The 57233-nt window shown below is 72.5% G+C and carries 56 protein-coding genes and 1 pseudogene (2 of these 57 cut by a window edge); 19 read left to right on the top strand and 38 right to left on the bottom strand.

Annotated features, from left to right (window positions below):
- The 5 genes from rimM to proS all read right to left on the bottom strand — a co-directional run.
- On the bottom strand, positions 1–140 hold the 5' portion of the coding sequence (gene rimM / locus ACGFIW_RS01060) for a ribosome maturation factor RimM (RefSeq protein ID WP_393310296.1). Its footprint begins 421 nt before the window's first position; 140 of the gene's 561 nt are visible here — the first part of the coding sequence; the start codon lies at positions 138–140; the stop codon falls past the left edge of the window.
- Positions 140–373, bottom strand: a complete 234-nt coding sequence (locus ACGFIW_RS01055; protein WP_013284588.1) for an RNA-binding protein — start codon at positions 371–373, stop codon at positions 140–142. The genes rimM and ACGFIW_RS01055 overlap by 1 nt, the downstream gene beginning before the upstream one ends.
- Position 374: 1 nt before the next feature.
- Complete coding sequence (rpsP, locus tag ACGFIW_RS01050; RefSeq protein WP_393310295.1) at positions 375–863, bottom strand: 30S ribosomal protein S16; 489 nt, start codon at positions 861–863, stop codon at positions 375–377.
- A 229-nt stretch (positions 864–1092) separates the two neighbouring features.
- A complete protein-coding gene (locus tag ACGFIW_RS01045) occupies positions 1093–1749 on the bottom strand; it encodes a DUF402 domain-containing protein (RefSeq protein WP_393310294.1) in 657 nt (218 codons plus the stop codon).
- A gap of 1 nt (position 1750) precedes the next feature.
- Positions 1751–3157 (bottom strand): proline--tRNA ligase, encoded by a 1407-nt coding sequence (gene proS / locus ACGFIW_RS01040; RefSeq protein ID WP_393237980.1) that lies wholly within the window; start codon positions 3155–3157, stop codon positions 1751–1753.
- A 95-nt stretch (positions 3158–3252) separates the two neighbouring features.
- Here proS and ACGFIW_RS01035 point away from each other — a divergent pair, with 95 nt between their 5' ends.
- Positions 3253–3423: a hypothetical protein gene (locus ACGFIW_RS01035; protein ID WP_393310293.1), complete on the top strand. Its 171-nt coding sequence runs from the start codon at positions 3253–3255 to the stop codon at positions 3421–3423.
- Positions 3420–3695, top strand: a complete 276-nt coding sequence (locus ACGFIW_RS01030) for a hypothetical protein (protein ID WP_393310292.1) — start codon at positions 3420–3422, stop codon at positions 3693–3695. Before ACGFIW_RS01035 ends, ACGFIW_RS01030 begins: the two co-directional genes overlap by 4 nt.
- Before the next feature lie 81 nt (positions 3696–3776).
- Here ACGFIW_RS01030 and ACGFIW_RS01025 read toward each other — a convergent pair whose 3' ends face one another.
- From ACGFIW_RS01025 to ftsY, 10 genes are all read right to left on the bottom strand, one after another.
- Positions 3777–4856, bottom strand: a complete 1080-nt coding sequence (locus tag ACGFIW_RS01025) for an amidohydrolase family protein (RefSeq protein ID WP_393310291.1) — start codon at positions 4854–4856, stop codon at positions 3777–3779.
- 18 nt (positions 4857–4874) lie between these two features.
- Complete coding sequence (locus ACGFIW_RS01020; RefSeq protein WP_393310290.1) at positions 4875–5453, bottom strand: Uma2 family endonuclease; 579 nt, start codon at positions 5451–5453, stop codon at positions 4875–4877.
- Positions 5454–5521: 68 nt separating this feature from the next.
- Entirely contained in the window at positions 5522–7096 is a 1575-nt protein-coding gene (gene ffh / locus ACGFIW_RS01015) for a signal recognition particle protein (RefSeq protein ID WP_393310288.1), read from the bottom strand.
- Between the two features lie 123 nt (positions 7097–7219).
- Positions 7220–7876 (bottom strand): response regulator, encoded by a 657-nt coding sequence (locus ACGFIW_RS01010; RefSeq protein WP_393310286.1) that lies wholly within the window; start codon positions 7874–7876, stop codon positions 7220–7222.
- Positions 7873–9024 carry a sensor histidine kinase gene (locus ACGFIW_RS01005; RefSeq protein WP_393310284.1) on the bottom strand — a complete coding sequence of 384 codons (1152 nt, stop codon included), beginning with the start codon at positions 9022–9024 and terminating at the stop codon, positions 7873–7875. Before ACGFIW_RS01005 ends, ACGFIW_RS01010 begins: the two co-directional genes overlap by 4 nt.
- Positions 9025–9136: 112 nt before the next feature.
- A complete protein-coding gene (locus ACGFIW_RS01000; protein WP_393310282.1) occupies positions 9137–11467 on the bottom strand; it encodes a [protein-PII] uridylyltransferase in 2331 nt (776 codons plus the stop codon).
- A 19-nt stretch (positions 11468–11486) separates the two neighbouring features.
- On the bottom strand, positions 11487–11825 hold the full coding sequence (locus tag ACGFIW_RS00995; RefSeq protein WP_172862163.1) for a P-II family nitrogen regulator: 339 nt from the start codon (positions 11823–11825) through the stop codon (positions 11487–11489).
- Positions 11826–11850: 25 nt separating this feature from the next.
- Positions 11851–13263 (bottom strand): ammonium transporter, encoded by a 1413-nt coding sequence (locus ACGFIW_RS00990; protein WP_393310280.1) that lies wholly within the window; start codon positions 13261–13263, stop codon positions 11851–11853.
- A 275-nt stretch (positions 13264–13538) separates the two neighbouring features.
- On the bottom strand, positions 13539–14402 hold the full coding sequence (locus ACGFIW_RS00985) for a phosphotransferase (protein ID WP_393310278.1): 864 nt from the start codon (positions 14400–14402) through the stop codon (positions 13539–13541).
- A 6-nt stretch (positions 14403–14408) separates the two neighbouring features.
- A complete protein-coding gene (gene ftsY / locus ACGFIW_RS00980; RefSeq protein ID WP_393310276.1) occupies positions 14409–15590 on the bottom strand; it encodes a signal recognition particle-docking protein FtsY in 1182 nt (393 codons plus the stop codon).
- Between the two features lie 150 nt (positions 15591–15740).
- Here ftsY and ACGFIW_RS00975 point away from each other — a divergent pair, with 150 nt between their 5' ends.
- The 5 genes from ACGFIW_RS00975 to ACGFIW_RS00955 all read left to right on the top strand — a co-directional run bounded on the left by ACGFIW_RS00975 (position 15741) and on the right by ACGFIW_RS00955 (position 20759).
- The gene (locus tag ACGFIW_RS00975) at positions 15741–17468 is read left to right on the top strand and encodes an alkaline phosphatase D family protein (RefSeq protein WP_393310274.1); all 1728 of its coding nucleotides are present in this window, start codon (positions 15741–15743) and stop codon (positions 17466–17468) included.
- A gap of 10 nt (positions 17469–17478) precedes the next feature.
- Positions 17479–17919: a MarR family winged helix-turn-helix transcriptional regulator gene (locus ACGFIW_RS00970; protein ID WP_238661343.1), complete on the top strand. Its 441-nt coding sequence runs from the start codon at positions 17479–17481 to the stop codon at positions 17917–17919.
- 150 nt (positions 17920–18069) lie between these two features.
- Entirely contained in the window at positions 18070–19689 is a 1620-nt protein-coding gene (locus tag ACGFIW_RS00965; protein ID WP_393310272.1) for an MDR family MFS transporter, read from the top strand.
- A 9-nt stretch (positions 19690–19698) separates the two neighbouring features.
- A complete protein-coding gene (locus tag ACGFIW_RS00960; RefSeq protein ID WP_393310270.1) occupies positions 19699–20193 on the top strand; it encodes a universal stress protein in 495 nt (164 codons plus the stop codon).
- Between the two features lie 44 nt (positions 20194–20237).
- Positions 20238–20759 carry a DinB family protein gene (locus tag ACGFIW_RS00955; protein ID WP_393310268.1) on the top strand — a complete coding sequence of 174 codons (522 nt, stop codon included), beginning with the start codon at positions 20238–20240 and terminating at the stop codon, positions 20757–20759.
- A 7-nt stretch (positions 20760–20766) separates the two neighbouring features.
- Here the strand turns inward: ACGFIW_RS00955 and ACGFIW_RS00950 are convergent, their stop codons facing one another.
- The 3 genes from ACGFIW_RS00950 to ACGFIW_RS00940 form a co-directional block, all read right to left on the bottom strand.
- On the bottom strand, positions 20767–21387 hold the full coding sequence (locus tag ACGFIW_RS00950) for an HAD-IA family hydrolase (RefSeq protein WP_393310266.1): 621 nt from the start codon (positions 21385–21387) through the stop codon (positions 20767–20769).
- Positions 21387–25001: a chromosome segregation protein SMC gene (gene smc / locus ACGFIW_RS00945; RefSeq protein WP_393310264.1), complete on the bottom strand. Its 3615-nt coding sequence runs from the start codon at positions 24999–25001 to the stop codon at positions 21387–21389. The genes ACGFIW_RS00950 and smc overlap by 1 nt, the downstream gene beginning before the upstream one ends.
- 345 nt (positions 25002–25346) lie before the next feature.
- On the bottom strand, positions 25347–25541 hold the full coding sequence (locus ACGFIW_RS00940) for a hypothetical protein (RefSeq protein WP_030487463.1): 195 nt from the start codon (positions 25539–25541) through the stop codon (positions 25347–25349).
- Between the two features lie 373 nt (positions 25542–25914).
- On the opposite strand from ACGFIW_RS00940, the gene ACGFIW_RS00935 reads away from it, so the two are divergent.
- Both ACGFIW_RS00935 and ACGFIW_RS00930 read left to right on the top strand, forming a co-directional pair.
- A complete protein-coding gene (locus ACGFIW_RS00935) occupies positions 25915–27243 on the top strand; it encodes a CAP domain-containing protein (RefSeq protein WP_393310262.1) in 1329 nt (442 codons plus the stop codon).
- A gap of 117 nt (positions 27244–27360) precedes the next feature.
- Positions 27361–28203, top strand: a complete 843-nt coding sequence (locus ACGFIW_RS00930; protein WP_393310260.1) for an endo alpha-1,4 polygalactosaminidase — start codon at positions 27361–27363, stop codon at positions 28201–28203.
- 395 nt (positions 28204–28598) lie between these two features.
- Here ACGFIW_RS00930 and ACGFIW_RS00925 read toward each other — a convergent pair whose 3' ends face one another.
- From ACGFIW_RS00925 to rsmD, 9 genes and pseudogenes are all read right to left on the bottom strand, one after another.
- Positions 28599–30818, bottom strand: coding sequence for an MMPL family transporter (locus tag ACGFIW_RS00925; protein ID WP_393310258.1), 2220 nt, complete (start codon positions 30816–30818; stop codon positions 28599–28601).
- Positions 30819–31040: 222 nt separating this feature from the next.
- Positions 31041–31898: a bifunctional DNA-formamidopyrimidine glycosylase/DNA-(apurinic or apyrimidinic site) lyase gene (gene mutM, locus ACGFIW_RS00920; RefSeq protein ID WP_393310256.1), complete on the bottom strand. Its 858-nt coding sequence runs from the start codon at positions 31896–31898 to the stop codon at positions 31041–31043.
- 205 nt (positions 31899–32103) lie between these two features.
- A pseudogene (rnc, locus tag ACGFIW_RS00915) lies at positions 32104–32859 on the bottom strand (ribonuclease III); the annotation flags it as partial.
- Positions 32856–33842, bottom strand: coding sequence for a phosphate acyltransferase (locus ACGFIW_RS00910; RefSeq protein ID WP_393310254.1), 987 nt, complete (start codon positions 33840–33842; stop codon positions 32856–32858). The pseudogene rnc and the gene ACGFIW_RS00910, both read right to left, overlap by 4 nt.
- Before the next feature lie 114 nt (positions 33843–33956).
- The gene (rpmF, locus tag ACGFIW_RS00905; RefSeq protein ID WP_252416735.1) at positions 33957–34130 is read right to left on the bottom strand and encodes a 50S ribosomal protein L32; all 174 of its coding nucleotides are present in this window, start codon (positions 34128–34130) and stop codon (positions 33957–33959) included.
- 5 nt (positions 34131–34135) lie between these two features.
- Complete coding sequence (locus tag ACGFIW_RS00900) at positions 34136–34699, bottom strand: DUF177 domain-containing protein (RefSeq protein ID WP_110562455.1); 564 nt, start codon at positions 34697–34699, stop codon at positions 34136–34138.
- 110 nt (positions 34700–34809) lie between these two features.
- On the bottom strand, positions 34810–35307 hold the full coding sequence (locus ACGFIW_RS00895; RefSeq protein WP_393310252.1) for a hypothetical protein: 498 nt from the start codon (positions 35305–35307) through the stop codon (positions 34810–34812).
- A 312-nt stretch (positions 35308–35619) separates the two neighbouring features.
- Complete coding sequence (coaD, locus tag ACGFIW_RS00890) at positions 35620–36102, bottom strand: pantetheine-phosphate adenylyltransferase (RefSeq protein ID WP_393310250.1); 483 nt, start codon at positions 36100–36102, stop codon at positions 35620–35622.
- Positions 36099–36662 (bottom strand): 16S rRNA (guanine(966)-N(2))-methyltransferase RsmD, encoded by a 564-nt coding sequence (gene rsmD / locus ACGFIW_RS00885; protein WP_393310248.1) that lies wholly within the window; start codon positions 36660–36662, stop codon positions 36099–36101. Before rsmD ends, coaD begins: the two co-directional genes overlap by 4 nt.
- A 126-nt stretch (positions 36663–36788) precedes the next feature.
- Here rsmD and ACGFIW_RS00880 point away from each other — a divergent pair, with 126 nt between their 5' ends.
- The gene (locus ACGFIW_RS00880; RefSeq protein ID WP_393310246.1) at positions 36789–38093 is read left to right on the top strand and encodes an LPXTG cell wall anchor domain-containing protein; all 1305 of its coding nucleotides are present in this window, start codon (positions 36789–36791) and stop codon (positions 38091–38093) included.
- Positions 38094–38184: 91 nt separating this feature from the next.
- Here the strand turns inward: ACGFIW_RS00880 and recG are convergent, their stop codons facing one another.
- Positions 38185–40383, bottom strand: coding sequence for an ATP-dependent DNA helicase RecG (gene recG / locus ACGFIW_RS00875; RefSeq protein WP_393310244.1), 2199 nt, complete (start codon positions 40381–40383; stop codon positions 38185–38187).
- Positions 40380–41993 (bottom strand): DAK2 domain-containing protein, encoded by a 1614-nt coding sequence (locus tag ACGFIW_RS00870; RefSeq protein ID WP_393310242.1) that lies wholly within the window; start codon positions 41991–41993, stop codon positions 40380–40382. Before ACGFIW_RS00870 ends, recG begins: the two co-directional genes overlap by 4 nt.
- A 300-nt stretch (positions 41994–42293) precedes the next feature.
- Between ACGFIW_RS00870 and rpmB the strand changes: the two genes are divergently transcribed.
- Positions 42294–42485, top strand: a complete 192-nt coding sequence (gene rpmB, locus ACGFIW_RS00865) for a 50S ribosomal protein L28 (protein WP_091671657.1) — start codon at positions 42294–42296, stop codon at positions 42483–42485.
- A gap of 94 nt (positions 42486–42579) precedes the next feature.
- Here rpmB and ACGFIW_RS00860 read toward each other — a convergent pair whose 3' ends face one another.
- Positions 42580–43041 (bottom strand): GNAT family N-acetyltransferase, encoded by a 462-nt coding sequence (locus ACGFIW_RS00860; RefSeq protein WP_393310240.1) that lies wholly within the window; start codon positions 43039–43041, stop codon positions 42580–42582.
- Between the two features lie 29 nt (positions 43042–43070).
- On the bottom strand, positions 43071–44003 hold the full coding sequence (locus tag ACGFIW_RS00855) for a thiamine-phosphate kinase (protein ID WP_393311208.1): 933 nt from the start codon (positions 44001–44003) through the stop codon (positions 43071–43073).
- Between the two features lie 153 nt (positions 44004–44156).
- On the opposite strand from ACGFIW_RS00855, the gene ACGFIW_RS00850 reads away from it, so the two are divergent.
- On the top strand, positions 44157–44390 hold the full coding sequence (locus ACGFIW_RS00850) for an Lrp/AsnC ligand binding domain-containing protein (protein WP_013284547.1): 234 nt from the start codon (positions 44157–44159) through the stop codon (positions 44388–44390).
- On the top strand, positions 44391–45083 hold the full coding sequence (locus ACGFIW_RS00845; protein WP_393310238.1) for a DUF3515 family protein: 693 nt from the start codon (positions 44391–44393) through the stop codon (positions 45081–45083). It abuts the gene before it with no gap.
- 44 nt (positions 45084–45127) lie between these two features.
- Here the strand turns inward: ACGFIW_RS00845 and ACGFIW_RS00840 are convergent, their stop codons facing one another.
- Together ACGFIW_RS00840 and ACGFIW_RS00835 are read right to left on the bottom strand one after the other, a co-directional pair.
- Positions 45128–46228, bottom strand: coding sequence for a D-alanine--D-alanine ligase family protein (locus ACGFIW_RS00840; RefSeq protein ID WP_393310236.1), 1101 nt, complete (start codon positions 46226–46228; stop codon positions 45128–45130).
- Between the two features lie 194 nt (positions 46229–46422).
- The gene (locus tag ACGFIW_RS00835; protein WP_110562466.1) at positions 46423–46641 is read right to left on the bottom strand and encodes a hypothetical protein; all 219 of its coding nucleotides are present in this window, start codon (positions 46639–46641) and stop codon (positions 46423–46425) included.
- Positions 46642–46918: 277 nt separating this feature from the next.
- Here ACGFIW_RS00835 and ACGFIW_RS00830 point away from each other — a divergent pair, with 277 nt between their 5' ends.
- Positions 46919–47764, top strand: coding sequence for a helix-turn-helix transcriptional regulator (locus ACGFIW_RS00830; protein ID WP_355032174.1), 846 nt, complete (start codon positions 46919–46921; stop codon positions 47762–47764).
- A 5-nt stretch (positions 47765–47769) separates the two neighbouring features.
- Entirely contained in the window at positions 47770–47970 is a 201-nt protein-coding gene (locus tag ACGFIW_RS00825) for a DUF397 domain-containing protein (protein ID WP_357077728.1), read from the top strand.
- A gap of 107 nt (positions 47971–48077) precedes the next feature.
- Here ACGFIW_RS00825 and ACGFIW_RS00820 read toward each other — a convergent pair whose 3' ends face one another.
- The 5 genes from ACGFIW_RS00820 to ACGFIW_RS00800 all read right to left on the bottom strand — a co-directional run bounded on the left by ACGFIW_RS00820 (position 48078) and on the right by ACGFIW_RS00800 (position 53433).
- Positions 48078–49127, bottom strand: a complete 1050-nt coding sequence (locus ACGFIW_RS00820; protein ID WP_393310233.1) for an ROK family protein — start codon at positions 49125–49127, stop codon at positions 48078–48080.
- 588 nt (positions 49128–49715) lie between these two features.
- The gene (locus ACGFIW_RS00815) at positions 49716–50507 is read right to left on the bottom strand and encodes a putative protein N(5)-glutamine methyltransferase (RefSeq protein WP_393311207.1); all 792 of its coding nucleotides are present in this window, start codon (positions 50505–50507) and stop codon (positions 49716–49718) included.
- On the bottom strand, positions 50504–51622 hold the full coding sequence (locus tag ACGFIW_RS00810) for a cystathionine gamma-lyase (RefSeq protein WP_393310231.1): 1119 nt from the start codon (positions 51620–51622) through the stop codon (positions 50504–50506). Before ACGFIW_RS00810 ends, ACGFIW_RS00815 begins: the two co-directional genes overlap by 4 nt.
- Before the next feature lie 7 nt (positions 51623–51629).
- On the bottom strand, positions 51630–52637 hold the full coding sequence (locus ACGFIW_RS00805) for an NAD(P)H-dependent glycerol-3-phosphate dehydrogenase (RefSeq protein ID WP_393310229.1): 1008 nt from the start codon (positions 52635–52637) through the stop codon (positions 51630–51632).
- Between the two features lie 58 nt (positions 52638–52695).
- Complete coding sequence (locus tag ACGFIW_RS00800) at positions 52696–53433, bottom strand: lysophospholipid acyltransferase family protein (protein ID WP_393310227.1); 738 nt, start codon at positions 53431–53433, stop codon at positions 52696–52698.
- A gap of 127 nt (positions 53434–53560) precedes the next feature.
- Between ACGFIW_RS00800 and cofC the strand changes: the two genes are divergently transcribed.
- From cofC to ACGFIW_RS00780, 4 genes are all read left to right on the top strand, one after another.
- Positions 53561–54208, top strand: a complete 648-nt coding sequence (cofC, locus tag ACGFIW_RS00795; protein ID WP_393310225.1) for a 2-phospho-L-lactate guanylyltransferase — start codon at positions 53561–53563, stop codon at positions 54206–54208.
- 75 nt (positions 54209–54283) lie between these two features.
- Positions 54284–54481, top strand: coding sequence for a cold-shock protein (locus ACGFIW_RS00790; RefSeq protein WP_030335323.1), 198 nt, complete (start codon positions 54284–54286; stop codon positions 54479–54481).
- A 54-nt stretch (positions 54482–54535) separates the two neighbouring features.
- Entirely contained in the window at positions 54536–56896 is a 2361-nt protein-coding gene (locus ACGFIW_RS00785) for an RNA degradosome polyphosphate kinase (protein WP_393310223.1), read from the top strand.
- Positions 56897–56920: 24 nt separating this feature from the next.
- Positions 56921–57233, top strand: the start of a protein-coding gene (locus tag ACGFIW_RS00780) for a CHAD domain-containing protein (RefSeq protein WP_393310221.1). It continues 1208 nt past the right edge of the window; only the first 313 of its 1521 coding nucleotides appear in the window; the start codon lies at positions 56921–56923; its stop codon lies off the right edge, out of view.

Here is a 57233-nt window from a genome sequence, read left to right as displayed (position 1 = left end):
GCCGGGGGTGTCGCCCCGGGTTCGGTGCGCAGCACCGACCCCGGGGCGAACCGTGCTTCGGGCTCGTCGGTCCGCACTTCCACGGTCACCTCACCGCGGACACCGTGCGGCTTGCCGATCCTTCCGACGACGAGCTGCATCAGTACGAGTCGACGATGTCGACGCGTACGCCGCGCCCGCCGATGGAGCCGATCACCTGGCGCAGCGCCTTGGCCGTCCGACCGGACCGACCGATCACAGTGCCGAGGTCCTCGGGGTGCACGCGGACTTCGAGCCGCTTACCCCGACGGGAATCGACCATCCGCACCCGGACGTCGTCCGGGTGGTCGACGATGCCCTTGACCAGGTGCTCCAACGCCGGACGCAGAGGCATGTCAGGCCTGCTCACCAGCGTCGGCAGCGGCCGGAGCCTCGGTCTTCGGCGCCTCGGCCGTCGGAGCCTCGGCAGCAGCCTCGGTCTTCGGAGCCTCGGCAGCCTTGGCGGCCTTCTTGGCCGGCTTGGCCGGGGTCTCCGGGGCGAGCCCGGCGGCGGCCTTCGCCTCAGCCTCGTACGCCGCCTTGCGGTCGGCCCGCTCGGGGGCGACCAGGAGCGGCGGCGGGGCCGGCAGGCCCTTGTACTTCTGCCAGTCACCGGTCAGCTCCAGCAGCCGCTGCACCGCCTCGCTCGGCTGAGCGCCGACGGACAGCCAGTACTGGACCCGCTCCGACTTGACCTCGATGATCGAAGGGTCTTCCTTCGGCTGGTAAACCCCGACGAACTCGATCGCCCGGCCGTCACGCTTGGTGCGCGAGTCGGCGATGACGATGCGGTACTGCGGGTTGCGGATCTTGCCCATCCGCAGGAGCCGGATCTTTACGGCCACAGTTGTTTCGCTCCTGTTGCGATCTCACCGGCCCGTATGGGCGGTGTGCATGGGTGAGCGCCGACCGGACCCGTGGGGTTGGGCCGGAGACTACTCGGTGGACTAGCGACGTGCCCGGGTTAGAGGGCGCCGGACGCGCGCCGGATACCAGCGACCTATTCTGCCAGACCCGACGCCGATCTCCCGCATCGGACCCGGACACCGTGCCGGCGGTGACCTGGAACACGTCTCAGCGCACCGGCGGACGGTCCCATCCCGGCGGCAATTCATCCGGTACGTCCCAATCTGCCGGCGGGGTGAAGTCGCACCAGGTGCCGTCGAACGGGAACTCGCCGGCCTCGGCGAGCGCGATCACCCGCTCTCCCTCGGCGCGGACGGCCTTCTCGTCGGTCACCCAGTAGTCGGCACCGAAGGCGAGCCGCTCGACGAACTCGTCCTCGTCCTTCCACTCCCAGCTGAGGTCCGGACGCACCACCACGTCCAGGTCCTGGTCCACCACGTCGACACCGGCCACCGGGCCGTCGTCCCAGCGGACACCGGGCTCCTCCAGGTTGACGTACCAGTTGGCGAACCGGCCCCGCGCGTCGCGGAACCACCAGACGGAGTGCGCCGCCCCGGTGGGCAGGAACTTCAACAGCGGCGGCCCGTCCCAACGCCCGTGCGCCAGCCGGTACGACGACGAGATCCACCTGGCGAACGGCATCGCCCGCATCCCGAGCCCCGCCTCGGTCACCTCGTGGGCCACCGGCGAGTCCCGGGCGATCCACACCAGCAGACCCCGCTCGTCGTCGCTGACCACCCGGCCCGGTCGGACCCAACCGATCCGACCGTGCCGCACGTTGCGGTGCAGGATCAGCCGACCCGGCGGGAACCGCTCGACGAGCACCTCAGTAGGCGCGGGCGAGGATGGCGACCAGGTCGGGCTCGTCCTCGGAGTCCGGAACCGAGCCGTCGGCGCGCAGCAGGCAGCGCACGGTGACGCCCTGGCCGTTCGCCTCGGCCTCACCGGCCACACCGACGGCCGACCACGGCACCCGGGCCCAACCGGTCGCGGCGGCCTCGATCGCCTCGGCCAGGGAGGCCACCTCCACCGTGCGCGACTCGCGGTTGGCAAGCGCCTGGTCGTGCAGCACCTGCTGATCGGTCTCCAACGCGGCCAGCACCGCGGCGACCACGTCGGCCACCGGAGTCGGGGTCTTCGACCCGTCGGTGCGGCGCACCACAGTCGCGTTGCCGACGGCCAGGTCACGGGGGCCGACCTCGACGCGTACCGGATAACCACGCAGCTCGGCGTCGACGGCCCGACGGCCGAACGGGGTGTCGGTCCGGTCGTCGAGCGCGACCCGGACACCGGCGTCGCGCAGGCCGTCGTGCAGCTTGGCCGCCGCCTCCGCGACGCCCTCGCCGTCCTTGACGATCATGACGTACGCCTGGATCGGGGCCAGCCTCGGCGGCACGCGCAGGCCGTTGTCGTCGCCGTGCGCCATGATCAGGCCGCCGAGCATCCGGGTCGACGTGCCCCAGGAGGTGGTCCAGGCGTGCTCCCGGCCGCCCTCCTTGGAGGAGTAGCTGATGTCGAACGCCTTGGCGAAGTTCTGCCCCAGCTCGTGGCTGGTGCCCAACTGGAGCGCCTTGCCGTCGCCCATCATGCCTTCGCAGGTGTACGTGGCGGTCGCGCCGGCGAACCGCTCGCGCGCCGTCTTCAGGCCCACCACGACCGGAATGCCGATCACGTTGACCATCAGATCCTCGTACGCCTCGTGCAGGATCCGCCGCGCGTACGCCCGCGCGTCCTCACGGGTGGCGTGCGCGGTGTGCCCCTCCTGCCAGAGGAACTCACTGGTCCGCAGGAAGATCCGCGGACGCAGCTCCCACCGGACCACGTTCGCCCACTGGTTGAGCAGCAGCGGCAGGTCCCGGTACGAGTCGATCCACTTGGCCATGAACTCGCCGATCACCGTCTCGCTGGTGGGACGCACCACCACCGGCTCGGCCAGGGGCTTGCCGCCCCCGTGCGTGACGACCGCCAGCTCCGGCGAGAAGCCCTCGACGTGCTGCGCCTCGCGCTTGAGGTAGCTCTCGGGGATGAACAGCGGGAAGTACGCGTTCTCCGCACCCGCCGCCTTGATCCGGGCGTCCATCTCGGCCTGCATCCGCTCCCAGATGGCGTAGCCGGCCGGGCGGATGACCATGGTGCCGCGGACCGGGCCGTTGTCGGCCAGCTTCGCCTTGGCGATCAGATCCTGGTACCAGCGGGGGAAATCCTCCGCACGGGGAGTGAGCACGCGTGCCATGACCGCATATCCTATGCGCCACGCGGGACGCCACCGCGCCCGGGAGGCGACACGCGCCGCGCCGACCCACCCGGCGCCCGCAGAATTCGACAATCATGACTGCGACAACGGTCTCACCACGGCTGCGGCTGCGGCTGCGGCTGCGGCTGCGGCTGCGGCTGCGGCTGCGGCTGCGGGACACGATCGTGGACCCGGCCCCCGCGCGAACCATCGCCGCCGGCTGGGATGCGGTACGGATGGGCGGGTCGCCACCGCGGCCGGGGTGAGCCGGCAGACCGTCTACAACGAGTTCGGCACCGAGGCCGGCCTGGCCGAGGCGCTCGCCCGACGCGAGGTGGACCGGTTCATCGGCGACGTCACCACCGCACACCGCACACCGCACCCCGCGCCAAGCGCCCCGCACCCCGCACCCCGCACCAAGCAACCCGCGCCGCGCACCCCACGCCAAGCACCCCGCACCCCGCGCCCCGCCACCAAGATCCGAGCAACTTCCCGGATGTTGCTGCCTCAGGCCCGCCCGAGACAGCAACATCCCTGATACTGCGCGGATCTCCCTCGCCCCGGCGCGCGGCGCGCGGCGCGCGGCGCGCGGCTCGCGGCTCGCGGCGCGATCCTGGGGTCAGCGGACTACGTGGCCGCGCAGGATCGTGCGGGACGGGGCGCGGACTACGCGCAGGTCGCTACGGGGGTCCTCGGGGTAGACGGTCAGGTCGGCGAGGCCGCCCTCGACCAGACCGGGAAAGCCGAGCCATTCGCGGGCGCCCCAGGAGGCGGCGGCGAGTACGTCGATCGGTGCCAGACCGGCCCGTTCGTGCAGCAGCAGCATTTCCTCGGCGGCCAGCCCGTGGTCGATGCCGCCGCCGGCGTCGGTGCCCACGTAGATCGGCACACCCGCCTCGTGCGCGGCACGCACCACCTCGGGGAAGCCGTCGCGCAGCGCGAGCATGTGCTCGGCGTACCCGGGGAACTTGGCCCGCGCCTGCTCCGCGATGCCCCCGAAGGTGGCGACATTGATCATGGTGGGGACCAGCGCGGTGCCCTGACGGGCCATCTCGTCGATCAGGTCGAGGCGCAGGCCGGTGCCGTGCTCCACCGAGTCGACGCCGGCACGCACCATGATCTCGACGGCCGACTCGGAGAAGGTGTGCACCGCGGCGCGTACCCCGGCGTCATGTGCCGCCCGCACGGCGGCGGTGAGGGTGTCCGCGTCCCAGGCCGGGGCCAGGTCGCCCACGCCCCGGTCGATCCAGTCGCCGACCAGCTTGACCCAGCCGTTGCCGGCCCGTGCCTGCGCGGCGACAGTCGCGGTCACCTCGGTCGCGTCGACCTCCACGCCGATGTCCCGCAGGTAGCGCTTGGGCGGGGCGACATGCCGGCCCGCGCGGGCCAGTCGCGGTAGGCCCGGCTCGTCGTCGAGTTCGGGGTACGGGTACGGCGAGCCGGCGTCGCGGATCGCCAGCACGCCGGCGTCCCGGTCGAGGTGGGCCAGCTCGCGGGCCTGGTCGAGGGAGGTGATCGGGGCGCCGCCACGGGCGATGCCGATGTGACAGTGCGCGTCGACGAGCCCCGGCAGGACGAAGCCGCCGTCGACCACGGTCTCGGCGTTGGGCACCGGGGTGAAGGTCACCCGGTCGCCGACCAGCCAGAGATCCCGGACCTCGTCGTCGGGGAGCAGGACACCGCGCACGTGAAGAGCCATGCGCACAGTCCTACCCGATCACCCCTCGTCGGGGGCGAGCAGGTCGTTCTTGCGGGAGGTCAGGGCGGGCAGGTCCACGGAGACCTTCCACGGCCGCTCGGTGACGAACAGGTCCTCGGTGTGCGCGACCTGCTCGTACTCGCGGTTGGCGCCGAGCGTGTACTCGGTGAGCGTGACGCGCTCCTGCGACGGGTCCACCACCCAGTAGGACCGGATTCCGGCGTGCGCGTAGACCTTCGCCTTGTCGTACATGTCGCGGAAGCTGGAGGTCGGCGAGACGACCTCCACGGCGAGCAGGGCGTCCTCGACCGGCACGGGCGACCGGCCGGCGTGCTTGCGGCGGATGACCACCACGTCGGGGCGCGGCTCGTTGCGCCGATCGACCCGCATCGAGAGATCGATGCTGACCAGGTATTCCGGCGGGCAGTTGACGCGAAGCGTGAGCAGCAGCTCGACGCAGAACTCTTGGTGCACGGCAGTCGGCGACGGCACGATCAACCTTCCGTTGATCAGTTCGTACGGAAGGTCCTTCGGCAGGTCACCGAGGTCGTCGACCGTCCACTCGTGCCGTTCGGGCAGGATCGGGGCTGCGGTCATGACATCTCCTTCCAGGGCGCGACATCACCCTAAGCAAGGACTACGTCGCCCGCCGTCACCGACACGCGTCAGCGCGGGCCCTTGTCGCCGCCCTTGCCGAGCTTGTTGAAGTCGATCTTCGGAAGCTTGAAGCCGGGCGGCAGGCCCTGGCCACCGGCGAGGTCGTTCGGGTCCATTCCCGGCGGGAGCTGCGGCATGCCGCCCGGGAAGCCGGCGGCACCGACGCGCGGGGCGGCACCACTCTGCCCCGCACCCCGCGAACGCTGCGAGCCCTTCGTGTTTTTTCGCTTGTTCTTCGGCGACTTGGTCGCCTTGCGCCGGCCACCGCCGGGCAGGCCCATCATGCCGCCCATCTGCTTCATCATCTTCTGCGCGTCGGCGAAGCGGTTGAGCAGCTGGTTGACGTCCATCACGGTGACCCCGGAGCCGTTGGCGATGCGCGCCCGGCGGGAGCCGTTGATGATCTTCGGGTTGGTGCGCTCGCCCGGGGTCATCGACCGGATGATCGCGGTGACCCGGTCGAAGTGGCTGTCGTCCAGCTCGGCGAGCTGGTCCTTCATCTGCCCCATGCCCGGCATCATGGCCAGCACGTTGGCGATCGGGCCCATCCGCCGCACCGCGATGAGCTGGTCGAGGAAGTCGTCGAGCGTGAACTGCTCGCCGCCCATCAGCTTGGCGGTCATCTTCTCCTTCTGATCGGAGTCGAAGGCCTGCTCGGCCTGCTCGATCAGAGTGAGGACGTCGCCCATGCCGAGGATCCGGCTGGCCATCCGGTCGGGGTGGAAGACGTCGAAGTCCTCCAACTTCTCACCGGTGGAGGCGAACAGGATCGGCTGCCCGGTCACCTCGCGCACGGAGAGCGCGGCACCACCACGGGCGTCGCCGTCGAGCTTGGAGAGCACCACACCGGTGATGCCGACGCCGTCGCGGAACGCCTCGGCGGTGCGCACGGCATCCTGACCGACCATCGCGTCGATGACGAAGATGACCTCGTCCGGCGAGACGGCGTCACGGATGTCGGCGGCCTGCTGCATCATCTCGGCGTCGATGCCGAGCCGGCCGGCGGTGTCGACGATGACGATGTCGCGGGCGGCGCGCTTCGCGTGCTCGATCGAGGCGCGGGCCACCTGCACCGGGTCCCCGGTGCCGTTGCCGGGCTCCGGGGCGTACACCTCGACACCGGCCCGGCCACCGAGCACCTGGAGCTGCCCGACGGCGTTGGGGCGCTGGAGGTCGGCGGCGACCAGCAGCGGCTGGTGCCCCTGGGCCTTGAGCCAGCGGGCCAGCTTGCCGGCGAGGGTGGTCTTACCGGAACCCTGGAGGCCGGCCAGCATGATCACCGTCGGCGGCTGCTTGGCGAACTGGAGCCGTCGCCCCTCGCCGCCGAGCACGGTGATCAGCTCTTCGTTGACGATCTTGATGATCTGCTGGGCCGGGTTGAGCGCCTGGGAGACCTCGGAGCTGCGCGCACGCTCCTTGACGGCCGCGATGAAGCCCTTGACCACCGGCAGCGCGACGTCCGCCTCCAGCAGTGCGAGGCGGATCTCGCGCGCGGTGGCGTCGATGTCGGCGTCGGTGAGCCGCCCCTTGCCGCGGAGCTTGGTGAAGATCCCGGACAGGCGGTCACTCAAGGTGTCAAACACGCGAACATCCCGTTTGTCAGTGTTCCGGCGGGCACAACGCGGCCGGCACTGCGGAGTCCGGCCACCGCAAGGGTAACCGCCCGGCCCCACGGCCGCTGTCGCCCGGCCCGGCCCGCCGGGCCGTCACTCCGACACCAACCCCGACTGGTACGCGAACACGACGAGCTGGGCCCGGTCCCGGGCTCCCAGCTTGCCCATCGCCCGGCTGACGTGGGTCCGCGCGGTCGCCGGGCTGACCACCAGCCGGGTGGCGATCTCCTCGTTGTTCAGGCCCTCCCCGACCAGGCCCACGACCTGGCGCTCCCGGTCGGTCAGCGCGTCCAGCCGGGGGTGCGGACGAAGCACCCGCGACGGCCGGGTGGCGAACTCCCGCACCACCCGACGGGTCACCGACGGCGACAACAGCGCCTCCCCCTCGGCGACCAACCGGATCGCGCGCAGCAGCTCGGTCGGTCGGGTGTCCTTGGTGAGGAACCCGCTCGCGCCGTGCCGCAGCGCGTCGAAGACGTACTCGTCCAGCTCGAAGGTGGTCAGCACCACCACCCGCGTACCGGTCAGGTCGGGGTCCGCGACGATCCGCCGGGTCGCCTCGATGCCGTCGATGCCGGGCATCCGGATGTCCATCAGCACCACGTCCGGTCGCTCGCGACGTGCCAACTCGACCGCCCGCAGCCCGTCGGCCGCCTCGCCAGCCAGTGCCAGGTCGTCCTCGCTCTCCACCAGCGCGCGCAGGCCGAGCCGGACCAGGTCCTGGTCGTCGGCGATCAGCACCCGGATCACGCGGCAGGCTCCACGGGCAGCCGGGCGTACACCCGGAAGCCGCCACCGGCGCGCGGCCCGGTGGTGAGCCACCCGCCCAGCGCCGCGACCCGCTCCCGCATCCCGGCCAGACCGTGCCCGCCCTGCTCGTCGGCCCGTGCTGCCCCGGCGCCCGTCCCCTGGTCGACGACCTCGACGGTCACCTCGTCGGCGCGGTATTCCACTGTCACCTCCGCGCTCGCCACCCCCGCGTGGCGCAGCACGTTTGTCAACGCCTCCTGCACCACCCGGTACGCGGCCAGGTCCACCGCCGCCGGCAGCTCCCGGGGGTCGCCGACCACGCGGACCCGCACGGCGAGCCCCGCGCCGGCAAGCCGGTCGCGCAGTGCCGGGAGCCGGGCCAGACCGGGCACCGGGTCACGCTCCGCACCCTTGCGGACCGCACCCAGGGTGACCCGGAGTTCGTCCAACGCCTCCCGACTGGTCCGGCTGATCGCGATCAGCGCGGTCTCCGCCTGCTCGGGCCGTTTCGGCAGCAGATGCAGGGCGATCTCCGCCTGCATGCTGATCGCGGCCAGCCCGTGCCCCACCACGTCGTGCACCTCCTGCGCGATACGCAACCGTTCCTCGTCGGCCCGCCGCCGGGTCTCCTCGGCACGAGCGCGGGCCTCCTCGGCCCGGCTGCGGGCCGCCACCTCGCGGTTGACCCGCACCACGACCCCCACCGCGAACGGTACGGCCACCCAGGCCGACGCCGGGAGCACTCCGGTCCAGCCCGGGGCCGGACCCCGGGACCAGAAGACATGGGTCAGCAGCACCACGAACGCGCCGCCGGCGGCGAGGGCCGCCGGACGCACCGGCAGCCGCACCGCCACCGTGTACACCGCGACCAGGAAGGCGAGCAGGATCGGTCCGTACGGGTAGCCGAGCACCAGGTACGTCGCGGTGGCCGCGGTGACCAGGGCGAGGGTGGCGACCGGGGCGCGCCGCCGGGCCAGCAGGGCGAGCGCGGCGACCGCGATCAGCACCCGGCAGACCCCGTCCACCGGCCGCGACCCGGGCTGGTTGTCCCCGGCCAGATCGGTGGCGAGTTGCCCGAACCCGAGCAACGCCAGGGCGAGCACGACATCCGCCGCCGCTGGCCTCGCGAACTGCCCGCCCCATCGCATGGCCGTCATTCTGCCCGCGCCGACGCCCCCCGACGTGCGCCCAAGAGCGACACCGCCCCTACGCCCCCAAACGTACTAACCCCACTCCCACCCCGCGGGGTGGGAGTGGGGGCTAGACCGCGGCGAGGACCGCTGCTTCCAGGCGCGCTCGGGCTTCGTCGTCCGGCCAGCCGCCGACCAGGTAGAAGGCGTCCACCACGTCGGCGCCGAGAGTGGAGATGCGTGCCGCGCGGACCAGGGCGCCCGCCTCGTCGAGCGCGCAGGTGACCCGGTAGAGCAGGCCGGCCGCGTCGGCCGCGCGGAGTTCCAGCAGCACGGCGTCGGTGGCCGCCTCGCGGTGCCAGACGACCCGGGGAGCGGCACCGCTGCCCCGGGCGGCGAGCGCACGGCCCCGCAGGCGCTGGGTGACCGACACGTCGCCGCCCACCGCCCGGCGCAGGTCGGCACGGAGTGGCACCGGATCCGGCGGGAGGCCGTAGCGGGGTTGCACCCGGCACTCGACCAGGGCACGGCCGTCGACCACCGACGCGTCCGCGGAGATCACTTCCAGGCGATGCAGGGCCAGGCAGCCGGCGACCGTGGCGAGCAGACCCCGCCGGTCGGCCGCGGCGACCGACACCCGGTCACCGGTCAGGTGGACGACCGGCAGCGGCCCGGCCAGCAGCGCCGGGTCCGGTGCCGGAGGCTCAGGCAGCACGCCGGTGTCGAGTGCGGTGCGGACCCGGGCGACCAGTTCGGCGACGAGTCGGCCCTTCCAGTCCGACCAGGCCGCCGGGCCGGTCGCCGCCGCGTCGGCCCGGACCAGCGCGTGCAGCAGGTCGAGGGTGCCGGTGTCGCCGACCGCCTCGGCCACCGAGGCGATGGTGACCGGGTCGGCCAGGTCCCGGCGGGTGGCCACGTCGGGCAGCAGCAGGTGCAGACGGACCAGCGTGCCGATCAGCTCGACTTCGCCGGGTGGCAGACCGATCCGGGTCGCCACCGCCTGGGCCAGCGGCACACCGACGGTGCTGTGATCACCGGGCAGGCCCTTGCCGATGTCGTGCAGGAGAGCACCGAGGAGCAGCAGGTCGGGGCGGTCCACCTCGCGGGCGTGCCGGCTGGCCTCGTGCGCGGCCTGCACGAGATGCCGGTCGAGGGTGTATCGGTGCACCGGATTGTGCTGGGGCAGGCTGCGCAGCCGGGTCCACTCGGGCAGCCAGCCGTCGACCAGGCCGTACCTGTCGCAGGTCTCCCAGGCGGGCACCAGACCCGGCCCGGCACCCAGCAGGGTGATCAGCGCGGCCCGGGCCTCGGCCGGCCAGGGCGCGGGCAGTGGCGGGCAGTACGCCGCCAGCCACTCGCAGGTGGCCCGGGCGATCGGGAGGCGGGTCGTGGCCGCCGCGGCGGCCATCCGCAGCGACAGGCTCGGATCGGGGCGCGCCCCGATCGCCGTCCGGGCCAGCACCAGCTCGCCGTCGTGCTCGACCACGTCGCGGGCCACCGGGCGGCGCGCCGAGCGGCCGTTGCCGCCTCGGGACCGGCCGGAGCGCAGCCGGTCGGCGGCGCGGAACGCGTCGTCCAGCGCGTGGCTGACCGTGCGGGCGTCACCGGCGACCCGGCGCAGGAGGGCGTCGCCGTCGTCGACGACGGCCCCTGGCCGCCGCGCGGCGTCAGACGCGCCCGGCTGGAGTTGTCGCAGGTCGAGCAGGGCGGCCACCCCGGCGCGTTCCTGGGCGACCAACCGGTCGACCCGGCGACCGACCTGCTGGTGCAGGGCGTCCCGGGTGTCCAGTAGGCGGAGGTGGGCGGCGCGTACGGCGGGACGCAGCGCGTCGGTGATGCCGGCGGCGGAGATCGCCCGCAGCAGACCCACGTCGCGCAGGCCCCCGGCGGCCTCCTTGAGATCGCCCTCCAGCAGGAACGCCAACTCACCGTGGGCCTGCCAGCGCGCGGTGGTGATCTCCCGCAGGCCGGTCAGGTGCCGGACGGCGGTACGCCGCCAGTGGTCGGCGGCGGTGCGGCTCAGCGCGTCGGCCAGGGCCGGGTCACCCGCGATCAGCCGGGCGTCGAGCAACCCGAGGGCGACCTTGACGTCGTCCTGGGCCACGGACAGCGCCTCGGCGACGGTTCGTACCGAATGGTCCAGCCGCAGCCCGGCGTCCCAGATCGGGTACCAGATCGAGGCGGCCAACTCGTCCGTGCCCGGCACCCCGGCGTGCACCAGCACCAGGTCGAGATCGCTGTACGGAGCACACTGCCGCCGACCGAGCCCCCCGACGGCCAGCAGCGCGACCCCCTCCCGGGAGGGCAGCAGCCTCCGCAGGAAGGTGTCGTACGCGGCCGCCCGGGCCAGCCGAGCCGCCTCCCCGATCCCCCCGGGGACGCCGACGACCTCGTTGACCAAGAGGTTCGCGTCACCGTCAGCGGTGTTTCCTGACGCGTTCTTCTTGATCAACGAGGTCATGTCAGTCGTGGTCTCCCGGTCAGAGTGCGTCGAGGCCGCGTTCGCCGGTACGTACCCGGACGACCTCTTCGACACCGGTGACCCACACCTTGCCGTCACCGATCTTGCCCGTGCGGGCTGCCCCCACGATGGCGTCCACGACCTTGTCCACGTCGATCTCGTCGGTGAGCACCTCGACCCGGATCTTGGGCAGGAACTCGACCGTGTACTCGGCACCCCGGTAGACCTCGGTGTGCCCCTTCTGCCGCCCGTACCCCTGAACCTCGCTGACGGTCAGCCCGGCCACGCCGAGGGCGTGCAGGGCCTCCTTCACCGCGTCCAGCTGGTACGGCTTGATGACCGCGGTCACCAGTTTCATGTCCAACCCCTCCATCCCAGGAACGTTAACCGGCGACCTTTTCGCTTACCGGCTCGGCGGGCTCCGCCTCCGACTTGGCGCCACTCGTCGTGCCGCCACCGGGGGTGCCGATGCCGGCCATCGCGAACGCGCTGCCCGTGCCGCCACCGGCCGGGGACAGGTCGTAGCTGCTCTCGGCGTGCTCGCCGATGTCGATGCCCTCGACCTCCGCCTCGGCCTTCACCCGGAACCCGATCGTCTTCTCGATGACGAAGGCGAGCACCCAGGCGATGCCGAACGACCAGGCGGTCACGATCAGGCCGGCGAGGGCCTGCCGCCCGAGCTGGGTGACGCCGCCGCCGTAGAAGAGACCGTCGGAGGCACCCACCACGTCGGTGATCGCGGCGTTTACCGAGTTGGTGGCGAAGAGGCCCAGCCAGAGCGAGCCGATCCAACCACCGACGAAGTGCACGCCGACCACGTCGAGGGAGTCGTCGTAGCCGAGCTTGTACTTGAGGCTGACGGCGAGCGCGCACACGGCACCGGCCACGAGGCCGAGCAGGACGGACGCCCACGGTGCGACGAAGCCACAGGCCGGGGTGATGGCGACCAGACCGGCGACTGCGCCGGACGAGGCACCGACCATCGTCGGCTTGCGGTCCTTGACCCACTCGACAGCGATCCAGCCGAGCACCGCGGCGGCGGTGGCGAGCTGGGTGTTGATGAAGGCGAGACCGGCGACCGAGTCGACGGTCAGCTCCGAGCCGGCGTTGAACCCGAACCAGCCGAACCACAGCAGGCCGGCGCCGAGCGCGACGAGCGGGATGTTGTGCGGCTTCATGCCCTCGCGGGGCCAGCCGAGCCGCTTACCGAGCACCAGCGCCACGGCCAGGGCCGCCGCACCGGCGTTGATGTGCACCGCGGTGCCACCGGCGAAGTCCAGTGCGTGGATGTCACCGCCGATGATGCCGCCGCCCCACACCCAGTGCGCGACCGGGAAGTAGACGAGCGTGGCCCAACCGAAGGCGAACAGCAGCCAGCCGGCGAACTTGGCCCGGTCGGCGATGGCACCGCTGATCAGCGCGACGGTGATCACCGCGAAGACCATCTGGAAGGCCATGAACACGTAGAGCGGAACCCCGATGCCGCTGGGGTTCTCCGCCGTGGCACCCCACAGGTCGGTCTCGGCGAGGAAGGTCTTGGTGCCGAGGTACGCGCCCGGGTCACCCCAGAAGCCGTTCACGTCGGCCCCGAAGGCGACGCTGAAACCGTAGAACCACCACAGAATAGAGATGAGCCCGATGGCGGAGAAGCTCATCATCATCATGTTGAGTACGCCCTTGGCCCGGTTGAGGCCGCCGTAGAACAGCGCCAGTCCGGGGGTCATGAGCAGCACGAGCGCGGTCGAAACCAGCAGCCACGTGGTATTGGCGCCGTCGATCGTCGGTGCTTCAGGCACGCTGGCCTCCTAAAGGTGAAGTCCTCCTTCGCGGCTTTCCGGGGCAGCGTCGCCCGTAGGCCGGTTGCGCGGAAGCTTCGCGGCCGGCTGTTTCACCCACGGTCCCGTGCGGGTTTCCAAGTCGTGACGGGTTGTTTCGTACGTGTCACGAAGTCCGCACAGTCATCGACATGGACAATGGTGGATCGTTCGGACGGCGTACGTCGATGGCTGACCGGTCAGGCGCATCGACCGGTCCGCTTGACGGGACCGGCCGAGCATCGACCGGTTCGCGCTCAGCGGAGGGCATTCTCCAACGCGAGCCGCTCGTAGTCGAGCAGCCGCAGATCGCGCATCGGCCGGCGCAGGTGGCCCTTGTGCACGATCCGGACGAACGCCGGCTCACCGGCGGCGGCCATCCGCCGGATCCCCTCGACATGGTCCACGATCCGTTTGCGGATGGTCCGGATCAGCCGGTGCCGGTCCCGAGGGATCAGCCCGTACGCGTCGGCGAACAGCCGGAGCCGGCGCGGCCGGTCCGGGTGCTTCCAGCCCAACGTGATCGAGTCCCGGTCCGCGAAGATCGGCACCCAGGTCCAGGCCGCGTACGCCACGTCGTAGATCCGTGCCCCCGGCGACGCGAGGTCGAAGTCGATCAGCCCGAGGGTGCCGTCCGGCCGCCAGATCACGTTGTGCGGCGCGGCGTCGTGGTGGCAGATCACCTCGGTGTCCGGCGGTGGGGGCCCGAACGAGCGCCAGACCGCCTGCGGTGGCGGGGTGAACCCGTACTGCGCGTCGTGGAACATCCGCAGCATCGTGGCGACGGTGACCAGCGCCTCGTCGGTCACCCAGTGCGGGGCGAGCGGATATTCGCCGCACTCCCCCTCCAGGTACGACAGAACCTCACGGTTGCGCTCGTCCATCCCGAGCGCCCGGGGTGCGCCGGTGAAGCCCACGTACTCCAGATGCCGCAGCAGGGCGTGCACGGACGGTGTCCACGGCCCGGCGTTGCGGCGCACCGTGTCACCGACACGGACGACGGTGCTGACGTTGCCGCCGTGCAGCGGGATCTCCTGCGAAGTCACGTACGGTCTCCCGAGGCGCTGCGAGGGGTGGCCGGGCTCGCGCCAGCCCGCGTACGCGCGATCGTCGGTGGTCACCCGAGACTACGCGTCCCGTCCGGTGGCCTCGGTCCCCAGCAACGCGTCCACGAACTGCGCCGGGTCGAACGGGGCCAGGTCGTCCTTGCCTTCGCCGAGGCCGACCAGCTTCACGGGGATGCCGAGCTTGCGCTGCACGGCGATCACGATGCCACCCTTGGCGGTCCCGTCGAGCTTGGTCAGCACGACCCCTGTCACGTTGACCACGTCGGTGAAGACCCGGGCCTGCTCCAGGCCGTTCTGGCCGGTCGTGGCGTCCAGGATGAGCAGTGTCTCGTCGATCGGGCCCTGCTTCTCCACCACGCGCTTGACCTTGCCCAACTCGTCCATCAGGCCGACCTTGTTCTGGAGGCGGCCGGCGGTGTCGATGAGCACGGTGTCCACGCCGGTGTCGATGCCGCGCTTGACCGCGTCGAAGGCGACACTTGCCGGGTCGGCGGCCTCGGGCGCCCGGACGGTCTCCGCGCCGACGCGCGAGCCCCAGGTCTCCAGTTGATCGGCGGCGGCGGCCCGGAAGGTGTCCGCGGCGCCGAGCAGCACGCTGCGGCCGTCGGCCACCAGCACCCGGGCGATCTTGCCGCAGGTGGTGGTCTTGCCGGCGCCGTTGACGCCGACGACCAGGACCACGGCCGGCACGCCGTCCTTCGGGGCGGTCCGCAGCGACCGGTCCAGACTCGGATCGAGGGCGTTGACCAGCTCGGCGGCGAGCAGTGCCCGCAGCTCGGAGGCCGAACGGGTGCCGAGCACCCGGGTGCGCTCGCGGAGCCGGTCGACGATGTCGCGGGTCGCGTCGACGCCGACGTCGGCGGTGATCAGGCTGTCCTCGATCTCCTCCCAGACGTCCTCGTCGAGGTGGTCGCGGGCGAGCAGGCCGAGCAGGCCCTTGCCGAAGACGTTCTGTGAGCGGGACAGCCGCGAGCGGAGCCGGACCAGCCGCCCGGCGGTCGGCTCGGGCACCTCGACCTGCGGTTCGAGCACCGGCGGTGGCTCGACCAGGACGCCGGCGGACAGATCGGACTCCGGTGCCTCCACCGGCGGGCCGGCGAGATCCTCCTCGGCGCGGGTGTCGACCTCGGTGCGCGCAAGCGGGGGCTCGGGCCGCCGCCGCAATCGCGGCACGACCAGCCCGACTGTGCCCGCGATCAGCACACCGAGCAGGACCAGAGCGAGGACGAGATATTCGGCCATGCCGGAATCCTGTCAGATGGCGGCGACGGCGTCCCAGCCACCGCACCCCGAGCCGCACCCCGAGCCTCAGCCACCGCACGGTTGAGCGGTGCTCGCGGTCCCAGCCACCGCACCCGGCCGGTGCCAGGAACCGGCGGTAGGCTCGGCCGCATGTCCGCCGCCCACCTCCTCATCGGCCCACTCCTGCGGCGAGTCGTCGACACCCGGGCGACCATCTGGGTGGAGACGGCGGCGCCCGCCGTGGTCACCGTCCGCACCGCGGCCGGCGCGACCGGCACCGCCCCCACCTTCTCGGCGTACGACCACCACTACGCGTTGGTGGTGGTGGAGGGTCTCGACCCGGACAGCGAGACCACCTACGAGGTGCTTGTCGACGACGAGGTCGTCTGGCCGGTGCCGAGCAGCGGCTTCCCGCCGAGCGTGATCCGCACCCGGGCGGTCGACGACCGGGACCAGCCGGTCAATCTGATCTTCGGCTCGTGCCGGGAGACCACCCAGCACGCCACCACCCGCAAGCTGCCGCCGGACGCGCTCGACGCGTACGCCCGGCGGTTGATGGCCGACCCGGAGTCGCACCCGCTGCCCGACCTGCTGGTGCTGCTCGGTGACCAGGTGTACGCCGACGTCACCTCGCCCACGGTGCGCCGACTGCTGCGTCGGCGGCGGCGACGGCCGAAGGGGGCCCCGGCCGACCAGGTGGTGAGCTTCGACGAGTACACCAAGCTCTACCTGGAGTCCTGGCGCGATCCGGAGATCCGTTGGCTGCTCTCCACCGTGCCGAGCGTGATGATCTTCGACGACCACGAGATCATCGACGACTGGAACACCTCGGCGTCGTGGCGGGCGGAGGTGCGCGAGCAGCCGTGGTGGCAGGAACGGATCGGCAGCGGGCTCGCCTCGTACTGGGTCTACCAGCACCTGGGCAACCTGTCCCCCGACGAGATCACCGCCGACCCGGTCTTCGCGAAGGTCACCGCCGCCGAGGACGCCACAGGCGTGCTGCGCGAGTTCGGGCACCGGGTCGACCAGGAGTCCGACCTGGCGCACGACACCGAGCGCTGGCGCGCGGTGCAGTACCAGTGGAGCTACGCACTGGACCTGGGCCGTACCCGGTTGGTCATGCTGGACAACAGGTGCAGCCGGGTGCTCGAACCCAGTAGCCGGGCGATGCTGCCGCCGGGCGAGTGGTCCTGGTTCCTCGACCAGGCACACGGGGTCTACGACCACCTGGTGGTCGGCGTCTCGCTGCCCTGGCTGCTGCCGCAGGGCATCCACCACATCGAGGCGTGGAACGAGAAGCTGGCGGACTCGCGCCGGCCCTGGGTGGCACGTGGGGCGGAGAGGCTACGCCGCGCTCTGGACCTGGAGCACTGGGCGGCGTTCCGGCGCTCCTTCGAGGCGCTCGCGGAGACGTTCGCCCGCATCGGCACCGGCACGCCGCGGCAGTCCGGCGCACGGGTCGGCGCCGGCCCGGCGTACGCGCCACCGGCGTCGATAAGCGTGCTCTCCGGTGACGTGCACCACTCGTACGTGGCACGGGCCCGGTTCGCCGACCCGGCGGTGGTCACTCCGGTGCACCAGCTCACCTGTTCGCCGATCCACAACCAGGTGCCGGCGGGCATCCGTCCGCTGATGCGGCTGGGCTGGTCGCCCGGTCCGGCCGGGGCCACCCGGGCGCTGGCCCGTTCGGCGGGCGTACGCCGGCCGGGGGTGCGCTGGCGCAAGCTGGCCGGCCCGTACTTCGGCAACGCGGTCGCCACGCTGACCCACCAGGGGCGCGGGGCGGACGTGGTCATCGAGGGCACCACGAAGGACGGTCACCTACGCCCGGTGATGCGGCGTCGGCTCTCCGGTGGCGGCGAGCCGGTCGGGCCGTAGCCTCTACGCCGTGGACGAGCACCTGCCGGAGCCGATCCGGGCGGTCGAGCACGAGTTGACCGCTCTGTTGCGCCGTGGCCGGGCGGTCTCCTGGGAGATCGCCCGCGAGGTGCACCCGAACCTGGAGCCGAACACCTACGGGTTGCTGCTCTGGCTGCGGCGCAGCGGGTCGATCCGGTTGACCGAGTTGGCGGCGCGCCTGGGCGTGGGCAAGGGCACGCTGAGCCGGCAGATCAACGCGCTGGAGGTGCTCGGCCTGGTCCACCGCGACCCCGATCCGAGTGACCGGCGGGCCGCGCAGATCAGCCTCACCGAGGAGGGGCAGCGCCGGTTCGACGTGGCCCGCGCGGCCCGGCTGGGTGAGTTCCTGCGTGCCCTGGACGGCTGGCCGGAGCGGGACGTCGAGGAGTTCGCCCGGCTGCTCGGCCGGTTCAACGACTCCTGGCAGTAGCCGGCCGCCCGCGACGGGGAATGTGGCGTCGGTCCGACAAGTTGTTGCTTCAGGCAACTAAGGCATACGGTTGCTTCAGGCAACTCTCAGGCGGCCCGTGCGTACCAGCCCGCCGCCGTTCCACCTCGACTCCGCTCGGAGGCAACAACGATGAGCCAGGCGACAGCGCCCACCAAGGCGACCGCCGTCGACATGACCCACCGGCAGATCCTGGAGGCACTCTCTGGCCTGCTGCTGGGCCTGTTCGTCGCGATCCTCTCCTCCACGGTCATCTCGAACGCGCTGCCACGGATCATCACCGAACTGCACGGCGGCCAGTCCGCGTACACCTGGGTCGTGACCTCGGCCCTGCTCGCGACCACCGCGACCACCCCGATCTGGGGCAAGATGGCCGACCTGACCAGTAAGAAGACGCTTGTCCAGATCGCCCTGCTGATCTACGTGCTGGGCTCGGTGCTGGCCGGCCTCGCGCAGGGCACCGGCGAGCTGATCGCCTGCCGGGTGCTCCAGGGCGTCGGCGCCGGTGGTCTCACCGCACTGGCCCAGGTGATCATGGCAACGATGATCGCGCCGCGTGAGCGCGGCCGCTACAGCGGCTACCTCGGCGCCGTGATGGCCGTCGGCACCATCGGCGGCCCGCTGATCGGCGGCGTGATCGTCGACACCTCCTGGCTCGGCTGGCGCTGGTGCTTCTACGTCGGCGTGCCGTTCGCCGTCGTCGCCCTGATCGTGCTCCAGAAGACCCTGCACCTGCCCGTGGTCAAGCGGAAGGCGCAGATCGACTGGTGGGGCGCCACCCTGATCACCGCGGCCGTCTCGGTGCTGCTGATCTGGGTCTCCCTCGCCGGTGACCAGTTCGCCTGGGCCTCCTGGCAGACCGCCGCCATGGTGCTCGGCGCCCTCGTCCTCGGTGCCCTCGCCATCCGGGTGGAGACCCGGGCCGCCGAGCCGATGATCCCGCCACGGCTGTTCCGCAACCGCACCATCACCCTCGCCGTCATCGCCAGCATCGCGGTCGGCGTGGGCATGTTCGGCGCGTCGATCTTCCTGGGCCAGTACTTCCAGATCAGCCGCGGGCAGAGCCCGACCGTGTCCGGCCTGATGACCCTGCCGATGATCCTCGGCCTGCTCGTCGCCTCCACCGTGGGCGGGCGGATCATCACCAGGACCGGTCGGTGGAAGCGGTTCCTGGTGATCGGCTCGGCGCTGCTCACCGTCGGTTTCGCGTTCATGGGCACACTCCGCGCGGACACCAGCTTCACGCTGCTCAGCGTCTATATGGTGCTGATCGGCGTCGGGCTCGGCCTGACCATGCAGAACCTCGTCCTCGCCGTGCAGAACACCGTCGGCCCGCACGAGCTCGGCGCGGCCAGCTCGGTGGTGGCGTTCTTCCGCAGCCTGGGCGGCGCGATCGGCGTCTCCGCGCTCGGCGCGGTGCTCGCGCACAAGGTCAAGGACTACACCGCCGACGGGCTGGCCCAGCTCGGCATCCCCGCGTCCAGCTCGGGCAGCGGTGGCACCCTGCCCGACGTGCACACCCTGCCCGGCCCGCTGCGGGCGGTGGTGGAGAGCGCGTACGGCCACGGCGCCGGTGACATCTTCCTGGCCGCCGCCCCGTTCGCGCTGATCGCCCTGATCGCGGTGAGCTTCATCAAGGAGGTGCCGCTGCGGCAGCACAACGGCAACCCGGTTTCCGACGAGGTCGAGCGGGAATCGACAGTCGCCGCCGGCGCCGGCGCAGCCGTGGTCCGCACCGGCGAGCAGAGGTGAGGTAGAACGATGAGTGTGGGAGCACCGGATCGCGAGGAGTACGGCCCCCGGACCCGCCCGCTGCCCTTCGAACGCGGCACCGACGGCCCGCGGGTGATCATGGTGGGCGTGGACGGCACCCGCACCTCCGAGCGGGCCGGTGCCTACGCGGCCGGGCTGGCCCGCCGGCAGGGCGCCGCCCTGGTGGTGGTCTTCGTCAGCGCGGCGAGCGGGTTCACCTCCCTGGTGCCCGGGATGGACGCCGGCGCGGTCCAGCGCTCCCAGGACGAGGTGGCCGACGAGCTGCGCCGCGAGTGCCGACGCGCCGCCGAGCAGTGGGGCATCGCGGTGACCTTCCTGTCCCGGCGCGGCGACGCGTACGGCGAGCTGTGCGCGGCGGCCGACGAGTTCCAGGCCGACATGGTCGTGGTCGGGGCGTCCGAGCAGGCCGGGCACCGGTTGGTCGGCTCGGTCGCCACCCGCCTGGTGCGCACCGGCCGCTGGCCCGTCGTCGTGGTGCCCTGAAACCCACTCGCGAACTGTCGGGAGTGCCGGGCAGGATGCGCGGCATGACCTGGATCGCGCCGGAGATCACCCGGACCCCCGAACCGTACGTCGGCGACGAGCGCACCATGCTCGACGGCTGGCTCGACTACCACCGACAGACACTCCTGCTCAAGTGCGCCGGCCTGACCGAGGAGCAGTTGTGCACGCCGAGCGTGGAGCCGTCCGGGCTGACGCTGCTCGGCCTCGTGCGGCACCTGGCCGAGGTGGAGGCATGGTGGTTCCGGGAGAACTTCGCCGGCCAGCCGGTCGACTACCCGTACTTCACCCCGGAGAATCCGGACGCCGACCACGACGTCAGCGACGCCGACGCGGAGGCCGACTTCGCCACCTTCCACCGGGAGGTGGCGCTGGCCCGCGAGGCCGCCGCAGGTCACCCGCTCGATGAGACGTTCGTCGAGGTGGGCTCGAAGAAACGCACCTTCAACCTGCGCTGGGTGTACGTGCACATGATCGAGGAGTACGCCCGGCACAACGGCCACGCCGACCTGATCCGGGAACGCATCGACGGCGTCACCGGCGAGTGACAGGCGCTCAGTAGTCCAGGGCCGCCCGCAGGTAGCGCAGGTCGGCGTGTCCGCCCCAGCGGTGCGCCGACAGCCCGGCGGAGCGGGCGCCCCGCACGGCCCAGTCCTCGTCGTCGACGAAGAGGACCCGGGCCGGCGGGGTGGCCAGGGCGACGCACGCGGCCTGGAAGTATTCCGGGGCCGGCTTGTGCACGCCGATCGTGGAGGAGTTGACCACCACGTCCAGCTCGTCGGCCAGGCCGAGCGCGGCCAGGTCGGCGTCGAGCAGGTCTGTCGCGTTGGTGCCCAGCCCGACCCGGACGCCCGCCGCACGGACCTCCCGGACGAACGCCAGCACCTCCTGGTCGACCTCGCCCCGGTAGCCCTGCCACTGCTCGACGGCGGCACGGGCCCGTTCCGGGCTGCCCACCGATTCGGTCAGGGCGTCCGCCACACTGCTCATCCACTCGGCGTGGCTGACCTGGCCGGTGAGCACCGGTTGGAGCCGCCCCCACTGCATGGCGATCTCACCGAGCACCCCCTCGGAGAGGCCGTACTCCCGCTCGACAACGGCGGCCACCGCCGGGTCCCACCGGCGCAGTACGCCGTCGAAGTCCAGCAGGAGCGCCGTCGCGCGTTCCCGAGCCACTACCCGTTCTCCTCGCCGCGGCCGTGCCGCCTGTCGTCCTCGTCGGCCCGATTGAGCCGTTGGCTGATCACCTGGGTGACCCCGCTGCGCATGGTCACCCCGTAGAGGGCGTCGGCGATCTCCATCGTCCGCTTCTGGTGCGTGATGACGATCAGCTGACTCTTCTCCCGCAACTGTGCCAGGAGAGTGATCAACCGGCCCAGGTTCACGTCGTCCAGGGCCGCCTCCACCTCGTCCATGATGTAGAACGGGCTCGGCCGGGCGCGGAAGATCGCCACCAGCATGGCCACCGCGGTCAGCGACCGCTCGCCACCGGAGAGCAGCGACAGCCGCTTGATCTTCTTGCCCGGCGGGCGGGCCTCCACCTCGACGCCGGTGGTGAGCAGGTCGTCCGGCTCGGTGAGGATCAGCCGGCCCTCGCCGCCGGGGAAGAGCACGGTGAACACCTGCTCGAACTCCCGCGCGGTGTCCTCGAAGGCGCTGGCGAAGACCTCCAGGATCCGTTCGTCCACGTCCTTGACCACGGTGAGCAGGTCCCGCCGGGTGGCCTTGAGATCCTCCAGCTGCTCGGAGAGGAACTTGAAGCGCTCCTCCAGTGCGGCGAACTCCTCAAGCGCGAGTGGGTTGACCTTGCCGAGCAGCGCCAACTCGCGTTCCGCCTTGGCGGCCCGCTTCTCCTGCACCGGCCGCTCGTAGCGGACCGGCTCGGGCACCGGCAGCCCGTCGCGCTCGGCCGCCGCGACGTCGACGGGGGTCGGCGGGACGGGCTGCGCCGGGCCGTACTCCGCGACAAGTGTCTCCACGTCCAGACCGAAGTCCTCGGCGGCCTTCGCCTCCAACTGCTCGATGCGCAGCCGCTGCTCCGCGCGGGCCACCTCGTCGCGGTGCACCTGGCTGGTCAGCCGTTCCAGCTCCGCGCCGAGCCGCTTGGCCGCCCCGCGTACCTCCTGAAGCTCCGCCTCCCGGGCGGCGCGTTCCCGGGCGACCGCGTCGCGGTGCTCCTCGGCCGTCGCGATCGAGGTGGTGAGCCGGGTGAGCGCCTCCCGGGCGCCACCGGCGACGGCCCGGGCGATGCCCGCGCCCCGGGTGCGCGCGGCCCGCCGGGCCGCGGCGCGTTCCCGGGCGGCCCGCTCCGCGGTGGCCTGCCGGGTGAGCGAGTCGGCCCGGCCGGCGATCGAGGAGACCCGCTCCTCGGCGGTACGCACGGCGAGCCGGACCTCCATCTCGTTCTGCCGTGCCTGCGGCACCAGGGCGGCGAGTTGGTCGCGCTCCTCGGTGGACGGCTCGGCGTCGACCGGGGTCTCCTCGGCCAGCCGCAGCCGCTCCTCCAACTCGGCGAGCGCGGCGAGGTCCCGCTGTCGGGCGGCCTCGGCGCGGGCTCGGGACTCGCCGAGGCGGTCGGTCTCCGCCCTGGCGGAACGGGCCGCCGCGCCCAGCTCGGCCAACCGGCGGGCGGCGGCGTTGCGGTGGCTCTCCGCCTCGCGCTTCTCGGCGGCGGCGTGCTGCACGGCCTCCTTGGCGGCGGCCACCTCGGCGCGCGCCTCGACGAGTTGGTCCCGAAGGTCCGCGCCGCCGCGCTCGGCGGCGAGCCGGTTGCCGCGCGCCTCCTCGACGGCCGCCTGCACCTCGATGTAGCTGGCGGCCTTGGCCGACCCGCCGGCCGCCGCGTAAGCCCCGACCACGTCACCGTCCGGGGTGACCGCCCGCAGCTCCGGGTTGCTGGCGACCAGGTCGGCCGCGGCGGCGAGATCGTCGACGAGCGCCACGTCGCGCAGTGCCCGGTGCACCGCCGGGCGCAGCTCCTCGCCGCACTCCACCAGGTCGGGGGCCCATCTGGCCGCGTCGGGCAGCTTCGGACGCAGCGCGTCGGCGGAGCCGGTCATGCCGGGCCCCGCCGGGCTGCCGACGAGCAGACCGGCCCGGCCGGCGTCGGAGATCTTCAACAGCCGCATCGCCTCGACGGCCTCGTCCACCCCGCTGACGGCGACCGCGTCGGCGAGACCGCCGAGCGCGGCGGCCAGCGCGGCCTCGTGGCCCGGCGCGACGGTGAGCAGCCCGGCGAGGCTGCCGAGCAGGCCGGGCACGTCGTCGGCGCGGGCGAGCAGCGCCCCGGCGCCGTCCTTGCGCCGCAGACCCAGGGCCAGCGCCTCCTCCCGGGCCTTCCAGGTGGCGGCGTCCTTCTCTGCCGTCCGCTCGGCGTCGGCAAGCGATCGCACGGTGGCCTGTGCCCGCTCCTGCACGGCGACCGCCTCGGCGTGCCGGGCGTCCAGGTCCGCGTTGTCCCGGTCCGCCTCGGTCGACTGGGCGGCCACCGCGTCCAGCTCGGCCTGCGCCTGCTCGGCGCGGCCCAACGCGTCGGCGTGCGCGACGGCGAGGCGTTCGATCTCCTCACCGGCGCTCGTGGTCCGGGCTCGGGCCGAGTTCACCTGGCCGGTGAGCCGGGCCATCCCCTCCCGGCGGTCGGCGATGGCCTTGGCCGCGGCGACCAGCTCCCGCTCGGCACCGGCGAGCTGCCGTTCCAGCTCCTGGCGGTGCTCGACCGCCTCGGCCAGCCGGATCTGGTCGTCGGTGAGCGCCGCGCGCAGCTCCTCCTCCTGCTCGCGGACACGTTCCGCCTCGGCCTCCAACTGGTCCGGGTCGCGACCGGGCCGCTCGTCGTCGCCGCTGGCGCTGAGGTGCCGCAGCCGCTCCCGGGCCAACTGCTCGATCGAGCGGAAGCGTTCCTGCAGGGCGGACAGCTTGTACCAGGTGTCCTGGGCGGCGGCGAGCAGCGGAGCGTCCTCCGCCAGGGCAGCCTCCAACTCGCCGAGCCGACCCTGGACCTCGACGTGCTCGCCCTCGATCTGCTCACGCCGCTCCCGCAGCGCGGTCTCGTCGGCGATCTCCCGGTCCAGGGTGGTCCGCAGGGTGGCCAGGTCGTCGGCGAGCAGGCGCAGCCGGGCGTCGCGCAGGTTGGCCTGGATGGCGGCGGCGCGGCGGGCCACCTCGGCCTGTCGACCCAGTGGCTTGAGCTGGCGGCGCAGCTCGGCGGTGAGGTCGGTGAGGCGGTTGAGGTTGGTCTGCATCGCGTCGAGCTTGCGCAGGGCCTTTTCCTTGCGCTTGCGGTGCTTGAGGACGCCGGCCGCCTCCTCGATGAACGCGCGGCGGTCCTCCGGCTTGGCGTGCAGCATGCCGTCGAGTCGGCCCTGCCCGACGATGATGTGCATCTCCCGGCCGATGCCGGAGTCGGACAGCAGCTCCTGGATGTCGAGCAGCCGACAGGTGTTGCCGTTGATCTCGTACTCGCTCTCGCCGGAGCGGAACATCCGGCGGGTGATCGAGACCTCGGTGTACTCGATCGGCAGCGCGCCGTCGGTGTTGTCGATGGTGAGGGTGACCTCGGCACGGCCCAGCGGCGCACGGCCGGCGGTGCCGGCGAAGATGACGTCCTCCATCTTGCCGCCGCGCAGCGCCTTGGCGCCCTGTTCGCCGAGGACCCAGGCGATGGCGTCGACGACGTTGGACTTGCCGGAGCCGTTCGGGCCCACCACACAGGTGATCCCGGGCTCCAGCTTCAACGTCGTGGCGGAGGCGAAGGATTTGAACCCCTTCACCGTCAGGCTCTTGAGATACACCTTCTCGATCCTCGTCCGGTGGCCGCCGTACCGTCGCCGGCTGCGGGGACCTGGGTGAACCCGCAGACTAACCCGGTGGTGGGAGCGGGCCGGCACGCGACCCGCCCCGGGGCCGCGTGCGACGCGAGCGCGCTGTTGTTCCGGCGGTCACGACAGGGACGAGAGCCGTTCATGATCGGCTTATCGCTCGGTGCGCTATTCGGATACCGAGGGGACGGTAAGGGCGCGACCGACCACAAGATCATAAATCGTCGGCACCGAAAGGGGCCGGACAGTGTTGCGCGCCGGCACACAGGTGTCGGCGCGCATTTTGCGAGAGTGCGATTCAGTTTTTCGACACGAAGATCAGGTCAGCGCCGGCTCGGCCAGACGGAGCAGATCGTCCGCCTCCGCCGCAGCCGCCGCGAGCCGATCATTGTCGGCACGCAGACGCGTGATCTCGAACTCCAGTGCCTGAACCCTGGAACGCAACCGGGTGACCTCGTCGAGCAGACGCCGGTCGGGCGCTGCACCTACGTGGCCGTAGAGGGCCTTCGCCATGCTGACTCCTTGATATGCGCTGCCGGAAAGGCCGGCCAACGCGCGCCCATTTTGCACGCGGCTGTCATTCCAGGCTGTATCTGGGCATGACCGGGCGCGACTGGCGACACCTATATATTGAGCCGCAAACCCCTCCTTCGTCAAGTTCTCGCAGGCCGTAGATCATCTCTACGTCGACCTGTCCACTTGTCGGGGGGCTGCCGCAATGGCACGGACACTCTCTGTCCGGACCCCTTTACTGTACGCCCGGATCCACGGAATTCCGCACCCTGGCGTCCGAGTTCCCCTTAACTCTTCCTTAGCCACGTTGCCGCAGGTCGAGGGCGCGCCGTAGCGTCACCCCGGCCCGCAACCGACCCGTGGAGGCATAGGCGTGTACGGCTGGACCGACCCGATGGACCCGAACGGCGCCCCCCGGCGCGCCGAGCGGCCGACCGACGAGCCGACCTGGCTGCACGACCGCCCGGAGCCCCGCTCGGCCTACCTGTTCGGTGACGACCCCGACCAGTCCGACACCGAGTGGGACCGGGAGCAGCCGCCCACCGGCTGGCAGACGGGCCCGCAGACCCCCACGGCACCGGCCGACGGCCACACCGCCGCCTGGCCGGCCCAGCGCCCGGAGCACGAGCCGACCGAGGGCTGGCACGACGGCAGCCCCGCCTCGCCGGCCACCGATAGCTGGCCGGCCAGCAGCCCTGCCTCGCCCGCCACCGGTAACTGGCAGGCCAGCAACCCTGCCTCGCCCGCCACCGGTAACTGGCAGGCCAGCAACCCTGCCTCGCCCGCCACCGGTAACTGGCAGGCCAGCGGCCCCGCCGGGGCGGGCGCCGGTGGCTGGCACACCGACGCCGACCCCGAGACCACCGGTGGCTGGCGGCCCGACGCCGACCCGGAGACGAGCGATGACCGGCCCGACGGCGTCGGTCGGCCCGGCGAGGGGCGACACCGCTCCCCCCGCCGCTGGCGACGGCCACTGATGATCGGCGGCGCGGCCGCGGCGGCCACCCTCGTGGTGAGTGTCGGCGTCGGTGCGCTCGGACTGCCCGGCGGTGAGGACGGAGCCAGCCGGCCGACCGCCGTCGACGACACGTTCGCCGCGTCGGCGGCGCCGACCGAGCAGGCGACCCTCGACACCCTCGCCGCGCCCTCCCCGAGCAGCACGCCCAGCCCGACCCGGCCGAGCCCGTCACCGAGCAAGACCGTCAAGCCCACCCCGGAGTCGTCGCGTACCACCGCCGCGTCGCGGCGCGGTGCGCCGCGCACCAGCGCGCCGAACACGAGCAACGGCTCCAACGGATCCAGCGGTTCGAACGGCACGGTCAGCGCCCAGGCCCGCGAGGTGGTGGACCTGGTCAACGCCGAACGGGCCAAGGCCGGCTGCGGGGCACTCAGCATCGACGACAAGCTGATGACCGCCGCCCAGAAGCACAGCCAGGACCAGGCCGACCACAAGAACATGTCGCACACCGGCAGCGACGGCAGCAACGCCGGCACCCGGCTGGACCGGGTCGGCTACGCCTGGCGCACGTACGGCGAGAACGTGGCCTGGAACCAGCAGACCCCGGCCGCCGTGATGGACGCCTGGATGAACAGCTCCGGTCACCGGGCCAACATCCTGAACTGCGCGTTCACCGAGATCGGCGTCGGCATCGCGAGCAGCAACGGGCCGTACTGGACGCAGGTCTTCGCGGCGCCGCGCTGACCGCGCGTCGTTCGCGCCCCCGCGCTCGTTTGACCCGGTGAGGTACGCCGCGCCAGGGCGTGGGGCGGCGTACCGGGAAGGGCGGCGACGGGGCCGTCCGGGACCCGGGAGCTGCCGATGCGGATCCGGCCGCGGCGACGCGTCGCCGTTCGCCCACTGCGCCGCGTGCTGTCGGCCGGCGTGGCACTGGTCCTGGTGGTGCCGGCGTACGGATGCCGAACCGAGCTGACCCCACCCGGCGCGCCCACCCGGTGGCCGGCCGAGCAGGCCCACCAGTGGCAGTGGCAGTGGCAGCTCAGCGGCCCGCTCGACCCCGCGGTGGAAGCGGACGTCTTCCTGCTCGATCCGGTGGACACCACCGCCGCGCAGACCGCCGGGCTGCGCCATCGGGACCGCCGGCTGATCTGCCAGGTGCGGGTCGGCACGGTCCGCCCCACCGACCCGGACGCCAGCCGGTTCCCGGACGTCGTGCGGGGCGCGCCCGCCCGCCAACCCGACAGCCGTTGGCTGGACGTCCGAAGCTGGGACGCGCTCAAGCCGGTGCTGGCCGACCGGTTCCGGCTGTGTCGGGGCAAGGGGTTCGGGGCGGTGGCGCTCGCCGACGCCGACGGGTATGCGTCCCGCACCGGCTTTCCGCTCGACTTCGACGACCAACTGCTGTTCAACCGCCGACTCGCCGAGCTGGCCCGCTCGCTGAGCCTCTCCCCCGGGCTGGTCAACGACGTGCCACAGCTCGCCGCGCTGGCCCCGGACTTCGACTTCGCGGTCAACGAGGAGTGCGTCCGGCTGGGCCAGTGCGCCAAACTGCTGCCGTTCGCCGACGCGGGCAAGCCGGTCTTCCATGTGGAGTACGCCGCCTCGACCGACGACTTCTGTGTCACCACCGTCGGCTACGGCTTCGCGTCGATCCGCAAGGACCGCGACCTGGACGCGTGGCGAGAAGCCTGCCCCCTGCCCTGAGCGGGCTGTGGCCCGAGCCGTGGCCGGGCCACGGTCGCGGCCTGGGCCCCCCGCCCCGCGGTCCTGGGCCCGACCCTCGCCCCGCCGCGCCCGGACCGCCGCGCCCGGACCGCCGCACTCGGCCCGTCGTCGTACCCGGACCGCCGCACACAGCCCGCCGCACCCGGCCCGTCGTCGCACCCGGACGGCCGCACTCGGCCCGTCGCACCCGGACCGCCGCCCCACCCGCCCTCGCCGCTTGATCGACTCGACTTTCATGATGTTGCGGTATCGAACGGCCCGGGATACCGCGACATTCATGAAACCGAGTTGATCAAGCGGCGAGGGCGGGCCGAGCAGGCCGAGCAGGCCGAGCGGGGCGAGCAGGCGGGCCGGGGCGAAGGGCGGTGGGGTGGTTAGGGGACCGGTACCAGTTCCGGGGTGGCCGCCGTCGGGTCGGCCGGTGCGGGCGCGGTGCGCGGGCGCAGGAAACGCGGGGCCCACCAGTTGGCGTCGCCGAGCATGGTCATCAACGCTGGCAGCACCACTCCCCGGATGATCGTGGCGTCCAACAGGATCGCCGCCGCCAGGCCGATGCCGAGCTGCTTCATGTCGATGGTGCTCAACGTGGCGAAGATCGAGAACACGCCGACCATCACGATCGCGGCGCTGGTCACCACCCCGGCCGACGAGGTGATCCCGTACGACACGGCGTCCCGGTTGGGCATGCCGGCCCGCACTGCCTCACGGATCCGACTGACCACGAACACGTGGTAGTCCATGGAGAGGCCGAAGAGCACCACGAAGAGGAACAGCGGCAGCCAGGACACGATCGCGCCCATCGAGGTGAAGCCGAGCAGCCCTTCGGCCCACTCGCCCTGGAAGATGAGCACCAGCAGCCCGTACGCGGCACCGGCGGAGAGCAGGTTCAACACGATCGAGCTGGCCGCGACCACCACCGACCGGAAGGTCAGCACCATGACCAGGAAGGTGAGGACCAGTACGAAGCCCATCACCAGCGGCAACTTGTCCCGGACGTGCTGGGCGTAGTCCTCGCTGTCGGCCACGCTGCCGCCGACCGCGTACTCGATGCCGGGGATGCCCCGCAGCTCGGCCGGGACCAGGTCCTCGCGCAGCTTCTCCAGCGACTGCACCGAGCGGTCGTCGCGGCTGGCGTACGGGGTGGCGACGTCGAGCACCGACACCCGCCGGTCGGCCGACACCTCGATCTTGGGACCGTCCGCCTCGGCCGGGGCGAACAGCGTATCGCCGGAGGTCTTGCCGGCGAGGTCGGTGAGGGCGGCGCGGACCCGGTCGGCCTGCTCGGCAGGTGCCTTGACGGCGACCACGTGGTTGGTGCCGGTGCTGGGGAACGCGGCGGTGAGCCGGTCGTACGCCTGCATGGCCGGGGTGGTGCGCGGCAGGTCCTCCATGCCGGGGAACTTCAGCTTCATGCCGAGCGCCGGCGCGGCCAACGCGAGCAGCAGGCCGACCGAGATGACGAGCGTCACCACCGGCGCGCGCAGCGCCGGCCGGAGCACCGCCGGCCAGAGCCGGGGCCGACGGGGCTCGCCGTGCCGGCCGGTGCGCGGGGCGGTCAGCCGCCAGAGCAGCGGCACCCGGGGCCGGTCGACCCAGCGGCCGAGCCGGGCCAGCAGGGCGGGCAGTACGGTCAGCGAACCGGTCACGGCGACGGCGACCACCAGGATCGAGCCGATCGCCAGGGACGAGAAGACCACGTCACCGGCGAGCAACAGCCCGGCCATCGCGATGATCACGGCGAAACCGGAGACCACCACGGCGTGCCCGGAGGTCTCCGCGGCGATCTCCACCGCGTCCAGGCCGGAGCGGCCCTTGGCCCGCTCCTCCCGCTCGCGGCGGATGTAGAACAGCGAGTAGTCGACCCCCACCGCCATGCCGATCAGCAGGATCACCGGTGACGTGGTGTCGGTGGCCGGCACCAGGTGCGAGGCGAGCGTGGACAGGCCCATGGCAGCGGCGACCGAGGAGAGTGCCAGCAGCACCGGGACGCTGGCCGCGATCAACGCGCCGAACGCGATGATCAGGATGGCCAGGGTGACCGGCAGGCTGAGCAGCTCGGCACGCTTGAAGTCCTTGCCCAGGGTGTCGTCGAGCGCCTGGCCGATCGACGGCCCGCCGACCTGCTCGACACGCAGCTGCGGGTGCGCGCTCTGCACGGCGGCGGTGGCGTCGCGCAGCGGCTGCACCCGATCCGAGGCGGTCTCCGGGTCGCCGGACATGGTGATCGGCAGCAGCAGCGCCGAGCCGTCCCGGGCGGTGACCGGCTGCCCCACCTCGGCAACCCCGGTGACCGTGCGTAGCCGGGCCGCCGCGTCGTTGGCCGCCGCCTTCGCCGCCGCCTGGTCCAGCGCGCCGCCCCGCGAGGTGATGAGCACGTTGTCCACTGCCGGATCGTCGAAGTCACCGACGTCCACGATCAGGCTGGCCCGCCCCGCCTCGCCGATCGCCTGGTCGGCGCTTGTGGCCTCGTTGAGCCCGGCGGCGCTGCCGCCGACGAAGCACACCGCCACGAACACGACCCACAGTGCGATCGCCCGCCACGGGTGCTCGGCGCTCCACCGCGCCAGCCGCACCGTCACCGGTCTTCTCCCCATCTCGGGTCCCCCTGTCACGTCAACCCCCTGTCAACTGTGCTGACGTTAGGTGCGTGACGAGGCGGTCACATCGGGGAACGGCCCCGGTTCGCCCCGGAACCGGTACACCGGGGGCGCCGGGCCCGCCGGACGGGCAGCAACCCCCGATTCGGGCGTACGCCGGGGTGTAGCCCGGAGCGTCCGGCCGCGACCCGCCGGTGCCGACCCGGACTCGACTCCGGGTCATCCCCGAAGGGAACCCCGGGGCCGTGGCTGACAGCGCGGGCAACTGTACGAGGACCGGTTCATGAACGCCTCGCGGCGGATCGGCGTTCCACACCGCCGGCAGGGCTCACCCTCGCGCCCGTAGGCGTTCAGTGCCCGGTCGAAGTAGCCGCTCTCGCCGTTGACGTTGACGTAGAGGGCGTCGAAGCTGGTGCCGCCCTGCCTGATCGCCTCGGCGAGCACGTCGCGGACGTGGCCGAGCAGGCGCTGCGCGGCCGGGCCGGTAAGCGCGTCGGTGGGTCGGCCGCCGTGCAGCCCGGCGCGCCACAGCGCCTCGTCGGCGTAGATGTTGCCCACCCCGGAGATCAGGGTCTGGTCGAGCAGGGCCCGCTTCACCTCGGTGTGCCGGCGGCGCAGCGCGGCGACGAACTGCGCGTCGGAGAACTCCGGGTCCATCGGGTCGCGGGCGATGTGCGCGATCTCGTCGGGCAGCTCGGCGCCGCCCTCGCTCACCGCGAGCCCGCCGAACGTGCGCTGGTCGACGAAGCGCAGCTCCGGGCCGTCGTCGGAGAACCGGAACCGGACCCGCAGGTGGGCCTCGTCCGCGGTGCCGGACGGTTGGAGCAGTAGCTGACCGGACATCCCGAGGTGCCCGATGATCGCGTCGCCGCTGTCCAGCGGCAGCCACAGGTACTTGCCGCGACGGCGTGCGTCCAGCACGGTCCGTCCGGCGAGTACGTCGGCGAAGTGCACGCCACCAGGGACATGCCGGCGTACGGCGCGCGGGTGGCGGACCTCGACGGAGGCGATCCGACGGCCGATGACCCATTGGGCCAACCCCTGCCGGACGGTCTCCACCTCGGGCAGCTCAGGCACGTCGTAGCCCCGTCTCGTGGCCGTCGGCACCCCCGGCCGGCAGTGCCTGCGCGAGGTGGTCGGCCTGCTCGGCCTGGGCCGCCCGCCCGGCGCGCTCCAGCGGCCCGAACGGCTCGTCCCGGTCGGTCGAACCGTCCGGGTCGATCAACTGCCCCCGGCCGTCGTCGTCGGCCTGCCCGTCGGCGTTGACCTGCCGGTCCGTGCTGGCTGCGCCGTCGGCGCCGGCCCGCCCGTCGTCGCCGGCCTGGCCGTTCTGCTCGGCGAGCGTCCGCCAGGCGGCCTCGGCGGCCCGCTGCTCGGCCTCCTTCTTGCTGCGCCCCTCCGCGCCGCCGTACCGGTTGCCGGCCACCACCACCCAGGCCGTGAACGTCTTGAGGTGATCGGGGCCGGTGCCCTCGATCCGATATTCCGGGACGCCGAGCCCGAGCGCCGCCGTCAGCTCCTGCAGGCTGGTCTTCCAGTCCAGTGCGGCACCCCGACCGGCCGACTCGGCCATCAACGGGTCGAAGAGCCGGTGGATGACGATCGCGGTGGTGTCCAGCCCGTACTGGAGGTAGATCGCGCCGAGCAGCGCTTCGAGCGTGTCGGCGAGGATGCTCGCCTTGTCCCGGCCACCGGTGGTCTCCTCGCCCTTACCGAGCAGCAGGTACGCGCCGAGGCCGTCCGGGCCCAGGCCACGGGCCACGTCGGCGAGGGCCCGCATGTTGACCACGCTGGCCCGCAGCTTGGCCAACTGCCCCTCGGGCAGGTCGGGATGGTTGTGGAAGAGCGCGGTGGTGATCACCACGCCGAGCACCGAGTCACCGAGGAACTCCAGCCGTTCGTTGGTGGGCAGCCCCCCGTTCTCGTACGCGTACGAGCGGTGGGTCAACGCACGCTGGAGCAGTTCGGGCTCCAGGCTCACGCCGAACGCGGCTTCCAGATGACCGGCGGACGCCCGCCGCCGCTTGTCGTTGCTCATGATGTGCGTACCTCGGTGTCGGTGGAGCGGTCGGTGCGGTCCATCGCGGCGTTGCCGTCGAGCAACGCCGAGACCAGATCGGTGGCGCGTCGCCGCCACAGGTGGGCGGCGAGAGCTATGCCCGAGGCGACGTCGTCGGCACGAGCGGAACCATGGCAGACGACCACCGTCCCCGCGACGCCCAGCAGGGCGGCCGCGCGGGGCGCGCCGCCCTCCGCGGGTGGCCCACCAGCCATCGCGTACGCGCCCTCGATGGCCTTGAGCAGCACGTTACCGGTGAAGCCGTCGGTGACGACCACATCGACGCGCGAACCGAGGGTCACGTCGTACCCCTCGACCAGGCCGACGTAGCGCGCCCCACCGGGCAGTGGCTCGACGGCGAGCAACGGGTCGGTGGCCCGGCGGACCCGGTCGCCCTTGCCGGCCTCGGTGCCGACCGAGAGCAGCCCGACCCGCGGCGCGGCGATCGAGTGCGCCACCGCGGCGTACGCGGCGCCGAGCACGGCGTGCCGGGCGAGGGTGGCCGGGCGGGGCTCCAGCGAGCCGCCGACGTCGAGGAGGACGACCGGCCCGGCCACGGTGGGCAGGGTGGCGGCGAGTGCGGGTTGGCGGATCTCCGGCCAGCGGCCGAGGCCGAGCACGGCCGCGGTGACGGTGGCGCCGGTGGCACCGGCGGAGACCAGGGCGTCGGCGGTCCCGTCGCGCACGGCGGTCACCGCGGCCCGGACCGTGCTCTCCGCGCGGGCGGCACTGGGATGGTCGGCCATGCCGACGACATCGCGGACCGGCCGCACCGTGATCCGCGCGCGTTGCGGCGGATCGAGGGCAGCAATCAGCTCGTCGGCGACCTCGGCCGGGCCGACGAGGAGCAGGTGCAGGTCAGGATCGGCGCGCATGGCCCGCAGAGCGCCGTCAACCACGACGGCGGGAGCGTCGTCCCCGCCGAGGAGGTCAACGGCGATCCGCGCGGTGCCCGGCTCCATCGGAACGCCGGCCGGAGTGGGCCGGCCTGCGTCGGACGAAGCCGGGGCACCGGGCGAATGCCAGGGTGCGCGCGCCGCCCGACCCGGGGTCGGGGGCGTCACTCGGCGTCCAGGTCAGACCTCGAGAACCTGGCGGCCGTTGTAGGTGCCGCAGACGGAGCAGGCGGCGTGCGGCAGCTTCGGGGACTTGCACTGCGGGCACGCGATGGTCGCGACCACCGTCGCCTTCCAGTTCGCCCGGCGGGACCGGGTGTTGCTGCGCGACATCTTGCGCTTCGGGACGGCCACGGTTCTTACTCCTCTGTAACGGTCAGTTGCGACAGGCCCGCCCAACGCGGGTCGATCTGCTGGTGACTGTGGTCGGCCGGCAGATCGTCCCAGTGCGCCCCGCATTCGGGGCACAACCCTGGGCAGTCCTCCCGGCAGAGCGGGTTGGTCGGCAGCGTGAGCACCAACGCGTCCCGCAGCGCCGGCTCCAGGTCGATCAGATCGCCCTGCATCCGGCCCACCTCGTCCTCGTCGGTCGTGGCGTCCGTGGTGCTGTCCTCGTACGCGTACAGCTCCTGGATCGTCACGCCCATCGAGTCGTTGATCTCGCGCAGGCAACGGCCGCACTCGCCCCGGACGGGACCGGTGATGGTCCCGGAGACGAGCACGCCCTCGGACACCGACTGCAACCTCAGATCGAGGTCGAGGTCCGCGCCCTCCGGCACGCCGATCAACTCCACACCGAGGTCCGCCGGTGCCGGCACGACCCGCTGGACCTCACGCAACGCGCCAGGGCGGCGCGGCAGGTCCCTCGTGTCGAGGACCAGCGGCGACCTGGGGTTGAGTGTCGATGGCGAGTGCTTGGGCATAGTCAGACTCCGGCCGGTGAGAGGCCGACAAAAAAGGTTACCTGGGCGACCACCGGACCGTCGAACCGGGGGCGACACCCGGGCGAGAATGTCGGCTGGTGAGGTGCCGCTCAGAAGGGTAGCGGGCGTTCCGCCTCATCCCCACCGAAGGTGCCGATCTCCCGCAGTGCGTGCATCTTGTCCCGGCCCCGCTCTATCGAGGCCAGCGCCCTGGTGAGGAACTGCTCGAAGTTGGCCAGGGCGGTGTCGACGTAGTCGTCGACCTCCTCACGCAGGCGCTGCGCCTCGGCCCGGGCCTCGGCGATGATCCGGGCGCCCTCGTGCTCGGCCGACACGGTGATCTCGTTCACCGAGACCAGGCGGGCGTGTTCTGCCTCACCCTCGTTGATGATCCGGTCCGCCTCGCGCTTGCCCGCTTCCATGATCTTGTCGCGCTCCTCCAGGAGCGCGGCGGCGCGACGCAGGTCGGCGGGGAGATCGGCGCGCATCTCGTCGAGGGCAGCGATCATCTCACCCCGGTCGACCATGCAGTTGTTGCGCGACATCGGGACGGAGCGGGCCTGCTCCACCATGGCGATCAGTTCGTCGATGCGATCGAGCGGGTCCACCGGTACCTCACTCCTGTCGTTCCTCGGCCGACCTCAATGATGCGGGCTACGGCCGTTCCCCGCGTCACCAATCATGTCGTGCCCGCCCCACACAAGCCCCATCCGCCCCAATCCGGCGCGTCGCGACATCGTCACCCCCGCCCCCGCGCCACGCCCGCGCCAGCCCTGCGCCAGCCCCGCGCCAGCCCCGCGCCAGCCCCGCGCCAGCCCCGCGCCAGCGATCTTGCACTTTCCGCCGCGACAATTGCCGCCAAAAAACCACGAACCGGCGACCGAAACTGCAAGATCGCCGGGGTGGGTGGGACCGGGGGGTTAGGGGCGAGGGCTCAGGCGGGCCTGGAGGGCTTCGCGGACCGGGTCGGGCACGTGGGCGGAGATGTCGCCGCCCCACTTCGCCACGTCCTTGACCAGGCTTGAGGAGAGGAACGAGTAGAGCGGGTTGGTCGGCATGAAGAGCGTCTCGACGCCGGCCAGCCCGATGTTCATCTGGGCCATCTGCAACTCGTAGTCGAAGTCGCTGACCGCCCGCAGGCCCTTGATCAGCACACTGGCCTGCTGGGCCCGGCAGAAGTCGACAAGCAATCCGCGGAACGACTCGACCCGCACGTTTCCGTACGACGAGGTCACCTCGCGGAGCATGTCGATCCGCTCCTCGACGGTGAACAGGCCACTCTTGGACTGGTTCACCAGGACGCCAACCACCACCTCGTCGAAGAGCCGACTGGCCCGCCCGATGATGTCGAGGTGTCCGTTGGTGACCGGGTCGAACGAACCGGGGCACACCGCACGTCTCATGATCGGCGACCGTACCAAAGGGTGGTCTCGCCGTACCGGCGACTACGCTCCGGGGTGATCCCCTCCACCCAGTCGAACTGCCTGGTACGGCTGGACCGCTCCACCACCACCAGCGCGTCGGGCACCAGCCAGCCACCATCGACGAGCGTCGTCAGCAGCGAGGTGATCTCCGCGTCCGGCACCGCGTACGGCGGGTCGGCGAAGACCACGTCGTACGGCCCGCCGTCCGGGCCGGCGGCCAGCACGGTCGCGACCTTCCCGGCGACCAGGCGGACGGCCTGGCCGACGCCCAGGGTCGCCACGTTCTCCCGGATCACCCGGGCCGCCCGGGGATCGGACTCCACCAGCAGGACGTGCCGGGCGCCCCGGGAGAGCGCCTCCAGCCCGACCGCACCGGAGCCCGCGTACAGGTCGGCGAAGCGGGTGCCGTCGAGGTCGACCTCGGCCTGGACGGCACTGAACAGCGCCTCCCGGACCCGGTCGGAGGTGGGTCGGGTGCCGGCGCCGGGGGGCGCGGCGATCCGCCGCCCACCGAGCGTCCCGGCCACGATCCGGGTCACCGTCTCCTCCTACTCATGCCCGCGACGCTACGCGAGCCGGCGTCGACCACGACCAGCACCGCCGTATCGCCGGCCGAACGACATCTCCGTTGGGTCTTGACGGCGTCCGCCGCATCTGAAACGCCCGTGACCTCTGTCGCCGCCGCCCGGTCCACTGCGGAGCCGCCAGCCGGCCGTCGACACCACCCCGTCCTCAGTGATCAGTCGACCACCATCCGTTCATCAAAGATCACGAATCAACTACATTGCCGCACGGCAATGATGAGAACTCCCCTCATTCATGACTCGTCAGTACAGTCACCCTCTGTCCCCGCTTCGCGCGGGAACACCCCCGCGTCGCGACGTCCCGGTGAGCAGACGACCTACCCGGTCGCCCCGCCTCCCGACCTCACCGCACGCGATCCGTACCCCCCTCACCAGGAGCAGGCGTTGAACCTCCCCAAGTCTCCGTTGCGGCGCATCGCGGCCATCGCCGCAGGCGCGCTGATCGGCCTCACCGGTGTCGGCGTCATGGCGTCCCCCGCCAGCGCCCACCACCCCGAGCCCTCCGGCACCTACTGCCTGGCCTCTGACGGTCGGGTCACGGTGAACTGGAAGGTCGGCAACACCGAAAACATTTTCGCCACGATTACCGCGGTCACTTCGACGGTCCCCAGCGAGTTCAGCGGTGGCGACCTGAAGGTCGGCGCCACGCTCCCGGCGAAGGGTGGGGACCTTCTCACCGCTACTCAGACCCACCGCTTCACCGGGCGGATTCCGAAGATCGAGCTGACCGTCGAGGCGCGATGGGTGCGTCCGAACACAATCGTGACCGAGCACCGGACGGCGCGAGCCACCCGAACCGGCACCTGCGCCCCCCAGCCCACCACTTCGCCGAGCAGCCCGACGCCGACCGCGCCCGTCTCCCCGACGCCGACCGCGCCCGTCTCCCCGACGCCGACCGCGCCCGCCTCTCCGACGCCGACCGCGTCGCCGACGCCGAGCCAGCCGGTCACCGGAAGCCCGACGCCGACCACGACCCCGGCGCCGGTCGCGCCGGTGGGCACCGTCGAGTCGAACTGCGACGCCCTCAAGTTCACGATCGAGAACCCGGCGGACGGCGAGACCGTCACCCTCACCCTGACCCCGAACAAGGGTGCCGCGAAGACCCTGATCGTCGAGCCGGGTAAGACCGGTTCGGTCTCCTTCGAAGCGACGGAGGGTCTCATCGTCACGCCGACGGCAGAGGGTCTTGACGACACCAGCCCGATCGCCTGGGAGAAGCCGGCCGATTGCAACCCGGGCCAGGGTGGCGGCGACAAGGACGAGCCGGCGCTGCCGCTGACCGGTGCCGCGACCGGCGGGATCATCGCTGGCGCCGTGGTGCTGCTCGCCGCTGGTGCTGGTCTGTTCGTGATGGCGCGTCGTCGTAAGGTTCGCTTCACCGCCTGAGACAACCCGCTCTGACAACAACTGAGGGCGCGTCGACCATCTGGTCGACGCGCCCTCGGCGTATTCCGTCAGAAGAGCGTCGCCGGACGCCTCAGCCCTTCTCCAGGTATTCGGCGCGTTCCTCGTCGACAAGTGCGGCGACCGAGGCGGCCAGCGCCGGGTTGCCGGTCAGGTCCGGATCGTCCTCGATCAGGGTGATCGCCTCGGCGCGGGCGTCGCGGATCAGGTCGGCGTCGCGGCGCAGCGACAGCAGCCGCAGGTGGGACCGGTGCCCGGACTGGGTGGCACCCAGCACGTCGCCCTCGCGGCGCTGCTCCAGATCCAACTCGGCGAGCTTGAAGCCGTCGCTCGTGGACGCCACCGCGTCCAGCCGTTCCCGTGCTGACGAGCCCTCGGCGGCCTCGCTGACCAGCAGGCAGAGCCCGGCGGCGGCGCCCCGGCCGACCCGGCCGCGCAGCTGGTGCAGTTGGGAGACACCGAACCGGTCGGCGTCCAGCACGATCATCACTGTCGCGTTCGGCACGTCCACGCCGACCTCGATCACGGTGGTCGCCACCAGCACGTCCAGGTCGCCGGCGGCGAAGGAGCGCATCACCGCGTCCTTCTCGTCGGCCGGCAGACGACCGTGCAGCACCCCGATCCGCAGCCCGTGCAACGGCCCCTCGGCCAGCAGCGGGGCCACCTCGGTCACCGCCAGCGGCGGCCGGCGACCGTTGTCGTCCTCGGGTGGCGGCTCCTCGTCCGACATCGGGCCGTCACCAATTCGCGGGCACACCACGTACGCCTGGTGGCCGGCGGCCACCTCCTCGCGGAGTCGACGCCAGGCCCGGTCCAGGTAGGCCGGCTTCTCGGCGGCGGGCACCACGTGCGACGCGATCGGCGAACGCCCCCGGGGCAGTTGGGAGAGGGTGGAGACCTCCAGGTCGCCGTAGACGGTCATCGCCACCGTGCGCGGGATCGGGGTGGCCGTCATGACCAGCACGTGCGGCGGCTGGTCGGCTTTGGCCCGCAGCGCGTCGCGTTGCTCGACGCCGAAGCGGTGCTGCTCGTCGACGACGACCAGGCCGAGGTCGGCGAAGTCGACGCCCTCGTAGAGCAGGGCGTGGGTGCCGAGCACGATGCCGGCGGCGCCACTGGCCACCTCGCCGAGCGCCCGCCGCCGCGCCGCCGCGCCCAGTGAGCCGGTGACCAGCTCGACCCGGGTGGCGTGCTCGGCGGACCCCAGCTCACCGGCCCGCCCGAGCGGCCCGAGCAGGTCGAGCATGCCGCGGTGGTGCTGGGCGGCCAGCACCTCGGTGGGTGCCAGCAGCGCGGCCTGCCCGCCCGCGTCGACCACCTGGAGCATGGCCCGCAACGCCACCACCGTCTTGCCCGAGCCCACCTCACCCTGCAACAACCGGTGCATCGGGTGCGGGGTGGCCAGATCCCCGGCGATCTCCACGCCGACGTCGCGCTGACCGGCCGTCAGCTCGTACGGCAGTCGGGCGTCGAAGGCGTCCAGCAGCCCACCGGGGCGGGGCGGGCGGGGCCGGGCCGGCCAGTCGGCTGCCCGGTGCTTGCGCTGCACCAGCGTCAACTGGACGGCGAACGCCTCGTCCCACTTGAGCCGCCGCCGCGCCCGGTACAGCGCTTCCTTGCTGGTCGGCCGGTGGATCTCGGTCAACGCGGTGCCCAGCCCGACCAGCTTGCGGCTGGCCCGCACCGCACCCGGCAGCGGATCGTCCGGTGGGGTGAACGTGTCCAGCACGACCCGCACACAACGCGCGATCACCCAGGTCGGCACGGCCGCGGCGGCCGGGTAGACGGGGATCAGCGCACCGGCGAACTCCTCGATCTCGTCGTTGGCCGCCGCCTCACCGTCACCGCCCTCGCCGAGCAGGACGTACTCGGGGCCGTTGAGCTGCCGGTTGCCCCGGAACTCGGTGACCTTGCCGGCGAACAGCCCCCACCGGCCGGGGCGCAGCTCCCGCTCGCGCCACGCCTGGTTGCCGAAGAAGGTCAACGTCAGCAGCCCGCCGGAGCCGTCGCCGACGGTCACCTCCAGCAGGTTTCCCCGTCGCTGCCGCATCGGGCGCACGGCGGTGCGCTGCACCTGGGCCAGCACGGTGACCTGCTCGCCGACGTCCAGCGAGCGGATGTCGGTGTGCTCGCCCCGCTCGTCGTAGCGACGCGGGAAGTGGTAGACGAGGTCACCCGCGGTGTGCAGGTCGAGGTGCGCGGCCAGCGCCTTGGCTGTCTTGTCCCCGACCAGCTTCTTCAGCGGAGTGTCCACGGTGGCTGGTTCGCTCATTCGATCCCTACCAGGAGCGGATAAAACGGTTGGCCGCCCGGGTACGTGTGCACCTCGACGAACGGCCAGCGCCTCGCGACGTGCGCGCGGACGGCATCGGTGAGCCCGGCCGGAGCGTCGGCCCCGGCCAGCAGGGTGACCATCTCGCCCCCGCCGCCGAGCATCCGGTCGACAACCGCCGCGCAGGTGTCGGTGAGGTCGGTGCCGATCAGGTGCACCTCACCCTCGACAAGCGCCAGCACGTCACCGGGACGGCACGGGCCGGCGACGGTCAGCGCCTCCCGGCTGGCGTGGCAGACCTCGGCGTAACGGCAGGCCCCGGCGGCCTCGGCCATCGCGATCACGTCGTCCTCGAAGCGGCGCTCGGCGTCGCGGACCGCGAGGGCGGCAAGCGCCTGCACGGGCGAGCGGGTCGGCACCACGCTCACCTTGATGCCGTGTCGATGCGCCTCGCGGGCCGCCGCGCTCGCCACCGCCTGCGTGTTGGGGTCGTTGGGCAGCATCACCACCCGGGCCGCGCCGGTGCCGAGGATCGCGTCCAGCAGCTCACCCGTGGACGGGTTGCCCGGCACCACTGTCGCGCCCTCCGCGGCGAAGAGTTCGGCGATGCCGCCGCCGGTGGCCACCACCACCGCGGCCCGGCCGTCCGACACCGGGCCGTGCGGCCGCTCCGGTTGGTCGGCGAAACGGGTCACCGAGATCCGGTACGGGCGGCCGGCGGCGACACCCGCCTCGACCGCCGCGCCCACGTCGTTGACGTGCACGTGCACGTTCCAGGTGCCCTCCGGCTCACGCCCGTCGCCGACGACGACGAGCGAGTCCCCCAGTGCGCCAAGCGCCCGCCGCATCCCGGCCACCGCCTCGGCCCCCGCGTCGAGCAGGAACTGCACCTCGTACGCGTACTCGTCGGAACCGGTCTCCCGCGCGACGGTGGCCGCCGGCCGGGCGGAGCGCGGCGTCGGTGCGGGGCCGGCGGTGCTCTCCCCGGTCAGCACCTCGACCAGGGCGTCCAGCAGCACGCAGAGCCCCCGCCCACCCGCGTCGACGACGCCCGCGCGGGCCAGTGCCGGCAGCTGCTCCGGGGTCCGGGCGAGCGCCTCGGCCGCAGCCCGGGCCGCGACGCGGGCCACCGCCGGCAGGTCGTCGCTGTCCGCCCGGTCGGCCGCGGCGGCGGACGCCGCGACCACGGTGAGCAGGGTGCCCTCGACCGGCCGGGCGACAGCGGTGTACGCGGCGGCGGCGCCCGAGCGCAGCGCGGCGGCCAACCCCCGGCCACGCACCGTCGGGGCCCCGGCGAGCTCGTCGGCGAACCCCCGCAGGATCTGCGAGAGGATCACCCCGGAATTGCCCCGCGCCCCGAGCAGCGCGCCCTGGGCCATCAGCCGCAGCGCGTGCCCGTGGGCCGTCGGGCCGCTGTCGGGGAGGGTGTCCAGATCCATCGCGAGCGCCTGCTGGGCGGAGGTGAGGGTGAGCACCAGGTTGGTGCCGGTGTCGCCGTCGGGCACCGGATAGACGTTGAGCCTGTCGATCTCACCCTGGTGACGCTTCAGCGCGGCCAGCCCACCCGCGCACCAACGGCGCACCGCGGCGGCGTCGAGGGTGTCCAGCACGGCCAGAAGCCTACTGGCGCGCACCGACACGCGTCGGACTCGTCCGGCGTGTCCGGTTGCCCCGCACCTGGCCGGCCGGCCCCCTGGCCCGGCCGGACGAGATCCGCCCTGCGGGTACAGTGGCCGCCGGAACCACCGCCGCCACCCGGCGGGTCGACCACCGCCCACGTGCGGAGGGTCGGCTGATCACCGGGCCAGGGCGGTTGGTCACCTCGGCGGGGCATCGGGTAGGCTGACGCGGTTGCCCGTGCAGCACCTCTGCCGGCAACCTCATGAACGTTTCAATCCCAGGAGTATCCCGTGGCTAGCGTGTGCGACGTCTGTGGCAAGGGGCCGGGCTTCGGCCACAACGTGCCCTGGTCCAAGAAGAAGACCAACCGCCGCTGGAACCCGAACATCCAGTCGGTGCGCACCCCGGCCGGTGGCGGCAACACCAAGAAGCTGCAGGTCTGCACCTCGTGCATCAAGGCCGGCAAGGTCACCCGCGCCTGACGCGGCGGCACCACAAAACTTCTCGTACGGCTCAGCCGGCGGACCCTGAGGTCCGCCGGCTCTGTCGTGCGCCCACCACACCGCCGTCCGCTGCTCAGAGCGTGCGGCCGAAGGAGATGCAGCCCTCCGCGTCCTTGTAGAAGCCGAAGTTCGGGATCCGCTCGTAACCGGCGGAGCCGTACATGGCGATCGCCTCGGGCTGCTTGTCACCGCACTCCAGCACCACCCGCTTGCGGCCCTGCTCACGGGCCGAGCGTTCGATGGCCGCCAGCACGGCGCGGGCCACGCCCCGCCCCCGCGCCGCCGGGGCCGTGTACATCCTCTTCAACTCCGCGGTGTCCACGCCGTGGCTGCGCCAGCCACCGCAGCCGACCGGCTCGCCGGCCAGATAGGCGACGAGGAACGCGCCGTCGGGCGGCTCGAACTCGGTCGCGTCGACCGGGGTCTCGTCACCGGGGCCGCCGTAGCGGACACCGAGATCGGCCAGAGCGGCATGGATCAACTGCTGTGCCACAGGTGCGTCGAACCGCACGGCACGGATCTCGATCTCACTCACGGTGTCCAGAATACGACCGGCGTCGGGCCTCACCGGAAGTGGTCCCAGCCGGCCGGGCCGTCGTGGGGCGCGCCGTCGACAGTCACCCCGGCACCGTCCGTGACGACTCCGATCGGCCGCCAGTCCGGCGGCAACACCACCCCCGGGGGGAAGGTCGCGACCAGCGCGTGGTCGTCGCCACCGGCGAGGATCCAGGTGTACGGGTCGACGCCGAGCGCCCGCGCCGCGTCGGCCATCTGCCGGGGCACCTCGAACGCGGCGCGGCGTACGTCGATCGCGACCCCGCTGGCCGCCGACACGTGCCCGAGGTCGGCGAGCAGCCCGTCCGACACGTCGATCATCGACGTGGCGCCGAGCCGGGCGGCCAGCAGTCCGGCCGGGTAGGGAACCTGGGGCCGCCGGTACGCCTCGACCAGCAGCCGGGGAGTGCGGAAGCCCCGGGTGAGCACGGTCAGCCCGGCTGCCGCGTACCCGATTCGCCCGGCCAGGGCGAGCACGTCCCCCGGGCGGGCACCCGAGCGCAGCACGGGCGGGCGGCCCTGCAGGTCGCCCAGCGCGGTGACCGCGACGGTCAGGGTGGGGCTCGCCGACATGTCGCCGCCGACGACGCTCGCGCCGACCGTGGCCGCCTCGGCGGAGAGCCCGTCGGCCAGTTCCTCCGCCCAGCCGGTGTCCAGGTCCGCGGGCATGCAGAGGGCAACCAGCAGGGCGGTCGGTGCGGCGCCCATCGCCGCGATGTCGGCCAGGTTGGCCGCCGCCGCCCGGTGCCCGACGTCACGGGCGGAGGACCAGTCCCGCCGGAAGTGCCGCCCGTCGACGAGCACGTCGGTGGAGGCCGCCACCCGTCCGTCCGGCGCGGCCACCACCGCCGCGTCGTCGCCGGGGCCGAGCAGGGTCGCCGGTCCGTACGTCAGTCGCGCGGTGATCTTTCCGATCAGCCCGAACTCCCCGATCCCGGACACGCTGGCGGCCCCGCCGGCGTTCCGTCCGTGCTGCCCGGCTCCGCCGTGCTCGCTCACCGCTGCTCCTCGACCACCGATAGGGATCAGACCTGGTCCGTAAGGTAGTTTCACCGTTCGGGCCGCTCCTGAGCGGCGACGGACGGAGGTCTACTCGTGGTACAGGCGTACATCCTCATCCAGACCGAGGTCGGCCGCGCACGTGACGTGGCGGGTCTCATCGCGGACCTCGCCGGTGTGGTGCGCGTCGACGCCGTCACCGGGCCGTACGACGTGGTCGTTCTCACCGAGGCGAACACCGTCGACGAACTCGGCAAACTCATTGTCAGCAAGGTGCAGATGGTGCCGGGCATCACGCGCACCCTCACGTGTTCGGTGGTGCGGCTGTAGGTGGACGAGATGACGAACTCCTCGGCTGCGGTGGACGACGACGGCCCGCGCGGCACGTCCGACGGGACACGTGAGCCGGCTGACGGTATCGGCGAGCCGGCCGACCCGGCCGCCGCCGCGCCGGTCGGCCGGGACCGGACCAATCGTGGCGCCGCCCTGGTGGCCACGTTGATCGCGGTGCCGATCACGCTGCTGGTGGCCGTGCTGGCCGTCACCAAGCTCGCCCCGGAGACGCCGGCCGCCGCGCCGTCCCCGTCCGCGACCACCGCCCGGGTGCAGTCCACCGCCCCGGTGGAGATGGCCGCCCCGGCGCTGGCCGCCCGCCCGACCGTGGTCTGCCGGGCCCTGCTCTCCCAGTTGCCGACGACCATCCGCGACCTGGCCCAGCGGCCGGTCACCGCCGGCCCGGAGCAGAACGCCGCGTACGGCGACCCCGCGCTCACCGTGGCCTGCGGCGGCACCGAGCCGACGTTCCCCGCCACCGACGAGGTCTGGACCGTCAACCGGGTCTGCTGGCACCTGGCCGAGCAGGGCGCGGAGACCGTGCTCACCACCGTCGACCGGGAGACGCCGGTCACGGTGCGGGTCCCGCGGGCGTACGAGCAGCCGTTGCAGTGGGTGCCGTCGATCTCCAGCACGATCGTGGCGAGCGTGCCCTCCGGCGGCGCCATCCCATCCGGCTGCCAGCGCTGAGCTGACCCCGCCGGCTGACCTGCGCGAGCCGGGTCGTCGGCGACTCAGTGCAGCCCGACGCCGCGCCGCTGGGCGGTACGGATCAGCCGGTTGACCAGCTTCGGATACTCCAGGCCGGAGGCCGCCCACATCCGCGGGAACATCGACGTCGGGGTGAACCCGGGCATCGTGTTGATCTCGTTGAGGTAGACGTCCAGCTCGGGTGTGACGAAGAAGTCGGCGCGGGCCAGGCCGGCGCAGTCCAGCGCGGTGAACGCGCGGACCGCGTACTCCTGCACCTGGCGGGTCACCCGCTCCGGCAGGTTGGCCGGAACGTCGTACTCGCAGGAGTCGTCGAGGTACTTCGCCTCGAAGTCGTAGAAGTCGTGGTCGGTGACGACCCGCACCTCGGCCAGGACGGACGCCTCGGGCGCGCCGCCGGCCTCGCCCTCCAGCACGCCGCACTCGACCTCGCGGCCCACGATCGCGGCCTCGATGATGATCTTCGGGTCGAACTGCCGGGCAGCGGCGACCGCGTCGTCGAGCTGCGCCCAGTCGGTGACCCGGGTGATGCCGAACGACGACCCGGCCCGGGACGGCTTGACGAAGACCGGCAGACCGAGCCGCTCCTTGTCCTGCTCGGTGAGCGTCATCCCGTTGCGCAGCACGGCGTACGTGCCGACCGGGATGCCCTCGACGGCGCAGAGCTTCTTGGTGAACTCCTTGTCCATCGCGGCCGCGGAGGCGAAGACGTTCGCCCCGACGTAGGGGATGCCGGCCATCTCCAGCATGCCCTGGATGGTGCCGTCCTCGCCGTAGGCGCCGTGCAGCACCGGGAAGACCACGTCGACGTCGGCCAGCACCCGGGGGCCCTCGGTCGGGTCGAGCACCATCAGCCCGTTGCCGGTGGGGTCGGCGCGCAGCACGATGTCGTCGCCGGAGTCGGCGGTGATCTCCGGCAGTTGGCGGGCGTTGATCGCGAGCTGGGCGGGGTCTCCGCTGGTCAGGACCCACTGGCCGGCCCGGGTGATGCCGACGGGCACCACCTCGAACTCGTCCGGGTCGAGCGCGCCGAACACGCTGCCGGCGCTGACGCAGGAGATGCCGTGCTCCGGGCTGCGGCCGCCGAACACGATCGCCACGCGGGTCTTGCCTGGGGTGGTCACTCCGGTCACCTCTTCGTACGCGACTGCGGCTGGTCGTGCTCGCCGGTGGCGCTCACCCGGTTGACCTTACTGTGCGTGGCGATGGGGCGAGGCGATACCCGGCGAGCCGCAGCGCGACACGGCAATCGGCCAGCATGGGATATACGGTGCGTAACGGCACTATTGCCGTACGACAGATCGGTCACCGTGCCAGCTCAGTCGCGGGAGTGCCGGCGGCCGACGGCGATCACCTTGACCCGCTGCCGGCCGGCGCGCACCATCCCCAGCGCCATGAACGCTCCGGCGATCCGGTCGGCGGCCTCCCGGCTGCTGGCGCCAACCACCTGTCGTCGGCGCTCCGGCGCGGTCCGCTCGTCGCGGTCGATGCCCTCGACCGCACGCACGTCGGTGAGCACGACCAGGAAGCGGGTCATCGAGGGCCGACCAGGTGCACGGCGGAGGGCTCCGGAACGGTACGCACGTCGTCGTCTCCTTCCGGCGGACCGGGATGGCGCGGCACGCGACGATCGGGCACGGGGGAGAAACCCGATCGCCGCGCGCCCCATCCCTCCGGTCGCTCACCACCACCGTCGCCACGACAACCGGCGGTGAGGACGCGCTAACAGATTGACACGTGGACAGCCATGAATGCAACTCTCATCGGTGTTCTCCCATGCAGACGTTCTCACGAATGTGTGCGACCATCGATGCATGGCCCCGAAGACAGCCCGTGCCCGCCGGCTCGGCATCGCCCTGCGCCACCACCGGGAAGCCGCCGGCCTGACGCTGGAGACCGCGGCGGACGAGATCAACAGCACCCGCAGCACCCTCTCCCGGTACGAGAACGCCCAGTCCCTGATCACCCCGGCCACCGTGCGCGCGCTGCTCACCTCGTACGGGGTCGGTGCCGAGGAGGTGGCTGCCGCGGTGCAACTCGCCAAGGACGCCCGCAAGCCAGGCTGGTGGGTCTCGTACTCCTACCTGCTCGATCCGCGCACCATCGACTTCATCGCGCTGGAAGCGGAGGCCACCGCCATCGCCAACTTCGAGCCCTCGGTGGTGCCCGGCCTGCTCCAGACCGCCGACTACATCCGGGGCGTGATGCGCGGTGGCCCGCACACCCTCGGCGACGACCTGGTGGAGCAGCGGGTCAAGGTCCGACTCGATCGGCAACAGCGGCTCACCGGCGACGACCCGCCCATCCTCGACGCGATCATCGACGAGGGCGCGCTGTTACGCCCGGTCGGTGACCAGTCGGTGATGGACGGCCAACTGCGGCACCTGGTCAAGATGGCCGAGTTGCCGAACATCACCGTTCAGGTGATCCCGCTCTCCGCCGGCTACCACCGGGGCACCCGAGGCTCGCTGCACATCCTCGAGTTCGCCGATCCGGAGGATCCGATCATCGCCTCGGTGGAGACCGTCGCCGGCCAGATGATCCTCGACCGAGCCGGCGAGACGCGGACCTGCACCAAGATCATGGAGCATCTCCGAAGTGTGGCACTCAGCCCGGCCGACAGCCGCGGAATGCTCCTGACAGCCCTGAAGGGACGGTAAGACCGATGACACCGACGATCACAGCGGCCATGTCCGCGGCGGCGTGGCGCAAGAGCAGCCGCAGCGGCGACGAGGGCGCCTGCGTGGAGGTAGCCGCGATCCCGCGGCTGGTGGCCGTCCGCGACTCCAAGGATCCGGCCGGCCCGGCACTGCTGTTCCCGCCGGCCGCCTGGGCCGCCTTCGCCCAGGCACCACCCCTGCGGTGACCGGGAGGCCGCACCGCTGACCCGACCGGCCGCACCACCAACCTGCCGCCCCGACCGCCGCCCCGCTGACCACCGGGCGCGGCGGCCGGGGCGGGGCGGGTCCGGGGTCAGGCGACGAGCGGGCGGGACTCCGGGACGGCACGCAGCGCCTCCAACGCGGCGATCGCCACGCCCCGGGCACCGGCCATGTCCCGGTCCGGCACCAGCGCGAAGGTGGCCACCGCCGCCTGCTCCTCCCGAAGCACGGTGTGCTCGCGGACCGTCGCCAGGAACCAGTCGCGGAACTCCGGCGCCGCCTCCACCACCCCACCACCGACGAAGTACGCGTGCGGATCGGTGAAGTTCGCCGCGACCGTGAACAGCCGGCCCAGCGCCATCGCCTGCTGGGTGAAGAGGTCCCGCGCGAGGGCGTCCCCGCGCTCGCCGTACCCGCGGACCAACTTCGCGGCCCGGGCCACCGGCTCGGCGGCGAGCGGGTGGTCGGGATAGCGGGTCAGCCAGTACGGCAGCAGATTGCGTTCGATGCCGGTCAGCGAGGCGATGCTCTCCACGTCCCCGGTGAAGCCGCAGGCGCAGCTGGGCTCCCCCTGCCCCGGGCCGAGCAGCCCACCCAGCGGGATGTGCACGTGACCGAGCTCCCCGGCCATCCCGGCGGCACCGGCGATCACCCGGCCGCTCTCGACCACACCGCCGCCGAGCCCGGTGCCGACGATCGCGGAGACCGACGAGCGATTCATCGCGTCGTCGCCGAAGTGGACGTGGTGGGCGTAGAGCGCTGCGGCGTTGCCGTCGTTGTGGTAAATCACCGGCAGGCCGAGCCGTCGCTCCAACGCGCCCCGCACGTCGAAGCCCCGCCAGGCCGGCTGGGAGAAGTTGGTGGAACCCCGCGACGAGATGACGCCGTCGGCACTCGCCGGGCCGGGCGTGTCGAGCCCCACCGCCCGGACCAGTTCCCGCGGCACGCCGGTCTGCGCCAGGGCACCGTCCAGAGCCTGGGCCAGCGCCTCGATCGCCGTCTCCGGCCCGGACCGCACCTCGCTGGGGATCTCCAACAGCCCGTCCACGAGGAAGCGGCCGTCCACCGTCAGCACGGTGGCGTTGTTGCTGGTGCCGCCGTTGTCCAGCCCGACGACCACCGGCACCCCTGCGCTGCCCACCGAAACCGCCTCCCGCCCGTAAGAGTGTGAGCCGAGGCTAGTGCCAACCCCTCTCCCCCGCCACGCCCGGCCGCCCGCCAGGTGGCAGAGGTGCCAGCACGCGTCACCGCACGCCCCGTTTGAGCGAAAAGTCCGGTCTCGCGCCCGGCGCAGTCCGCTCGACGGTGCCGTGACGCCACCGCCGGATCGCGCCCCCGCCCCCCTCTTATTCCCCCTTCGCTCTGCACCCGCCGACGCACCAGTTACGGACCGTTCCTGGTGCACCGGCGGGTGCAGAGCAAAGGGCACACAAAGGGGTCCCGGCCAGCGGGCCCCGACCTCCACCGAGAAGGAGCCAACCCGGTGCCATCCGCGACGCGGGCACACAAAGAGGTCCGCGCCAACACGCCCCGACCTCCACCAAGAAGGAGCCGACCCGGCGCCATCCCCGTTGGCGGGCACACAAAGGGGCCCCGCCAACAGGCCCCGGCCTCCGCCAAGAAGGAGCCGACCCGGCGTCATCCGCGACGCGGGCACGCAGAGAGGTCCCGGCCAACAGGCCCCGGCCTCCACCGAAAAGGGGCCGACCCCGCGCCATCCGCAACGCTCTCAGTCGGGGCGTCGGGCGGTCACGGCAGTGGCGTCCAGGTCCTCGTCATGCCGCACGTCCGGCACCAGCCCGGCTGCCTCGAACGCCGCGCAGAGCGCTGCCACCTGGGTGACGCCGGCCTCGACGACCAGGTTCCCACCGGGCGCCAACCAGTCGGCCGCCTCGACGCCCACCCGGCGCAGCACGGCCAGCCCGTCCGGGCCGCCGTCCAACGCCACCGGGGCCTCGTGCAGCCGCGCCTCCGGCGGCATCAGCGCCACCGCGTCGGTCGGCACGTACGGGGCGTTGGCCACCACCAGGTCCAGCCGACCCCGCCAGCGCGCGGGCAGGGGCGCGAACAGGTCACCCTCGTACACCTCGACGTCGAGCCCCACGACGTTGCGGCGGGCGCACGCCACGGCCGCCGGGTCGATGTCGGCGGCGGCCAGCCAGCGCGGAGCGAGCCGGTGCGCCAGCGCGACCGTGGTGGCCCCGGAGCCGCAGCAGAGGTCGACGACGGCCGGGGCCGGGCCGGTCACCTCGGCCGCCAGCTCGACCAGTAGGGCGGTCCGGGCGCGCGGCACGAAGACACCCGGGTCGACGGCGATCCGCCGGTCGCAGAACTCCGCCCAGCCGAGCAGGTACTCCAACGGTTCGCCGGCCACCCGTCGGTCGGTCAGGTCGGCCAGCACCGCCGGGGTGTCCGCGGCGGCCAGCAGCAACTCCGCCTCGTCCTCGGCGTAGACGCAGCCGGCGGCGCGCAGCCGGCGTACGAGGGAGAGCCGGTCGATGGATGCCACCGGTCCCCTCAGACCGGCCCGGCGGCGTCCAACGCGGCGGCGATGTCGGCCACCAGGTCGGGAGTGTCCTCCACACCGCAGGACAGCCGGACGAAGCCGGGGGCGGTGTCGTCGCCCCACTGCGCCCGCCGGTCCGCCGTGGTGTGCAACCCACCGAACGAGGTGGCCGCCGCCACCAGTCGGGCGGCCGCGATGAACCGGCCGACCCGGTCGGCGTCACCCAGGTCGAAGGAGAGCACCCCGGGCATCCGGCGCATCTGCGCCGAGGCCACCGGGTACGCCGGGTCGTCCGGCCGCCCCGGCCAGCGCAGGCCGGTCACGTCCGGCCGGTCCGCGAGCAGGTCGGCGACGGCTGCGGCGTTCGCGCTCTGCCGGCCCAGGCGCAGGTCGAGGGTCGCCAGCGACCGATGTGCCAGCCAGGCGTCGAACGCGCCCGGGACCGAGCCGGTGCCGGTACGCCAGGTCGTCACGGCGTCGATCACCTCGGCGGAACGACTTGCCAGGTAGCCCAGCAGCAGATCCGAGTGGCCGGTGAGCGCCTTCGTGCCGGAGGCCACCACCAGGTCGGCACCGAGGTCCAGCGGACGCTGACCGAGCGGGGTGGCCGTGGTGTTGTCCACCGCGAGCAGCGCACCGGCGGCGTGGGCCTGTTCCGCCAGGGCGGCGACGTCGACCACGTCCAGACCCGGGTTGGCTGGGGTCTCCACAAGCACCAGCCGGACGCCCTCGAAGGACGGATACGGCCCCACGGTCGGCACGAAGAGCACCCGCACACCGATCGTCTCCAGCACGGCGGTGGCGAACGCCCGGACCGGGAAGTAACCGTCGGCGGGCAGCACCACGGTGTCGCCCGGGCGAAGCAGGGTGAGCAGCGTCCCGGTGATGGCCGCCTGACCAGTGGCGAAGACCCGACAGTCCCCACCCTCCAACTCGCCCACGGCCGCCTCCAGCAGCCGTCGGGTCGGGTTGTCCGGGCGACCGTAGCCGTTCGGCGACGTGCCCTGGCCCTGCCACGGGTCGAGGTGGTACGGCGCGGCGAAGACCGGCCCGGGCAGGAACGGGTCCCCCGGTGCCGGCTCGGGCAGGCCGGCGCGTACGCAGCGGGTGCCGTCGCCCAGTTCGCTCATCGGGTCCTCATTCGTACGACTCGGGTTTGGCGGTCCGGCTCATCAGGGTCTCCACGGCGAGGCGCGGGTCCATCCCCTCGTGGCAGATCCGTTCGACGTGCTCGGTGATCGGCATCTCCACACCGTGCGCCCGGGCCAGGTCCCGGATCGCCAGGCAACTCTTCACACCCTCGGCGGTCTGCCGGGTGGCGGCCTGGGCCTGTTCCAGCGTCTCACCGCGGCCCAGATGCTCACCGAAGGTGCGGTTGCGGGCCAGCGGCGACGAGCAGGAGGCAACCAGGTCGCCCATGCCCGCGAGGCCGGCGAAGGTGATCGGGTCCGCGCCGAGCGCCACGCCCAGCCGGGCCGTCTCGGCCAGCCCCCGGGTCATCAGCATGGCCCGGGTGTTGTCGCCGAAACCCATCGCGGTGGCGATGCCGTACGACAGGGCGATCACGTTCTTGACGGCCCCGCCCAGCTCACAGCCGATCACGTCGTCGTTGGTGTACGGGCGCAGGTACGGCGTCCGGATCGACGACTGCACGAGCACGGTGCGGTGGCTGTTCGTCCCGGCGACCACTGTCGCGGCGGGCTGCTCGGCGGCGATCTCCGGAGCCAGGTTCGGGCCGGAGACGACGACCACCCGGTCCGCGGCGACCCCGGCGGTCTCCACGATGACCTCGCTCATCCGTTTGGTGGTGCCGAGCTCGATGCCCTTCATCAGCGACACCAGTGTCGAGTCGGGGTGCAGGTGCCCGGCCCATTCGGCGAGGTTGCCGCGCAGGGTCTGCGACGGCACGGCCAGCACCACCACCTCGGCGCCGGTGATCGCCTCGGCCGCGTCGCCGGTGGCGGTGACCCGGGCCGGCAGCAGCACACCGGGCAGGTACTCCGGGTTGCGGCGCTGGGTGCGGATGCTCTCGGCGACCGGCGCACGACGGGCCCACACCGTCACGTCCCGTCCCGCGTCGGCGAGGATCTTGGCGAACGCGGTGCCCCAGGAACCGGCACCGAGCACCGCGACGTGGCCGGTCACGCGACCGCTCCGGAGCGCGTCGGGGCGGCCCCGGCGCCGGAGCGGACGCCTCGCCCGTTCACGCCGCTTCACCCTGCTGCTCGTGCCCGGCGGAGGACCGGGCCGGTCGCGCCCACAGCGGCGGCGGGGTGCCGCCGCGGATCTCGCCGAGCATGTCCCGCAGCCGCAACATGATGGTGTCCGTCATCTCCTCGAGGGTGACCCGGGTCGGCTGGGCATCCGCCCACCGGCTCAGGTCGATCGGTTCCCCGGCGACCACAGTCACCGGGATCCGCGGGCGCGGGTTGACGCGGCTGGTCCGCGGGTCGAAGAGCCGCTCCGGCCCCCACATCACCACCGGTACGACGGGAGCGCCGGTGGCCAGAGCCAGCCGGGCGGCCCCGGTCTTGGCCTTCATCGGCCACAGCTCCGGCTGTCGGGTGGTGGTGCCCTCCGGGTAGATCACCACGGCGCCACCCTGGTCGAGTGCGGCGACCAGGGAGTCCAGTGAGCGGACCGCGTCGACGCTGCCCCGCTCGACCGGGATCTGCCGGCACCGGTGCAGGATCCAGCCGACCACCGGCACCCGGAACACGCTGGCCTTGCCCAGGTACTGCGGCCAGCGCCCGGAATCGTAGATGAAGTGCGCGGAGACCAGCGGGTCGGCGTGCGAGATGTGGTTCGCCACGATGATCATGCCTCCGTCGCGTCGGAGGTGCTCCTGGCCACGCCAGGTCCGCCGGGTCCACACGGTCATCACCGGCTTCACCAGCCCCACGGCGAACCGTTGCCAGAACCCCAGCCTCCGCCGTGCCACTCTGCCTCCTCGTCGCGCCCCAACCCCGCCGCGAAACCCGCCCGCGACACCCGCAGCGGAAATCATGCCTGCTCGCCCCCGGTACGGCCAGCGAGGGTCCCGCCGTAAGGCTGGCAGGATTGCGGGCGTGAGTCAGCCGAGGTGGGCCGTGGTGGTGCCGGTGAAGCATCTGGCAGTGGCCAAGAGCCGGCTGCGGGGCGCACTTTCGGGCGTACCCCACGAGGAGCTGGCGCTGGCCCTGGCGGCCGACACGCTCCGCGCGGTGCTGGCCTGCCCGGCGGTCGCCGAGGCCCTGGTGGTGACCGACGACGCCCGGGTGGGGGATGTGGCGCGGGCCGCCGGCGCGCGGGTGTTGCCCGACGAGCCGGCCGCCGGGCTGAACGCCGCGTTCCGGCACGGCGCGACCGCGACGACCGCCGGGTGGGTGGCCGGGCTCACGGCGGACCTGCCGGCGCTGCGCCCCGCCGAGCTGGCCGGCGCGCTGCTCGCCGCGCGCAACGGGCGACCCGCGGTACGCCGTTTCGTGCCGGACGCGCCAGGCACCGGCACGGTGCTGCTCACCACCCCGCCCGGTGTTTCGCTGGATCCCCGCTTCGGGGTGGACTCGGCGGTCGCGCACGAGGCGAGCGGGGCGCTGCCACTCGTCGGCGACTGGCCCAGCCTGCGCCGGGACGTCGACACCGCCGCGGACCTGACCGCCGCCGCGCGACTCGGGCTGGGGCCGCGCACCGCCGCGCTGGTCACCGCCGGCCGCCGGGCCCGCACTGCGGGCTGACCCGCCGGGCCCGCACAGCGGGCTGACCCGCCGGGCCGGCACTGCGGGCGGACCCGCCGGGTGTACGGTGCCAGCATGCAGGGCACGGTGGCCAGCTATGACGCGGCGACGCGCAGCGGGGTCCTGCTGCTCGACGACGGCACCGAGATGCGCTTCCCCGCCCGGGCCTTCGACGCCTCCGGGCTGCGGCTTCTCCGGCTCGGCCAGCGGGTTCGCATCGACACCGACCCCGACGGCGAGGTCGTCCGGGTGACATTGCCGACGATGATCTGACCCGGCGAGCCCAAGTTCATTTTACGTTTACCGTAATCGGGTGATTATGAGCGGGTGAGCACCCCTCGCGAGCACCCGGCCAACCCGCCCGCCACCGACCTTCGCAACGGCTCCCGCGCCCGCGGCGCCGACGGCCGCTTCCGCCCGTCCCGTGCCGAGCGGGCCGGCGCCGCCCGCGCCGACACCCTCGCCGACGACCCCGGTGGTGCCTCCTCCGGGCTGGACGAGGTCCTCGACCCCGCGCCGGTGATCGAGGCGGACGGCCCGGCCGCCGGTGCCGTCCACCCGGTCCTGCCGAGCGACCTACCGGCCGGCGACCAGGAGGACGACGACGAACCGCCGGCGGCCCCGCCGCTGCCGGAGGACCGGTTCCTCAACCGGGAGCTCTCCTGGCTCGACTTCAACGCCCGGGTGCTCACCCTGGCCGAGGACCAGCGCACCCCGCTGCTGGAACGGGCCAAGTTCCTGGCGATCTTCGCGAGCAACCTGGACGAGTTCTACATGGTGCGCATCGCCGGGCTGAAGCGGCGGCTCTCCGCCGGCCTGCCGGTGCGCGGCGGGGACCGGCTGCCCCTGCGTACCCAGTTGGAGCTGATCGCCGAGCGGACCGCCGAGTTGGTCGCCCGCCACGCCGCCTGCTTCGTCGACGACATCCTGCCCGGACTGGCCGACGAGGGCATCCGCATCCTGCGCTGGGCCGAGTTGGGCGACCCCGAACGGGAGCGGCTGCGCACCTACTTCCGGGAGCACATCTTCCCGGTGCTCACCCCGCTCGCGGTGGATCCGGCGCACCCGTTCCCGTACATCTCGGGGCGGTCGTTGAACCTGGCGGTGGCGGTTCGCGACCCGGACGGGGGTTCAGAGCTGTTCGCCCGGGTGAAGGTGCCCAACAACGTCCCCCGCTTCGTCCGGGTGGACCGGGACCAGCCGGGCGTGCGGATGCTGCCGGTGGAGGACCTGATCTCGGTGCACCTCGGCCAGCTTTTCAGCGGCATGCAGGTGGTCGAGTGCCACCTGTTCCGGGTCACCCGCAACGCCGAGGTGGAGGTCGACGAGGACCGCGACGAGGACCTACTCCAGGCCCTGGAGCGGGAGTTGGCCCGGCGACGGTTCGGCCCACCGGTCCGCCTGGAGGTCGCCGCGTCGATCTCCGACCACGTGCTGGAGCTGCTCGTCCGCGAGCTGGACATGGACGACCAGGACGTGCTGCGGGTGCCCGGCCTGCTGGACCTGTCCGCGTTGTGGCAGGTCTACGGCGAGGCCGACCGGCCGGACCTGAAGGACCCGCCGTTCGTGCCGGCCACGCACCCCCGGCTCGCCGAGGGCGAGGTGCCACGCAGTGTCTTCTCCACCCTGCGCGACGGGGACATCCTGGTGCACCACCCGTACCACTCGTTCGCGACGAGCGTGCAGCGCTTCATCGAGCAGGCCGCCGCCGACCCGGACGTGCTGGCCATCAAGCAGACCCTCTACCGCACCAGCGGCGACTCCCCGATCGTCGACGCGTTGGTCGACGCCGCCGCCGCCGGCAAGCAGGTGGTGGTGCTGGTGGAGGTGAAGGCCCGGTTCGACGAGGTGGCCAACATCGGCTGGGCCCGCACACTGGAACGCGCCGGCTGCCACGTGGTGTACGGCCTGGTCGGCCTGAAGACGCACTGCAAGACCGCGTTGGTGGTCCGGCAGGAGGGCAACCAGATCCGCCGCTACTGCCACATCGGCACCGGCAACTACCACCCGAAGACGGCCCGACTGTACGAGGACTTCGGCATGCTCACCGCCGACCCGGAGATCGGCGCGGACCTGACCGACCTGTTCAACGTGCTCACCGGGTACAGCCGGCAGACCGCGTACCGGCGGTTGCTGGTCGCCCCGCAGGGCATCCGCAGCGGGCTCATCGAGCGCATCGAGCGGGAGATCTCGCACGTCCGACTGGGCATGCCCGGCCTGGTCCAGTTCAAGGTCAACTCGCTTGTCGACGAGGGGGTGACCGACGCGCTGTACCGGGCCTCCCAGGCCGGCGTGCACGTCGACCTGCTCATCCGGGGCATGTGCACACTGCGCCCGGGGGTGCCGGGCCTGTCGGAGAACATCCGCGTCCGCTCGATCCTCGGTCGCTTCCTGGAGCACTCCCGGGTCTTCCGGTTCGGCAACAACGGCGAGGCCGAGTTCTGGATGGGCTCCGCCGACCTGATGCACCGCAACCTCGACCGCCGGGTGGAGGCGCTGGTACGGGTGAGCGACCCGATCGCCCGCGCCGAGCTGGACCAGGTGCTGACCGCCGCGATGAGCCCCGATGTGGACGCGTTCGAACTGGCTGGTGACGGCACCTGGACCCGGCGTACCGGCGAGGACACGAAAGCGCGGGCCCACCTGCAGGAACTGCTGCTGCGCCGGGTCGGTGGCACGGCCAGTTGACCGATCAGCGCATAGGCTGAACTGATGGTCGAGGAGGAACAGAAGTACGAGGTGGACGACGCCTACGTGCTGCCGGACCTGGTCCCCACAGCCCCGGCCGGGGGTCGGGTCCGGGAGCTGCCACCGGTGACGCTCGTTGCGCGCTACCTCGACACGGTCGACCTGCGGCTGGCCCGCGCCGGTGCCTCGCTGCGCCACCGCCGGGGCGACGACCTGCCCTGGACGGTGAAACTTCCCACCGGTACGCCGGGTGTCCGGCACGAGATCTCCCGCCCCGGGCCCAAGGGCCAGCCGCCACCGGAGCTGGTCGAGCTGGTCACCGTCCTGCACCGGGGGG

Origin of the sequence: Micromonospora sp. NPDC048935 (assembly GCF_043197875.1) — a bacterium.
GTDB lineage: Bacteria > Actinomycetota > Actinomycetes > Mycobacteriales > Micromonosporaceae > Micromonospora.
The sequence above is the reverse complement of the archived record's forward strand: the minus strand, read 5'-3'. Positions and strand labels throughout refer to the sequence as shown.

Coding starts and splice junctions, on each gene's coding strand:
- ACGFIW_RS01020 (WP_393310290.1), bottom strand. CDS start 5,453: ATGACCGCAGCCCCGATCCTGCCCGAACGGCACGAGTGGACGGTCGAC.
- ACGFIW_RS00955 (WP_393310268.1), top strand. CDS start 20,238: ATGACCTGGATCGCGCCGGAGATCACCCGGACCCCCGAACCGTACGTC.
- ACGFIW_RS00790 (WP_030335323.1), top strand. CDS start 54,284: ATGCAGGGCACGGTGGCCAGCTATGACGCGGCGACGCGCAGCGGGGTC.
- ACGFIW_RS01055 (WP_013284588.1), bottom strand. CDS start 373: ATGCCTCTGCGTCCGGCGTTGGAGCACCTGGTCAAGGGCATCGTCGAC.
- ACGFIW_RS01000 (WP_393310282.1), bottom strand. CDS start 11,467: ATGACCTCGTTGATCAAGAAGAACGCGTCAGGAAACACCGCTGACGGT.
- ACGFIW_RS00900 (WP_110562455.1), bottom strand. CDS start 34,699: ATGCCCAAGCACTCGCCATCGACACTCAACCCCAGGTCGCCGCTGGTC.
- ACGFIW_RS00825 (WP_357077728.1), top strand. CDS start 47,770: ATGACACCGACGATCACAGCGGCCATGTCCGCGGCGGCGTGGCGCAAG.
- ACGFIW_RS00910 (WP_393310254.1), bottom strand. CDS start 33,842: ATGGAGCCGGGCACCGCGCGGATCGCCGTTGACCTCCTCGGCGGGGAC.
- ACGFIW_RS01035 (WP_393310293.1), top strand. CDS start 3,253: ATGACTGCGACAACGGTCTCACCACGGCTGCGGCTGCGGCTGCGGCTG.
- proS (WP_393237980.1), bottom strand. CDS start 3,157: ATGGCACGCGTGCTCACTCCCCGTGCGGAGGATTTCCCCCGCTGGTAC.
- ACGFIW_RS00930 (WP_393310260.1), top strand. CDS start 27,361: ATGCGGATCCGGCCGCGGCGACGCGTCGCCGTTCGCCCACTGCGCCGC.
- ACGFIW_RS00960 (WP_393310270.1), top strand. CDS start 19,699: ATGAGTGTGGGAGCACCGGATCGCGAGGAGTACGGCCCCCGGACCCGC.
- ACGFIW_RS00835 (WP_110562466.1), bottom strand. CDS start 46,641: ATGACCCGCTTCCTGGTCGTGCTCACCGACGTGCGTGCGGTCGAGGGC.
- ACGFIW_RS00925 (WP_393310258.1), bottom strand. CDS start 30,818: ATGGGGAGAAGACCGGTGACGGTGCGGCTGGCGCGGTGGAGCGCCGAG.
- ACGFIW_RS00940 (WP_030487463.1), bottom strand. CDS start 25,541: ATGGCGAAGGCCCTCTACGGCCACGTAGGTGCAGCGCCCGACCGGCGT.
- ACGFIW_RS01005 (WP_393310284.1), bottom strand. CDS start 9,024: ATGCGATGGGGCGGGCAGTTCGCGAGGCCAGCGGCGGCGGATGTCGTG.
- ACGFIW_RS00975 (WP_393310274.1), top strand. CDS start 15,741: ATGTCCGCCGCCCACCTCCTCATCGGCCCACTCCTGCGGCGAGTCGTC.
- ftsY (WP_393310276.1), bottom strand. CDS start 15,590: ATGGCCGAATATCTCGTCCTCGCTCTGGTCCTGCTCGGTGTGCTGATC.
- ACGFIW_RS00830 (WP_355032174.1), top strand. CDS start 46,919: ATGGCCCCGAAGACAGCCCGTGCCCGCCGGCTCGGCATCGCCCTGCGC.
- ACGFIW_RS00810 (WP_393310231.1), bottom strand. CDS start 51,622: ATGAGCGAACTGGGCGACGGCACCCGCTGCGTACGCGCCGGCCTGCCC.
- ACGFIW_RS00965 (WP_393310272.1), top strand. CDS start 18,070: ATGAGCCAGGCGACAGCGCCCACCAAGGCGACCGCCGTCGACATGACC.
- coaD (WP_393310250.1), bottom strand. CDS start 36,102: ATGAGACGTGCGGTGTGCCCCGGTTCGTTCGACCCGGTCACCAACGGA.
- ACGFIW_RS00995 (WP_172862163.1), bottom strand. CDS start 11,825: ATGAAACTGGTGACCGCGGTCATCAAGCCGTACCAGCTGGACGCGGTG.
- recG (WP_393310244.1), bottom strand. CDS start 40,383: ATGAGCGAACCAGCCACCGTGGACACTCCGCTGAAGAAGCTGGTCGGG.
- ACGFIW_RS01025 (WP_393310291.1), bottom strand. CDS start 4,856: ATGGCTCTTCACGTGCGCGGTGTCCTGCTCCCCGACGACGAGGTCCGG.